At 54.3% G+C, this 57,671-nt stretch carries 53 protein-coding genes (2 of these 53 cut by a window edge); 16 read left to right on the forward strand and 37 right to left on the reverse strand.

Translation table 11 applies throughout. The features are described from left to right. The 25 genes from PHACT_RS01820 to rd all read right to left on the reverse strand — a co-directional run. A protein-coding gene (locus tag PHACT_RS01820) for an RNA polymerase sigma factor FliA (RefSeq protein ID WP_070115653.1) crosses the window boundary here: on the reverse strand, positions 1-344 show its start. Its footprint begins 391 nt before the window's first position; the window shows 344 of its 735 coding nt (coding positions 1-344); it begins with the start codon at positions 342-344; its stop codon lies off the left edge, out of view. Positions 345-366: 22 nt separating this feature from the next. Further along, on the reverse strand, positions 367-1,173 hold the full coding sequence (locus PHACT_RS01825) for a MinD/ParA family protein (RefSeq protein WP_070115654.1): 807 nt from the start codon (positions 1,171-1,173) through the stop codon (positions 367-369). 48 nt (positions 1,174-1,221) lie between these two features. Further along, positions 1,222-2,373 (reverse strand): flagellar biosynthesis protein FlhF, encoded by a 1,152-nt coding sequence (gene flhF / locus PHACT_RS01830; RefSeq protein WP_070115655.1) that lies wholly within the window; start codon positions 2,371-2,373, stop codon positions 1,222-1,224. Positions 2,374-2,420: 47 nt separating this feature from the next. Further along, positions 2,421-4,562, reverse strand: a complete 2,142-nt coding sequence (flhA, locus tag PHACT_RS01835) for a flagellar biosynthesis protein FlhA (protein WP_083264261.1) — start codon at positions 4,560-4,562, stop codon at positions 2,421-2,423. Positions 4,563-4,806: 244 nt separating this feature from the next. Beyond that, positions 4,807-5,940, reverse strand: coding sequence for a flagellar biosynthesis protein FlhB (flhB, locus tag PHACT_RS01840; protein WP_070115656.1), 1,134 nt, complete (start codon positions 5,938-5,940; stop codon positions 4,807-4,809). A 62-nt stretch (positions 5,941-6,002) separates the two neighbouring features. Next, the gene (fliR, locus tag PHACT_RS01845; protein WP_070115657.1) at positions 6,003-6,776 is read right to left on the reverse strand and encodes a flagellar biosynthetic protein FliR; all 774 of its coding nucleotides are present in this window, start codon (positions 6,774-6,776) and stop codon (positions 6,003-6,005) included. A 5-nt stretch (positions 6,777-6,781) separates the two neighbouring features. Beyond that, on the reverse strand, positions 6,782-7,051 hold the full coding sequence (gene fliQ / locus PHACT_RS01850) for a flagellar biosynthesis protein FliQ (protein WP_070115658.1): 270 nt from the start codon (positions 7,049-7,051) through the stop codon (positions 6,782-6,784). A gap of 5 nt (positions 7,052-7,056) precedes the next feature. Further along, the gene (gene fliP / locus PHACT_RS01855) at positions 7,057-7,866 is read right to left on the reverse strand and encodes a flagellar type III secretion system pore protein FliP (RefSeq protein ID WP_211284378.1); all 810 of its coding nucleotides are present in this window, start codon (positions 7,864-7,866) and stop codon (positions 7,057-7,059) included. Beyond that, positions 7,866-8,360 carry a flagellar biosynthetic protein FliO gene (fliO, locus tag PHACT_RS01860; RefSeq protein WP_070115659.1) on the reverse strand — a complete coding sequence of 165 codons (495 nt, stop codon included), beginning with the start codon at positions 8,358-8,360 and terminating at the stop codon, positions 7,866-7,868. The genes fliP and fliO overlap by 1 nt, the downstream gene beginning before the upstream one ends. A 50-nt stretch (positions 8,361-8,410) precedes the next feature. After that, entirely contained in the window at positions 8,411-8,761 is a 351-nt protein-coding gene (gene fliN / locus PHACT_RS01865; RefSeq protein ID WP_070118082.1) for a flagellar motor switch protein FliN, read from the reverse strand. Positions 8,762-8,822: 61 nt separating this feature from the next. After that, positions 8,823-9,791 (reverse strand): flagellar motor switch protein FliM, encoded by a 969-nt coding sequence (gene fliM / locus PHACT_RS01870; RefSeq protein ID WP_070115660.1) that lies wholly within the window; start codon positions 9,789-9,791, stop codon positions 8,823-8,825. Between the two features lie 18 nt (positions 9,792-9,809). After that, positions 9,810-10,310 (reverse strand): flagellar basal body-associated FliL family protein, encoded by a 501-nt coding sequence (locus PHACT_RS01875; protein ID WP_070115661.1) that lies wholly within the window; start codon positions 10,308-10,310, stop codon positions 9,810-9,812. A 290-nt stretch (positions 10,311-10,600) separates the two neighbouring features. Next, complete coding sequence (locus PHACT_RS01880; protein WP_070115662.1) at positions 10,601-12,355, reverse strand: flagellar hook-length control protein FliK; 1,755 nt, start codon at positions 12,353-12,355, stop codon at positions 10,601-10,603. Between the two features lie 200 nt (positions 12,356-12,555). Further along, positions 12,556-13,002 (reverse strand): flagellar export protein FliJ, encoded by a 447-nt coding sequence (gene fliJ, locus PHACT_RS01885; RefSeq protein WP_070115663.1) that lies wholly within the window; start codon positions 13,000-13,002, stop codon positions 12,556-12,558. Continuing rightward, positions 12,999-14,468 carry a flagellar protein export ATPase FliI gene (gene fliI / locus PHACT_RS01890; protein ID WP_397389511.1) on the reverse strand — a complete coding sequence of 490 codons (1,470 nt, stop codon included), beginning with the start codon at positions 14,466-14,468 and terminating at the stop codon, positions 12,999-13,001. The genes fliJ and fliI overlap by 4 nt, the downstream gene beginning before the upstream one ends. Beyond that, positions 14,462-15,499, reverse strand: coding sequence for a flagellar assembly protein FliH (locus PHACT_RS01895; protein WP_070115664.1), 1,038 nt, complete (start codon positions 15,497-15,499; stop codon positions 14,462-14,464). Before PHACT_RS01895 ends, fliI begins: the two co-directional genes overlap by 7 nt. Positions 15,500-15,509: 10 nt before the next feature. Further along, positions 15,510-16,535 (reverse strand): flagellar motor switch protein FliG, encoded by a 1,026-nt coding sequence (gene fliG / locus PHACT_RS01900; RefSeq protein WP_139141401.1) that lies wholly within the window; start codon positions 16,533-16,535, stop codon positions 15,510-15,512. Continuing rightward, the gene (fliF, locus tag PHACT_RS01905) at positions 16,528-18,222 is read right to left on the reverse strand and encodes a flagellar basal-body MS-ring/collar protein FliF (RefSeq protein WP_083264264.1); all 1,695 of its coding nucleotides are present in this window, start codon (positions 18,220-18,222) and stop codon (positions 16,528-16,530) included. Before fliF ends, fliG begins: the two co-directional genes overlap by 8 nt. Positions 18,223-18,261: 39 nt before the next feature. Further along, complete coding sequence (fliE, locus tag PHACT_RS01910) at positions 18,262-18,639, reverse strand: flagellar hook-basal body complex protein FliE (protein ID WP_070115665.1); 378 nt, start codon at positions 18,637-18,639, stop codon at positions 18,262-18,264. An 18-nt stretch (positions 18,640-18,657) separates the two neighbouring features. Then, complete coding sequence (locus PHACT_RS01915; protein ID WP_070115666.1) at positions 18,658-20,094, reverse strand: sigma-54-dependent transcriptional regulator; 1,437 nt, start codon at positions 20,092-20,094, stop codon at positions 18,658-18,660. After that, positions 20,091-21,416: a sensor histidine kinase gene (locus tag PHACT_RS01920; protein ID WP_070115667.1), complete on the reverse strand. Its 1,326-nt coding sequence runs from the start codon at positions 21,414-21,416 to the stop codon at positions 20,091-20,093. The genes PHACT_RS01915 and PHACT_RS01920 overlap by 4 nt, the downstream gene beginning before the upstream one ends. A 238-nt stretch (positions 21,417-21,654) precedes the next feature. Beyond that, complete coding sequence (gene dcd, locus PHACT_RS01925) at positions 21,655-22,224, reverse strand: dCTP deaminase (protein ID WP_070115668.1); 570 nt, start codon at positions 22,222-22,224, stop codon at positions 21,655-21,657. 171 nt (positions 22,225-22,395) lie between these two features. Next, the gene (locus tag PHACT_RS01930; protein WP_083264265.1) at positions 22,396-23,934 is read right to left on the reverse strand and encodes a S1C family serine protease; all 1,539 of its coding nucleotides are present in this window, start codon (positions 23,932-23,934) and stop codon (positions 22,396-22,398) included. Between the two features lie 84 nt (positions 23,935-24,018). Next, entirely contained in the window at positions 24,019-26,103 is a 2,085-nt protein-coding gene (metG, locus tag PHACT_RS01935; RefSeq protein WP_070115669.1) for a methionine--tRNA ligase, read from the reverse strand. Between the two features lie 59 nt (positions 26,104-26,162). Continuing rightward, positions 26,163-26,330: a rubredoxin gene (gene rd / locus PHACT_RS01940; protein WP_070115670.1), complete on the reverse strand. Its 168-nt coding sequence runs from the start codon at positions 26,328-26,330 to the stop codon at positions 26,163-26,165. Between the two features lie 152 nt (positions 26,331-26,482). Here rd and PHACT_RS01945 point away from each other — a divergent pair, with 152 nt between their 5' ends. The 5 genes from PHACT_RS01945 (at position 26,483) to nth (ending at position 29,912) form a co-directional block, all read left to right on the forward strand. Then, on the forward strand, positions 26,483-27,082 hold the full coding sequence (locus PHACT_RS01945; RefSeq protein ID WP_139141402.1) for a hypothetical protein: 600 nt from the start codon (positions 26,483-26,485) through the stop codon (positions 27,080-27,082). An 11-nt stretch (positions 27,083-27,093) separates the two neighbouring features. Continuing rightward, on the forward strand, positions 27,094-27,639 hold the full coding sequence (gene rsxB / locus PHACT_RS01950; RefSeq protein ID WP_397389512.1) for an electron transport complex subunit RsxB: 546 nt from the start codon (positions 27,094-27,096) through the stop codon (positions 27,637-27,639). Then, a complete protein-coding gene (locus PHACT_RS01955) occupies positions 27,636-28,244 on the forward strand; it encodes a 4Fe-4S dicluster domain-containing protein (protein WP_070115672.1) in 609 nt (202 codons plus the stop codon). Before rsxB ends, PHACT_RS01955 begins: the two co-directional genes overlap by 4 nt. Next, complete coding sequence (locus PHACT_RS01960) at positions 28,241-29,089, forward strand: RnfABCDGE type electron transport complex subunit D (RefSeq protein ID WP_070115673.1); 849 nt, start codon at positions 28,241-28,243, stop codon at positions 29,087-29,089. Before PHACT_RS01955 ends, PHACT_RS01960 begins: the two co-directional genes overlap by 4 nt. Before the next feature lie 184 nt (positions 29,090-29,273). After that, on the forward strand, positions 29,274-29,912 hold the full coding sequence (gene nth, locus PHACT_RS01965) for an endonuclease III (RefSeq protein WP_070115674.1): 639 nt from the start codon (positions 29,274-29,276) through the stop codon (positions 29,910-29,912). 16 nt (positions 29,913-29,928) lie between these two features. Here nth and PHACT_RS01970 read toward each other — a convergent pair whose 3' ends face one another. The 7 genes from PHACT_RS01970 to PHACT_RS02000 all read right to left on the reverse strand — a co-directional run bounded on the left by PHACT_RS01970 (position 29,929) and on the right by PHACT_RS02000 (position 37,890). After that, entirely contained in the window at positions 29,929-30,720 is a 792-nt protein-coding gene (locus PHACT_RS01970; RefSeq protein ID WP_070115675.1) for a glutathione S-transferase family protein, read from the reverse strand. 111 nt (positions 30,721-30,831) lie between these two features. Further along, positions 30,832-31,353 carry a GNAT family N-acetyltransferase gene (locus PHACT_RS01975; protein WP_317622237.1) on the reverse strand — a complete coding sequence of 174 codons (522 nt, stop codon included), beginning with the start codon at positions 31,351-31,353 and terminating at the stop codon, positions 30,832-30,834. A gap of 57 nt (positions 31,354-31,410) precedes the next feature. Then, the gene (locus PHACT_RS01980; RefSeq protein ID WP_070115676.1) at positions 31,411-33,483 is read right to left on the reverse strand and encodes a peptidase domain-containing ABC transporter; all 2,073 of its coding nucleotides are present in this window, start codon (positions 33,481-33,483) and stop codon (positions 31,411-31,413) included. Further along, complete coding sequence (locus tag PHACT_RS01985) at positions 33,480-34,724, reverse strand: HlyD family secretion protein (RefSeq protein WP_070115677.1); 1,245 nt, start codon at positions 34,722-34,724, stop codon at positions 33,480-33,482. Before PHACT_RS01985 ends, PHACT_RS01980 begins: the two co-directional genes overlap by 4 nt. Position 34,725: 1 nt before the next feature. Continuing rightward, entirely contained in the window at positions 34,726-35,937 is a 1,212-nt protein-coding gene (locus PHACT_RS01990) for an LpxL/LpxP family acyltransferase (protein ID WP_070115678.1), read from the reverse strand. 4 nt (positions 35,938-35,941) lie between these two features. Continuing rightward, on the reverse strand, positions 35,942-36,253 hold the full coding sequence (locus PHACT_RS01995) for a phosphopantetheine-binding protein (RefSeq protein WP_070115679.1): 312 nt from the start codon (positions 36,251-36,253) through the stop codon (positions 35,942-35,944). Beyond that, positions 36,250-37,890, reverse strand: coding sequence for an AMP-binding protein (locus tag PHACT_RS02000; protein WP_070115680.1), 1,641 nt, complete (start codon positions 37,888-37,890; stop codon positions 36,250-36,252). Before PHACT_RS02000 ends, PHACT_RS01995 begins: the two co-directional genes overlap by 4 nt. Before the next feature lie 265 nt (positions 37,891-38,155). Here PHACT_RS02000 and PHACT_RS02005 point away from each other — a divergent pair, with 265 nt between their 5' ends. Then, positions 38,156-39,094, forward strand: a complete 939-nt coding sequence (locus PHACT_RS02005; RefSeq protein WP_070115681.1) for a ferritin-like domain-containing protein — start codon at positions 38,156-38,158, stop codon at positions 39,092-39,094. A gap of 16 nt (positions 39,095-39,110) precedes the next feature. On the opposite strand, the gene PHACT_RS02010 is transcribed toward PHACT_RS02005, so the two are convergent. The 3 genes from PHACT_RS02010 to PHACT_RS02020 form a co-directional block, all read right to left on the reverse strand. Next, a complete protein-coding gene (locus tag PHACT_RS02010; RefSeq protein ID WP_169819367.1) occupies positions 39,111-39,731 on the reverse strand; it encodes a putative 2OG-Fe(II) oxygenase in 621 nt (206 codons plus the stop codon). A gap of 58 nt (positions 39,732-39,789) precedes the next feature. Continuing rightward, positions 39,790-41,004 carry an argininosuccinate synthase gene (locus PHACT_RS02015; RefSeq protein WP_070115683.1) on the reverse strand — a complete coding sequence of 405 codons (1,215 nt, stop codon included), beginning with the start codon at positions 41,002-41,004 and terminating at the stop codon, positions 39,790-39,792. Positions 41,005-41,096: 92 nt separating this feature from the next. Then, a complete protein-coding gene (locus tag PHACT_RS02020; RefSeq protein ID WP_083264268.1) occupies positions 41,097-41,990 on the reverse strand; it encodes a flagellar protein MotY in 894 nt (297 codons plus the stop codon). 169 nt (positions 41,991-42,159) lie between these two features. Between PHACT_RS02020 and pyrC the strand changes: the two genes are divergently transcribed. After that, entirely contained in the window at positions 42,160-43,209 is a 1,050-nt protein-coding gene (gene pyrC / locus PHACT_RS02025) for a dihydroorotase (RefSeq protein WP_070115684.1), read from the forward strand. After that, positions 43,209-43,853, forward strand: coding sequence for a ribonuclease T (gene rnt / locus PHACT_RS02030; RefSeq protein ID WP_070115685.1), 645 nt, complete (start codon positions 43,209-43,211; stop codon positions 43,851-43,853). The genes pyrC and rnt overlap by 1 nt, the downstream gene beginning before the upstream one ends. An 82-nt stretch (positions 43,854-43,935) precedes the next feature. Here rnt and grxD read toward each other — a convergent pair whose 3' ends face one another. Next, the gene (gene grxD / locus PHACT_RS02035) at positions 43,936-44,286 is read right to left on the reverse strand and encodes a Grx4 family monothiol glutaredoxin (protein ID WP_070115686.1); all 351 of its coding nucleotides are present in this window, start codon (positions 44,284-44,286) and stop codon (positions 43,936-43,938) included. A gap of 300 nt (positions 44,287-44,586) precedes the next feature. Between grxD and argF the strand changes: the two genes are divergently transcribed. From argF to PHACT_RS02070, 7 genes are all read left to right on the forward strand, one after another. Continuing rightward, entirely contained in the window at positions 44,587-45,489 is a 903-nt protein-coding gene (gene argF, locus PHACT_RS02040; protein WP_070115687.1) for an ornithine carbamoyltransferase, read from the forward strand. Positions 45,490-45,552: 63 nt separating this feature from the next. Next, positions 45,553-47,421: a putative bifunctional diguanylate cyclase/phosphodiesterase gene (locus PHACT_RS02045; protein ID WP_070115688.1), complete on the forward strand. Its 1,869-nt coding sequence runs from the start codon at positions 45,553-45,555 to the stop codon at positions 47,419-47,421. Between the two features lie 257 nt (positions 47,422-47,678). Beyond that, positions 47,679-50,528, forward strand: coding sequence for a ribonucleoside-diphosphate reductase subunit alpha (locus tag PHACT_RS02050; RefSeq protein ID WP_070115689.1), 2,850 nt, complete (start codon positions 47,679-47,681; stop codon positions 50,526-50,528). Between the two features lie 235 nt (positions 50,529-50,763). Then, positions 50,764-52,002 (forward strand): ribonucleotide-diphosphate reductase subunit beta, encoded by a 1,239-nt coding sequence (locus tag PHACT_RS02055; RefSeq protein ID WP_070118089.1) that lies wholly within the window; start codon positions 50,764-50,766, stop codon positions 52,000-52,002. 54 nt (positions 52,003-52,056) lie between these two features. Then, positions 52,057-52,635 carry a nucleotidyltransferase family protein gene (locus tag PHACT_RS02060; protein ID WP_070115690.1) on the forward strand — a complete coding sequence of 193 codons (579 nt, stop codon included), beginning with the start codon at positions 52,057-52,059 and terminating at the stop codon, positions 52,633-52,635. Positions 52,636-52,710: 75 nt separating this feature from the next. Beyond that, entirely contained in the window at positions 52,711-53,646 is a 936-nt protein-coding gene (locus PHACT_RS02065; RefSeq protein ID WP_070115691.1) for a peptidylprolyl isomerase, read from the forward strand. A gap of 4 nt (positions 53,647-53,650) precedes the next feature. Beyond that, positions 53,651-53,878 carry a hypothetical protein gene (locus PHACT_RS02070; RefSeq protein WP_070115692.1) on the forward strand — a complete coding sequence of 76 codons (228 nt, stop codon included), beginning with the start codon at positions 53,651-53,653 and terminating at the stop codon, positions 53,876-53,878. An 18-nt stretch (positions 53,879-53,896) separates the two neighbouring features. Here PHACT_RS02070 and dinG read toward each other — a convergent pair whose 3' ends face one another. After that, on the reverse strand, positions 53,897-56,125 hold the full coding sequence (dinG, locus tag PHACT_RS02075; protein WP_070115693.1) for an ATP-dependent DNA helicase DinG: 2,229 nt from the start codon (positions 56,123-56,125) through the stop codon (positions 53,897-53,899). 184 nt (positions 56,126-56,309) lie between these two features. On the opposite strand from dinG, the gene PHACT_RS02080 reads away from it, so the two are divergent. Then, on the forward strand, positions 56,310-57,671 hold the 5' portion of the coding sequence (locus tag PHACT_RS02080) for a DUF349 domain-containing protein (RefSeq protein ID WP_070115694.1). Its footprint extends 726 nt past the window's final position; 1,362 of the gene's 2,088 nt are visible here — the first part of the coding sequence; it begins with the start codon at positions 56,310-56,312; its stop codon lies beyond the right edge, outside the window.

Below are 57,671 nucleotides of genomic sequence, written 5' to 3' on the forward strand. Positions count from 1 at the left end.
CGCATCTCTACCGATTTGACGGCCGCTGCCACCTCGCGTGACTTGCGGTGCACTGAACGTGGGGCCCAGTCACCACGACGAATCTCATCCAGCATGGCGCCACGTATGCGAATGCCGGCATAGGTTTCAAAACTGGCACCCTTGGACATATCATACTTGCGGGCAGCTTCCAGCAGGCCAATCATGCCTGATTGAATCAGATCATCAAGTTGCACACTGGACGGCATTCGCATAAGCAAATGATGCGCAATACGTTTCACCAGAGGAGCATGCTGCGTAACCAGCTCATTCATGCTTCCGGATTGCACGTCCTGATAGACTGAGGCGCCTGTAGATCCTGTCATAAACAATCCCGTTGAGTCCTTATCAGGACATCCCCTGAACGAGTCGCTCGACAAAAAACTCCATCTGACCGGTCGCCTGCGTTCTCACCGGCCACTGACTGACCTCCTTTGCCAGTCGACGATAAGCGCCGGCAGCTTTACTGCCCGGATAGGAGTCCAGCGTCGGGCGCTGTCGCTGAACTGCCTTGCGAAGCGTTTCATCAAACGGTATATCACCCGCATAGCGCAGATTCACATCCAGAAACCGACCCGCAACGCCTGCAAATCGATTGAACATGTTGCGCCCCTCGCCTTCAGAGCGGGTCATATTGGCAACGATTCTGAAGTCCTGCAAATGGCAGTCCCGGTGTAATAATTTAATCAGGGCATAAGCGTCTGTCATTGACGACGGCTCATCACAGACAACGACTAGCACTTCCTGCGCAGCTCTGACAAAACTGACGACAGAGTCAGAGATACCTGCGGCCGTATCGATCACCAGGACATCCAGTTCGTCCGCCAGTTCACTGAACGCGTTAACTATACCAGCGTGTTGATTAGGGCCCATGGTGACCAGTGACTGCACACCAGAGGACGCCGGTATGACGTTAATTCCGTGTGACGGAACCATGATGTCACGCAGTGAACATTCGCCAGAAAGGACATCAGCAATGGTACGTTGGGCCTTGATACCCAATAGAATATCGACATTGGCCAGACCGAGATCAGCATCCATTAGAACGACGCGCTTGTCCAGCTGTGCCAGCGCCAGGCTGAGGTTTACTGAAATACTTGTTTTGCCTACGCCACCTTTACCACCGGTCACTGCAAGCACTTGAATGGGATGCATTCCCTGTTTTCTCCCCAACTGGTTACCGTCGGCCAGACCGTCAGCCCGTTAGTTCAGCCCTGCGACACGCAGTTCGGCTGGTGACTGACTGCCATATTCGGTCATTAGCCGCTCTTTCTCAACAGGCACGGCCGCTTGTCTTCTGCCCAGGGCAACAGCGCGTTTTACCAGCGCCGAAGCCTGTGCCAACGCAATATCATCGGGAATCGACTGTCCAAAGGTTTCATAAACCACGGGCAGATCGCGTTCGATGGTCAGCGCGAGCGCATCGCCAAGCACACATGCCTCATCCAGATGAGTGAGAATACACGCAGAAACATCTGCCGTCGAACAGGTTTTCCATGCAGCCCGTAAAACCTGGGCCTGGCTTGTCGCCGGCAGGACAACCCATTTTTGTACCTGTGGCTGATCACGCAGTAGTGTCAGTTGTCGTTGCTGCTCCGGATGATGAGACGGGAGGCCGGCAGTATCAACCAGAACCAGCTGTTTATGGCCCAGGCTTTCCAGCGTATCGTCCAGGGAATGCTGGTTGTCTACTATCCGCACACTCACGCCCAGGATTCGTCCCAGTGTCCGCAATTGTTCATGCGCCGCCAGGCGAAAACTGTCAGTGGTAACGAGCGCAACATCCTGCGGACCGTGTTGCAAAACATACCGGGTCGCCAGTTTAGCGATGGTCGTCGTCTTGCCGGCGCCGGTTGGCCCCAAAAAGGCAAACACACCGCCCTGCTCAATCGGATCATGACCTAACACTGGCAGCGCCTTGACCAGGCTTCCCAATACCTGTTTCCAGACTTGATCCAGCGTTTTCCCCGGTTTGATTGCAGTCAGCAACTGCCGGCTCAGAAAACCCGGCACACCCATCGCCGATAACCGTTCCCAGATCACCGCCTGCAGTGGCGACTGGCTGCTAAATTGCTCCCAGGCCAGCCCGTTGAGACGCTGCTGGAGCAATGTACGTATACTGTGCAGCTCGCTGCGCATGGCGCCCATCTCAGCCTTGCTGACCGAAGGTGGAGGCACAGCTGCCGCTTCTGTCGGCTTTTTTACTACCGGCGCTGGACTCAGGGTCGCGATGACCTCAACTCCGCCTGTTGCCAGACTGCGCGTCGACAAAATGGCAGCATCTTCGCCCAGTTCCTCGCGCACTTGAAGAAGTGCTTGCCGCATATCTTTGGCCAGGATCTTTTTAAGCTGCATTGTTGCTCCTCACATCTCGTTTTTACGGTAGTTTCGAACCACGATCTTCACTGACCAATCGTGGCGACAATCGTAATTTGTTTGTTGTCCGGTACTTCCTGGTATGACAGCACTTTCACACCTGACAGAGTGAACCTGACAAACCGGCTCAGCAGAGGTCGCAGTGGCGCTCCTACTAACAACACTGCCGGATTGCCGGCAATTTCCTGCCGTTGTGCCGCCTGCATCAGCGACTGCTGCAAACGCTCGGCAATGCCGGGCTCGATAACCACGCTATCGTCGATGTAACCACCGTCTTGTTGCTGAGCGCTTTGCTGTACTGCTTTAAGCAATATCTGTTCCAGAGTTGGATCAAGGGTGATAACAGGCAGCTCAGCCTTGTTACCGTAGATGCCCTGAACGATTACGCGTGCCAACGCCACACGCACCGCGGCGGTCAAAGTGACGGGATCTTGACTCCTGCCAGCGACAGACGCCAATGCTTCGCCGATACTGCGCATATCTTTGACGGGGATGCCCTCCTGCAACAGGTTCTGTAGAACCTTGCGAAGCACATTGCCATTGAGTTGATTGGGTAACTCTTCCGCCAGTTTCTTCGACGACTTGGCAAGAATTCCCAACAGCTCGTGAACCTCATCATGTCCCAGCAATTCATGCGCGTGTTTGTGCAACAGCGTGTTCATATGAGTGGCAACAACCGTACTGGCATCTACCACGGTATAACCAAGCGACTGCACCTGATCACGTTGGGGTGGCTCGATCCACAGGGCCTCCAGCCCGAATGCAGGATCCTTGGTAGCTATACCCTGGGCTTTACCGTAGACCTGGCCCGGGTTGATGGCCATTTCACGCTCAGGATGTATTTCCGCGCCACCGATATTGACCCCCATCAAATTAATGCGGTATTCATTAGGTTGCAGATCAAGGTTGTCGCGAATGTGGACAGAGGGCACAAGAAACCCAAGCTCCTGTGACAGCTTTTTGCGTATACCCTTGATACGGGCCAGCAATTGTCCGCCCTGATCTTTGTCTACCAGCGGAATCAGTCGGTAGCCAACTTCAAGCCCAACAACGTCAACCGGCATGACATCGTTCCAGCCCAGTTCCTGCTGCTCGGTTGTGGCTTTAACTTCTTTGGCGGATTGATCAGCAATGGCGGCCTCGTCGACTTCAGTGGCCTGCTTCTGTTGGCGCATGTAGATGGTCACTGAGCCAGCCACTGCTGCAAATGCCAGCGACAGGAACGCCAGATGCGGCATACCAGGCACGATGCCCATAACGAACAGGACCATGCCCGCGATACCCAGTGAGCGTGGCGTAGCGAACATCTGACTGATGACCTGCGAGCCCATCATTTCCGAGTTATTGTTGCGGGTCACCATGATCGCCGCTGCCGTTGACAACACCAGTGCCGGGATCTGCGCGACCAGACCATCACCAATAGTCAGCAGGGCGTAGCGTTCGGTGGCAGTGCTGAAGTCCAGGCCGTGCTGCATCATGCCTATGGCCAGCCCGCCAATCATGTTGATGACCAGAATCAGAATACCGGCAATTGCATCGCCTTTAACAAATTTGCTGGCACCGTCCATGGCACCGTAAAAATCAGCCTCTTGAGTAATGTCCTGTCGACGCACGCGCGCCTGCTCTTGATCAATAATGCCCGCGTTAAGGTCGGCATCGACGGCCATCTGTTTGCCCGGCATTGCGTCCAGCGTAAAGCGGGCACTGACCTCGGCGATTCGACCGGCACCTTTGGTGACAACAACAAAGTTGATGATAATGAGAATCAGGAATACGATGAGGCCAACGGCGTAGTTACCACCAATCACCACCTCACCGAATGACTCGATAACACGGCCAGCGGCCGCTCCACCTTCATGACCATTCAACAGCACCACGCGCGTTGACGCCACATTCAGTGCCAGACGCAGCAGCGTCGAAATCAACAGAATCGTCGGAAAGACCGCAAAATCCAGTGGCCGCATCGCGTATACCGCAACACACAGAACCACCAGTGCAATGGTTATATTAAACGTGAAAAATACATCCAGCAGAATTGGCGGAATCGGCAATGTCATCATTGCCAGAATCACCAGCAGCAAAACCGGTATCCCGAGATTACCTTCTGTCAGAGTACGGGCATTCGTTGCCAACGTCGCTCGGTTCAGATTGCCGCTAAAATTCAACATAGATTACGGACCAGCCCGCTGTGGTAGCCAAAATTTTGTGAGGTCAATGCCACCAACAAGCGGATGCCGTCAGTGAACAGGCGCTTTGTCCAAAATCTTGACGCTTTCACAGCGAACCAAGTCGAATCTGCAGCCTTTTATGTCCTACAGAGGGGGTGTTGCAAAAGTCGTGCTAAGTTTGCCGTTGCGGCAATTTTTTTGCCCTCAAGCGGAAAAGTGTTGCCGCCACGGGGTGATCAGGGCATCAATCGTGTTGCAGATCTTCCGGCACCAGCAGATTGTCAGCCAGCACCGGTCGCCGGCCGCCTTTATGTTTGTATTGACGCAGCTGAAACACATAAGCCAGAACCTGTGCCACAGCCTTGTACAGGCCTTCGGGTATTTCTTCATCAAGGTCGGTATTGTAATAAATGGCCCGGGCCAGCACCGGCGACTCGACGATGGGGATGTCATGCTCTTTCGCCACTTCCCGTATGCGCAAGGCCATGAAGTCGATCCCCTTACCAATCATGATCGGTGCAGCGCTGCCTCCCTGCTGATATTTCAGAGCGACGGCATAGTGTTGTGGGTTGGTGACAACCACATCGGCCTCTGGCAGGTTGCCCAGCATCCTGTTCTGCGTCATCTGGTACTGCAGCTGCCTGATCTTCTGCTTAATCTCCGGCTTGCCTTCAGTATCCTTGCTTTCGTCCTTGACCTCCTGAAACGTCATACGCAGCTTCTGGGTATGGGAGTGAATCTGAAACGGGATATCAACAATGGTGATCAGAATCATGGCGCAGGACATCGCCAGCACTGACCACCCGAGAATACTCAGCGCGTGGCGCATCGCAGGAAGAATGGGTTCTGACATAATGCTCAGAATTTCCTGCCAGTAAAACGCCATGATGACCAGGGCGATCGCAGCAACAACCACAACCTTGGCCATCGCTTTCGCCAATTCCATAAGCGCCTTGGGCCCGAACATTCGCCCCAAACCGGACATGGGATTCATGCGACTGGCCTTGGGCATAACTGCCTTTGTGCTCAGATTCCAGCCGCCCAGACCAATAGGCCCCAGCAACGCCGCAACAAGCAAAACCCCGAACACCGGCAGCAATGAACGCAGCCCCTGCATCGCCGATACGTTCAGATGACTGAGCATGGCGCTGGTGTCAAACACCTGCTCACGTTCAAGTACAAAATTATGCCCCATCAACCCCGCCAGCATCTGAATCATGAAGCCGCCAAACATCAATACTGCCGCTGTACCCGACAGTAGAATAGCCAGCGTATTGAGTTCCTTCGAGCGGACGGTATCCCCCTCCTCCTTCGCCTTCTCAAGGCGTTTGGGGGTGGGTTCCTGGGTTTTTTCTGACGAGGAATCCTGTTCTGCCATTGTTTTCTCTGTCTCTTATTCCTTGCCGGCTGTCATGTTGCGCTTGCGGCCAATCAATTCTGTTAAGCAAGCAGTGCCCGCAATCGAATAAACATCTCGTTAAAGATCCCGGCGGCCGCATCCAGAAAGAAGCCCATGGTCAGCCAGATAACAAACAGCCCAAACATCAGGGCCACCGGAAAACCGAGGGCAAAAATATTCATCTGCGGTGCTGCCCGGGTCATGATGCCAAAGGCAAAATTGGTCATCAACAGTGCCGTCAACGCGGGTAGCGCCAACAAAACCGCGCTGGAAAATACCCAGCTGATGGTGCTGATCAGTTGATAATACACATCCACATCAAGCCCGGTGGCCGCGATCGGGACCTGTACAAAACTGTCCGCAATCACTTCGATCATCACCAGGTGTCCGTCAAAGCTAATAAACAGAACCGTGACAAACATCAGATAAAAAGTACTGACGATGGCAACGTTGACACCGTTCGCCGGATCGACCATGGAAGCAAAACCAAGGCCCATCTGCATGGCGATCATCTGTCCCAGCAACACAAAAAGCTGAAACAACATCTGCAGAAAAAACCCCAGTGCCACACCGATCAGGAGTTGCTGCAGGATGATGATCATCACAGTCAGCGACAAGCCGTCAAGCGCCGGTACCGGTGGCAATGTTGGTGCCACCAGCAGCGACACTGCCATGGCCAGAATCAGACGGACCCGAATCGGAACAAAGTTGGAACCGAGCACGGGTGCGGCAAGAAAGAATCCCATGATGCGGAACATCGGCCATAGAAAACTGCCGACCAGGGCACCTATTTCTGCATCCGAAAATTCAAGCACTTTTTTTATCCGACCAGCATCGGAATGCTGAGTACCAGTTGTTCGGTGAACTCCATGATCCGTCGTAACAGCCACGGTCCGGTGATAATAATGACGATTAATGTGGTGAGCAGTCTGGGCAGAAAACTCAGCGTCTGTTCGTTGATTTGTGTGGCCGCCTGAAACGTACTGATAACAAGACCGATCAACAGGCTGGGCATAACAATGACAGCAACCAGCAACACAATCAGCCACATCGCTTCACGCCAGATATTAACTGCAACATCAGGTGTCATAAGCGTCAGACTCCAAAACTCATCGCGAGCGTGCCGATAATCATGGCCCAGCCATCAACCAGCACAAACAGCATTATTTTAAAAGGCAGCGAGATAATAATCGGCGACAGCATCATCATACCCATGGCCATCAACACACTGGCAACCACCAGGTCGATGACCAGAAAAGGAATAAAGAGGAGAAAACCAATCTGAAACGCGGTCTTTAATTCGCTGGTCACAAACGCCGGAATCAATACGGTCATTGGTACATCTTCAATACTGTTAACCGGGTCGGCGTTGGCCAGATCCAGGAACAACTGCAAATCCGACTCCCTTGTCTGTGCCGCCATGAAAGTTCGAAACGGGCCTTCGGCCTGATCCAGCGCTTCCTGTACGCTGATTTCCTCATTGATATAAGGTTGCAATGCGTTCTCGTTAACCTGTTGCAACACGGGTGTCATGATAAAAATGGACAGAAACAAGGCCAGGCCCAACAGAATCTGATTGGACGGTGTCTGTTGCAGACCAAGCGCCTGACGCAAAATGGCAAAAACAACAATAATTCGGGTAAAGGACGTCATCATCATCGCCAGTGCCGGCAACAGAGTCAGCGCTGTCATGATGGCAAGAATCTGAATCGTCACTGTGTACTGCTGATTGCCGTCATCATCGGTGGTCACCGACAAGGCGGGTATACCACTGCTCAGGTTTTCACCACCCAACAGTGCGTCTTCTATCGTCGTGCTCTGACTGGTTTCCTGTTGTGCAGCCACAGGGGCCAGCACGAACGCCTGCATCAGTAGCAACAGCCCCAGTATCAGTGAACGTCGCATTAACGTGATTCTCCGGCTGCTGACTTGTTGCCGGCACCTGACGACTGCAGCGTACTGCGCAGTATCTGACTGAATCCGCGCGTGTGTGTGCCTGCGGACTGGCTCTGAATACCCATGCCCGGGTTTCCCATACCCGGGCTGCGAGCACTGGCATTTGGATCCACAACATTGTCATCAAAGACATGCAGGGTACTGATATGACCTGGCGCTACGCCAATCAGTAATTGTTTGTCACCGACCTGCACCAGTGCAATGCGTTCACGGTTACCCACCGGCAGCGCGCTCAGCACTCGCATTGCACCAACGCTTCTCGGACCAAGGTTGGTGAATCGTCGCACAGCCCAGGCCAGCACCAGTATGAGCCCGACAATCACCAGTAACCAGATCGCTGTCTGCAGCATCGCATCGGACCCGCCGACAAAAAAAGATCCCTGACCCGCGCCGCTTTCCGCGCTCTGTCGGGCCGTATTAACCATTGTTGCTGATTCAGCCATTTAGCTTTTCCAGGCGTTAAGACCAACGCAGCGTTGGTGCTTTACTGTATTTAACGTAGCTTCTTGATGCGCTCTGACGGGCTGATCACGTCTGTCATACGAATGCCGAACTTGTCATTGACCACAACAACTTCACCGTGCGCAATCAGCGTCCCGTTAACCAGAACATCAAGTGGCTCGCCCGCCAGCCGGTCAAGCTCGATCACCGAGCCCTGATTCAATTGCAGCAGGTTTCGGATGGTGATCGCAGTACTGCCAACCTCCATGGAAATACGGACGGGAATATCCAGAATGACGTCGAGGTCCGGTGAACCTGATTTGCTCTCATTTGTGCTGCTACCAGCCACATCCTTGCCCGGTTGTTTGTCGTCTTCCATTGCTGCCGCCCATTCGTCGGCCATTGCCTGATCGTCTTTACTCACCTTGTCTGCCTCCGCACGGCTTGCCGTGTATTTGATTCATTTACGCTTCGCGCTCGCGATGTACGCCTTCGACGGTTAGTGCCAGATTTCCATTGGAGGTTCCCAGCCGGGTTTCGAACATGGGAATACCGTTCGCCTTCAGTACGATGGTTTCCGGCATTTCAACGGGGATAACATCGCCGGCCTCCAGATCAACCACATCACGAAGGGTTATCTTTCTATCGAACAGGTTACAACTGAATTCAACGGTTGCATCCTTGATCTGTTCTTTCAGAGCTTTGCCCCAACGCTCGTCATGTTCATCAACGTCACTTTGCATACCGGCATCGAGCAGATCACGGATGGGTTCGATCATGGCATAGGGTTGCGTCACGTGAATGTCACCACCACCACCATCGAGTTCGATGTGAAAACTACTGACCACAACGACCTCGCTGGGACTCACAATATTGGCCATCGATGGGTTGACCTCAGAGCGCAGGTGATCAAATTCAAGCTTGTATACATTCCGCCATGCTTCGCCAAGATCAAGGAAGACCTGATTAAGCACCATCTGCACTACCCGTAGTTCAGTCGGCGTAAACTCGCGACCTTCGATTTTTGCGTGACGACCATCGCCACCAAAATAGTTATCCACCAGTTTGAACACCAGCTTGGCATCCAGCACGATCAAGGCGGTGCCGCGCAGTGGCCTGAACTTCACCAGGTTTAGACTGGTAGGGACATAAAGCGTATGCAGGTATTCACCAAACTTGGTAATTTGTACCCCGCCCAGGGAAACGTCGGCGGTCCTGCGCAGCAGATTGAACAGACTGATCCGGGTATACCGGGCAAAACGTTCATTGATCATTTCCAGCGTGGGCATACGACCACGCACAATTCGATCCTGACTGGTCAGATCATAGGATCGTACCGACGCCGGATCATCGTCCAGATCAGTCTCAACGGCACCATCATCGACACCATGTAATAGCGCATCAATTTCGTCTTGCGATAACAGGTCCTGCATGATTGCGTCTCCAATACCCTATTGCATCACGAAGTTGGTAAACAGCAATTGCTCAATGCCGTCGCGACCAATCTCACGCTGCAGCACCTGATTGACTTCGTCGGTCGCCATCTGTCGCAGCCGCTCGATGCCGGCCGGATCTTCAAACACCAGAATCAGTTGGGCGCTAAGCAGGTTGATCAGGTTATGCCTGATCACAGGCATGTGCTGCGTAACTGCCTGCAGCGCCTCAGCATCACGCGCCATGATCGTCACTGTCGCCTGCATGAAACGTTGTCGACCCTGATGAGGAAAATTGACGATAAATGCAGGTGACAACTCCATATACTGCACAGGCTCACGCGGCGCCACCGGCGGGGGCGCATCGGGGTCAACAACAACTTCTTCGCCACCGCTGAACAGAAAGAACCATGCCCCGCCGCCCGCAGCGGCCAACAGCACAACAGCAATGATGCCTATGAACAGTAATTTTTTACTTTTATTCGCAACCGGAACGGCTTCTTCATCATCATCGGCCATAAATAACTTTCCTGATGTCTACCTGACGTATAGTCACGTTGTACTCTTTGCAGTGAACAGAAGCAAGGCTTGTGCCACTCTCCTGACAAGTTGATAACTTATTAGGAATCAATTATATAGACATTGAGCAAAAAGGCACTCGCCAAATTAGTGACGCCAGCAAGCGAGTTGACAAGAAATATCAGACGGAGCTTTGACGCCTGCCGCGGTGGCTACCGCAGGCAGGGGTTACCGTCAGACAGGGTCAGGGTCAGACCCGGCCAGTGCAGAAGAAGTCAGCCGCAATGCGTTCAGGCGTAGAAATCGATCAGTGATTCGGACCGCACCAGAACCGGATCGCCAGCGGTTTCATCCTGATCACCAGCCCGCTCTGTCCAGTCACCAGCACGCCCTTGCTCACCTTCAGCATCGGCATCCTGCTGTTGTGCCGTCTGATCTGATACTGACACATCGGCCAGGTCCAGTCCCTGTTCCCGGAACAGATCCTGTAACCGGTTCAGTTGTTGCTCCAGCACTTCGCGCACCACTGCGTGCTGGCTAACAAAATTGACGCTGGTCTGCTGGTCTGAGGACATCTGGATCTTGACGGTCAGACTGCCCAGTTCAGGCGGATCCAGGCGGATCTGTGCCGAACTGACACCCTGACTACTCATGACCAGCAACTGCCGCCCCAAGCTGTCTGACCAGCCCTGCTGACCAAACGCAGTGTCCATGGCAAATCGTGGCAGGCCATCGGCGGTGCGAGTGACCGATTGCTGAGTAGCCTGTGATTGCGCCTGTTGTGCAGTTTCTGCCGCCAACATCCGTTGCTCAGGCCGGTTCAGTACGGTGCTGGTGTCAGCCGGCGTCGGCACCTGACTCTGGGTCGAATTGAGGTTTAGCGAAGTATCCAGCCCCGTACCCGTCGACAGAGGAGCGGACAGCTGGCTGGCGACGGCCTGGCTACGCTCCAGTGGAGCACTGGTTTTAATCAGATCTGCCGGTGCCTCCGGACCGCCATCGACCCCATTGCCGTCACCTCGGCCCGCCTGACTGAACTGGATGGACCTGAACACGCTGGCATTTGCTGCATCAGACGAGACCTTCTGCGCGCCTGGATTCAACTGCGTGTCGGTTGCCTGTTTCACTGTGTCAGCGGAATTGGCCAATCCGGCCAAGCCTTCCTCGCCCGCCAGGCCACCCGGAATGCGCGATGCCGGATTTGCAGTTCGCTGACCATCAGTGTCGGCCTCGCCCGTTAACGCGGGATAGCCTTGCCCACTGCCTGTCCCACCCAGAACAGTGGCGCCGTTAGCAGCCACCAGGCCACCGGCGGACAGACCAGCAAGCACCTGTCCGCTATCGCCAGCCGACGTCAACGGTTGCGTTAATACCTGGGCTGGGTTCTGAGCTGTGTTGTCGGCTGAGCCAGGCACTGAGGTCTGAGCCAGTGGCGACACCAATGACTGACCTGAAAGCTGCCCCTGCAATGTCAATAAGTCAGCACCTTCCGACAACTTGCCGGTCGCGCCGTCTGTCAGCAATCGCTGCGCCGGGCTATCTTCTGCCGCGGAATCGGAAGCCCCTGTTACTGCAGCTTCTCCGGTTGGTGACGAGAGCGCAGACAGCCATTGCCGCAACACAGACGGCAAAGATTGGTCATCAACAGGCAAATTATTTCCGCCTGCAAGCGGACCCATGGACATTTGCAGAAGCTCATCAACACTCCAGTCCAGATCGGACAGGGCGCCATCAAACTTGGCCAGCATGTCATCATTTCCAGCATGGGACAAGAGTACCGGGTCCGCGGCAATATCTACGCCGTGTGCGCTCAATAGCGCTCGCAAGTCAGCGGCAAAGCGACCCTCAGGATTGGCTTCACCATCATTGGCGTATGACATAAAAAGCTTATTAATCATGCCATTACCATCGACAGAAGAATCCCCATCGCTGGCCGCCTGGAGCCAGGAATTCGCTGCACCGGCAGCCGGGCCGACGCCATCCCGGGCCTTGCCCGCTGGCGATACCGCGCTAACAACTGACATTAAATCAACAGGTACCAACATGCTCAAATTCCTATTCGTAATTGCCCGGGTGCCTGACCAGTGCCTGCTCACGCAGGCGTGTTGCAGTCTGAAGGACAGGCGCCATTTCAAGAATGACATCAGAGACTCAGCAAGAAACCTGCCAATCTGGGGAAAAGGATTTTACAGAGGGTATTTCGGGGCTGAGCAACCGCGCTACCGTGCTTCCGCGCTTCCCTGCTTCAGGACCAACCTGAATCAGAGGCACGGCGCCGGGAAAATTCGTCGTGATTGCGCTGTTCGTTGCGCGCCTGTTGCACATCGGCGTCGCGCTTCAGTCGTTCGATCATTTTTTCCAGGCTTTTGTGACGGATATCCAATTGACGCCAGTGCTCACGTACCCGCTCCTGATCCTGCTGCATATGATTGATCAGATCACGCTGGTGGCTAATGGCTCGATCCAGTTGCTGGTGAAAACCATCAAACAGTCGCAACCGCTCCACGGTCATGCCTGCCTGGCCTGAGAGCTGCATCTGGTTCCGGTAGTCCTGCTGATACGCGTACAGCTGCGACAGTTTGGTTTCCTCTGCCTGTATGCGCTGCTGCAGCATGGTCAGCGCTCGCCCTGCCTTGTCCGCTTCCAGCTCTGCCAGACGCAGGACAGGTTGCATGCGCTTGACACGGTTCAAGACGCATTACCCGATTGTTTGTCGGGGGCTCCACGGTCGCTGCCACCCAATGTGGTGCGGGGTTGAAGCTGCGTCACATTGCCTGGCGCGTTGGTACCGCCTGCACCCGGCATGGTGCGACCCGGCGCGGGTGAAATCGCTTTGCCCAGACGCGCAACAGCATCAGCCAGACCAACATTCTCAGTCAGACCCTGTTGCAGAAACTGACGCAGGTGCGGCATGCGTTCAATGGCAAAATCGATATCCTTGTCGGCACCCATAGTGTAGGCGCCGACGCTGATCAAATCGCGGTTCTGCTGATAGCGCGAATACACCCGCTTGAATAATTGCGCCTTGGCCAGGTGGTCAGCATTAACCACTGCTGGCATGACACGGCTTATCGACGCTTCAATATCAATTGCCGGGTAATGACCCTGCTCCGCCAGTGTCCGTGATAATACGATGTGACCGTCCAGAATGGCTCGTGCAGAATCGGCGACCGGATCCTGTTGATCATCGCCTTCTGTCAACACGGTATAAAATGCCGTGATGGTGCCTTCGCCACTGTCGGCATTACCGGCTCGCTCCACCAATTGCGGTATGCGCGCAAACACCGACGGTGGATACCCTTTCGTTGCCGGTGGCTCACCGATTGCCAGAGCGATTTCACGTTGTGCCATGGCATAGCGCGTCAGTGAGTCCATCAACATCAGCACGTCTTTGCCCTGATCCCGAAAGCCTTCTGCGATACGCGTGGTGATCATCGCCGCACGCAGGCGCATAAGCGGAGAATCATCCGCCGGCGACGCCACAACGACAGACCGTGCCAGACCTTCTTCAGCCAGAATCTCGTCAATGAATTCCTTGACCTCACGACCCCGCTCACCGATCAGGCCGACGACGATGACGTCGGCTTCGGTGAACCGCGTCATCATGCCGAGCAACACACTTTTACCAACGCCACTGCCGGCGAACAAACCAATGCGCTGGCCCCGGCCCACTGTCAGCAAACCGTTAATGGCGGTGATACCAACATCCAAAGTCTCCCGAATCGGCTGACGCTTCAGTGGATTGATGGCGCGTACCGGTCTGGCTTCCTGGCATTGCTGTTCCGATATCGGACCTTTGCCATCAATCGGCTCGCCAAAACCGTTTAGAACCCGACCCAACAGGCCATCGCCTACCCACAGACGTTGGGCACTTTGCGCGGGCACCACGCGGGCACCGGGCTGCAAACCTTCAACACTATATAGCGGCATAAGAAAGATACGTGGCCCGTCAAAGCCGACCACTTCAGCTTCAATTTCTTTGCCATTACTGTGACTGACAAGACAACGACTGCCCAGTGACACATTGCAGCCAACCGCCTCCAGCGTCAGACCAACGACACGCGTCAATTTACCAACGATGACCGGGTTGACCGTTAGAGCTCTGCTCGGATAGTAGCGCCGAAGCCGTTGTGCAAGAGATTGCCGTTGCGTCATGATTTTCCTTCGTCACCGGGCGTTGCTGATTGCGAATTGGCGGGACTTTCGGTTGCGGTATCAGCGTCGGATATTGCTGCAGCCTCTTCTGCCAGACTGCGTTTTTCAGAGGCCGGTCGTGTTTCACGAGCTGCCTTGACTACTGGCTCTGGTGCTTCTTCAAAATTCTCGCCTGCCGGAACATCGCTGGCAACATCATCGTCAGCGAATTGACGCTGAACGATCTGTTCAATAACCTGGGAGAAGCGCTCGCTGGTGGTGAAATCTACGGCGCTCTGATCAGTCTCTACCCGACAGCCGCCACGGCCGATGTGCTGGTTTGCAACCACGCGCCAGTTCTCACCACCTTCATCTGCGGCTTGCTGCACCAGGGGCTGGTCCGCAGGATTAACCAGTATTCGGACATTATCCCGACTCGGCGGCAACGTTGCCAACGCCTGCCGGACAATTTTCATAATGTGGCTGCTATCAATCATTAATTCTCGTTGAACCACATTGCGGGCGATTTCACGACTGAGGTCGAGAAGCGCCTTCTCCAGCTGATAATCCTGCTCGTTCACGGCATGACTAAGCTGGGTCAAAATGCCATTGAGTGTCTTCAGTGTCTGTCGCAGTTCAGCATCGGCTTTCTGCAGGCCTTCTTTATAACCTTGATCAGCGCCCTGCTTTCGACCCTCTTCCAGGCCCTGCTGCAGGCCGCGCTCCTGCCCCTGTCGTCTGCCTTCTTCCAGACCTTTCTCCAGGCCTTCCTGGCGACCAGACAATAGACCCTCTTCGCGCGCCTTGTCATAAGACTCGGCACTGTCTACTGCCGTGCTGCCAGCCCTGGCTGGCGTGTTGGGCGAGTCGGTTTCATCACTGGCACTGGCTGTCTGTCCAACGGCCTGACGCAACGGTGAATCCAGGCGTGGTTCAGCCTGAATAAGTTTGCCACCCGCCCCGATGGTCGGTGGCACCCAACGCATAACCGGAACCTCTTCCAGACTTTTCTGGCTGACCCGGGTGGAGCCGTCAAATACATGCCGCTGCATCATGCCGTCCTCATCAGATCATTGCCTCGCCGCCGCCGCCAAGCTGAATTTCGCCAGCGTCTGCCATACGTCGTGCCACCACCAGAATTTCTTTCTGCGCGGCTTCCACTTCAACAATACGAACGGGTCCTTTTGCTTCAAGGTCGTCACGCAACAGCTCGGCTGCCCGTTTCGACATATTGGCAAAGAATTTTTCCTTGAGATAATCATCAGCGCCTTTCAGCGCAAGTATCAGAACTTCAGACGACACTTCGCGCAGCAATGCCTGGATACCGCGGTCTTCGACCTCTCGCAAATTGTCGAATACAAACATCAGATCCTGAATCTGATTGCCCATGTCTTCATCGGCATCCTTGATCGACTGCATCAGCTCCTGCTCTACCGCACCATCCAGGTTATTCATGATTTCAGCGGCAGTCTTGCGGCCACCTATGGTTGTCGATGGGTTTGAACCTTTGCCCGAGAATTGCTTCTCAAGAATGACATTGAGCTCTTTCAGCGCCTCCGGCTGTACACTTTCCAGTGACGCGATGCGCATCATGATTTCCAATCGCACTTTTTCCGGAAAATTGGCCAGAATGCTGGCCGACTGATCCGGTTCCAGATAGCTAAGCACGACCGCCTGAATCTGCGGGTGTTCCTGTCGAATGACATCAGCAACTGAACGCGGATCCATCCATTTAAGGCTATTGATGCCGGAACTGGAACCACCCAGCAGTATGCGATCCAGAAAACCGCGTGCACGTTCCTCGCCCAGCGCTTCGGTCAGCATATTCCGGATATAGCCTTCCGAGCCAACACCAAGCCCGCTCTGTGCGCCACATTCCGACAGAAACAAATTCAATACTGATGAGACCGTATCTTGAGACACAGACTTTAGGGCAGACATTGCCGCCCCAACCTTTTGCACCTCTTTCGGCCCCATCTGTTTGAGGATCTCGGCAGCGTCTTTCTCACCCATACTCATCAACAGGATTGCTGCCCGTTCCAGCGATGAGACACCGCGGACCGACGTTTCCATTGCGTTATTCTCAGCCATCGTTAGAAATCCAGTTTTTTACTACCTGGGCAGCGCGCGCAGGGTCTTCTGCTACCAGCCCCTTGATTGCACCAAGTTGTCGTTCGTAACTCTCAGCGGGACCCGCCAGCAGAATATCATCGCCCCCACTCAAGGTCACTGAGTCTTCTTTCATCTTCTGTTCGGCCTTGATGTCCGCGTATCCAACCTCACCGCCAGAATCGCCACCTGAACGCGCGCTCCCACCCGCAACCGTCAGTCGTTTGAGCGATGGCATCAACACACCAAATACCAGTATCAACACGAACAGAGCGGCCGCAGCCTGACGCAAGGCGGGGGCAAACCATGACGCCTGCCAGAAAGGCAGCGCCTCGTCAGTCATGAGCTCGGGTTGCGCAAAGGCCTTGTTGATCACGGTCACACTGTCACCACGACTGGCACTAAAACCCACCGCGTCGCGCACCAGCGCATTAATGCGTTCCATATCGTCTGCCGACCAACCCTGAGCGTCCTCGCCGGTTGGCTCATCAATAACCACGGCCACCGACAACCGGCGCACCGACACCGGGTCATTGCTGGTATAGCTGATGGTCCTGTCAACTTCGTAATTGCGGGTTTCCTGAGTCCGTATGTTTTCCGGCTGCGCGGTCGCTACATCATCCTGTGCGCCGCCGTCAGCAAGGGTTTCCGGCGTTGTTGCGGCCGCTGGTGGTTGATTCGACAATGCGCCCGGGATGCCCGCAATCACATCACCGGTTGATCTGCGCTCATTCAGCGACTGCGAACTGCGTACGGTCGATGCATCCGGATTAAAGGTTTCAGCCGCCTGTTCAGTACGGGTGAAATCCACATCGGCAGACACTTCCGCCGTAAATCTGCCGGCGCCCAGCAGCGGATGAAGTATGCGGTTAACCCTGCCCACCAGGGTTTCTTCATATCGACGGACATAGGCAAACTGTTCCGATGCCATCATCATTTCGGCGTTTTCCCCAGTGCGCGACAACAGATTACCCTGCTGGTCTACGACAGTGACGTCTTCAGGCATCATCTCGGGGACACTTGATGCCACCAGGTTGGCGATGGACTGAACCTGAATATCGGACAGCTGACGCCCGGAATGCAGCGCCAGAAATACCGACGCCGTGGGTTTGCGACTGTTGCGAACAAACACCGAGCGCTCGGGCGTCGCCAGATGGACTCGCGCTGACTGGACATGCCGGAAACTGGAGATGGTGCGCTGCAGCTCACCTTCCATGCTGCGCTTATAACGATTCTCTTCCATAAACTGACTTGTGCCCAGACTCTGCTCCTGATCCAGGAATTCGTAGCCATAACCGTTGTCTCGCGTGATACCGGCACTGGCCACCTGCAGACGAATTGAATCCACTGAGTTCGACGGTACCAGCAGAACGCCGGAAGCCGGATCAATCCGGTACGGCACATTGGATGTATCCATCACCTGCACCAGTTCAGACGTATCAAAACCCTGCATGCTCGGATACAACGGCTGGTAGCTCTCTTTCTGTGACCACAGCACGACTGAAAAACCCAGCGCAATACTGGCAGCCAGCGCGATCATCAGACCTGCCTGACGGGCCAGATTCAGCCGGTTAAAGCCTTTCATGAAATTCGTATTGTAGGAAGATCCCTGGCCGCCCTCGGTGGGCACCATTGCATTTTGTGACTGCGCGGTATCTGCTGTTGCCATGTTGTTACCCTGCTAGTGAAATCAGCCCGTTATTATCGATCAGATAGGCATATTCATGATGTCCTGGTACGCACTGACCAGGCGGTTGCGGACTTGTGTCATGGCTTCAAATGACACGCTGGCTTTCTGCATCTGAATCATGACCTGGGTGATATCCACTTCCGGGTCACCCATCTCAAATGCGCGTTGCAGGGAACTGGACTGCATTTGTGTTTCGTTGACGGAATCAACCGCCTGCTTAAGCATGTCGGAAAACCCGACCTTGTCTGAAGCCTGTGTGCCATCAACGCCACGACCTTCGGTGACGGCGTTGGTCAGATCCGGCGCCTGCATCGCAGGCGTTTGCATCTGGCCACGTATATCTCGCATCTGGGTCAGCAATTGATTGATATCGACTCGATCAGTTACACCATTCATTCGCGTTTCTCCTTATATTTATGCGCTAACCAGCGAATCAATATTGATACCCATGTCTCGCATGCGGGCGAGTTTGTAGCGAAGGGTTCGGGCACTGACACCCAGCGCCTCGGCGGTTTCTTTACGCCGTCCACGCTGTCGCTTCAGAGTCTGCAGGATAACCTCGAACTCACGCTGCTTGAGATCATTACCCAGCGCCTGATTCCCTGCGCTGGCATGCATCGTCGAGGCTTCGTTGCCTGACTGCCCTGACTCGTCGTTGGCGTGACTGTCCTGAAGCATGGCAGCACCCTGCCCGGAAAAAATAGCGGTGGCATCGCCATGATCGTTGCCCGAGTCAAGACCCAGGCTGGCGGCAGAAATAATATTGCCATCCTGAATAATCAACGCTCGCTGCAACACATTGTCCAGTTCGCGAACATTGCCCGGCCAGTCATAACTCATCAGATCCTGCCTGGCTTGCTCTCCCAGTGTTGTCACGCCGCGGCCCATGCGCGCAGCGTGTTGCTGCAGCAAGCGCTCAGCCAGGGGCACAATGTCCTGACGTCGGTGCCGAAGTGGCTGCCAGGCCAGCGGGAAAACACTCAGGCGATAGAACAGATCTTCACGGAAGCGACCATCGCGCACACAGGCACGCAGATCCCGGTTGGTAGTGGCGATAACACGCACATCAAGCTGAAGCGTCTTGCGGCTGCCCAGCCTCTCAACTTCACGCTCCTGTAAAACGCGCAGAATTTTTGCCTGCAAACCAATGTCCATTTCCGAAATTTCATCAAGCAGAATGGTGCCACCATCGGCCTGTTCGAATTTGCCCGGACTACTCTGATACGCGCCGGTAAAAGAGCCTTTTTCGTGACCAAACAGTGTCGCTTCAAGCATGTTTTCCGGTATCGCAGCGCAATTAATCGCTATAAAAGGACCACTGGCACGTTTTGACTGCTGGTGAATATACTGGGCCAGTACTTCTTTACCGGTACCACTTTCACCAGAAATGAGGACCGTCGCATCGGATTGCGCCACTTTTTTTGCCAGCCCCAGCATCTGCTGACTGGAGGGTTCGATCGCGATTGGATCCGAGTGCGCCGCCACTTTCTGGGTCAGGTACTTTTCCACGGTTGCCAACAACTGTTCTGGCTTGAAGGGCTTCAGCAGATAGTCTACTGCGCCTTCGCGCATGGCCCGAACCGAACTGCCAATGCTGCCAAATGCGGTAATCAGCACTACTGGCATGACCGGGAAGCGCGCGCGCAATTGCTGTAGCAGCTCGTGACCGTCCATGCCGTCCATATTGATGTCGGAGACAACCATATCCACGCGCGATTGCGTCAGCAGATGCAGTGCGGCTTCTCCTGATTCAGCTGTCTTGACATCGTATCCGGCATATTCAAGCGTGTCGCTCAGGGCTTCACGCAGCTCCCAATTGTCTTCTACTACCAGAATGCTCGCTTTGCTCATTTGCTGCTCCGTGTTGCTGAAGTGCGCTTGTTCTCATGAACGCAGGGCAGAATAAAACCCGCTCGTACGCCTGTGATGTTGGAGTCGGACCCGGTGTCCGCGATATTTTCGATAAAGAAACGACCGTTGTGGGCTGACGCTACGACCTGTGCCACCGCCAGTCCAAGTCCGGTGCCCTGGGCCCGCGTGGTATAGAAGGCCTCAGTTACCTGGTCGATAACAGTTGGATCTATGCCCGGGCCATTGTCCTGAACGTACAGACGAATCATGCCCGCCTCTGTTTCATGATCAGTGCACACTTTCAGTTGAACCTGGCTGCCCGCATTCTGGATAGCGTTCTCCAGCAGATTGAGCAAGGCGCCGATCAGGGATTCCTTGTTGCATGACAATTGACAATCGGCAACACCGTTGACCCAATCGCAAGTCAGGGCTTCCTGGCGGGAATCCGGGCACAGCATGACGTCTGCGGCAACGCGCGCTTCCTCCAGAATCTGATGTACCGGCATGGTTTCATCCAGAACCGCTTCGCCACGTGCAAAAATAAGCATGTCACGAACCTGACGCTCCATATTGTGAAGGCGCGACATCAGTCGTTCGTGTGTGCGGAGATTGCGACTATGATTAACGCCGAGATTGGCGCCCGAGTTGGCGTCCGTATCTGAGCCCCGCTCAGCGCCCAGCGACGTTGCCAGGTTACCGGCGTATAGCATCGCAGCAGAAAGCGGCGTACGGATTTGATGCGCAAGTGACGACACCATTTTGCCCATTTCCAGCAAACGTTGATGTCGGCTCAGGTGTTGCTGCAGGCGCCGGGTTTCGGTCTGGTCGGTAATCAGGATGATCTGCCCGGGTTCTTCCTCCAGTGACCTCGACAATAAACTGACGCGTTTGCCGTTGCTCAACGAGATTTCATGACCGTCATCACTGCGCGGCGCAAAACGGTCACGAATGATATTGACCCATCGCAGACCGGTCAGTGGTTCGCCCAACAAAGCCAGCGCCGCGGCGTTGCATTCGGACACAACACCGTTGCCATTGAGCACCAGTACACCGCCTGGCAGCAGTTGCAGAAGGTTCTGCAACCGGCGGGCGATGCGCTCTTTCTCTGACAATTCCTGCAGTCGTTGTGCGTTCGCTGCTTCCAGTTCGTGCGTCAGATCAAGCACCCGGTTTTCCAACACCTGATAGCTCTGCGCCAGTTCACCGGAAATCTCATTAAAGGCCTTGAACGCGAGTTCAAGCGCCTTCGCACCTGGTGCGCCCTCATCACCATGATGAGCATCGGAGAGTTGCTGAACTGAGTGTAGACTGGAAAACGCCATCAGTGCCTGATCCTGTTGATTATGATTAATCGGGTATCAGGTATGAGAAAGCAATGTCTGTGCCACTTATTTTTAGCTATAAAAATCAGCTATATAAATATTTTGCGACGCGGCAAGGTCAAATATTTGACCGAGAAGATGAGAGACGGGACGGTTAGTTGACGCCAGCGTTGCGAATCTGCTGGCGTGTTCATCTGATAATTGACGGTGATCGTTGGCAACGTAATGGTGGAACCGATCAGACTCTGGGCGTGGTCACACCGGTCTGGCCCATGTATTTGCCGCCACGCTGCTTGTAGGTGACCTCGCACTGCTCATCAGACTGATAGAACAGCATCTGCGCCACGCCTTCATTGGCATATATCTTGGCCGGCAAGGTGGTGGTATTGGAGAACTCCAGGGTGACATGACCTTCCCACTCCGGTTCCAGTGGCGTTACATTGACGATGATGCCGCAGCGGGCATAGGTGGACTTGCCCAGACACACAGTCAGCACATCACTGGGAATGCGAAAGTATTCCACCGTTCTGGCCAGCGCAAATGAGTTGGGCGGAATGATGCAGTACGGTTCATCGATACTGACAAAACTGCTTTCATCAAAGTTCTTGGGATCAACCACACTGGTGGTGTGAACATTGGTGAAGATCTTGAACTCGGATGCGCACCGAACATCATAACCGTAGCTCGAGGTGCCGTAGGAGATCACCTTGTTGCCATCAATGTAACGTACCTGCCCTGGCTCAAACGGCTCAATCATGCCGTGTTTTTGCGCCATTTCACGAATCCATCTGTCAGACTTGATACTCATTGCGTGTTCTGTCTCCACCTGCCAGGTTCGGTCGTCAATGCGGCGAACCGTCTGACCTTGCCTGGCGTTCTGCTTAAACCATTAAAACTGAAGCGCGCATCATACGATGGATCGCGCTCAAGATCACTAGATGCCTGCGAATCAGAGGTGATCGGCACCGCGGCACCGGCCCTATTGCGCCATCAACTGCACATCCTCAAACAGACCATCAGAATAGCTGGCCGGGATGCGGTAGCGCTGCAGGATATCATCTTCGCTGGCAATTGCTTCCAGGTGGTCTATGACCAGCTGAAAACCGGAATCACTGCGCAAAACCACAAATTCACTCTCGTTGCCGCGCAGCTGTTGCACAAAATCGTAGAAGTCCTGTATCGGCTCACCATTAACAGAATCCACAATCCAGTTGCGTACATCGTGGTAGCCCGAATTGACATCAGCGGCCAGCACCTGCAGGGCAACAACCATCTCGCGTCGTTCCGGTGAACTCCACTGACTGCGTGCGTGCAGCAGATTGACCGGGGCGCTGCGCGTCCAGTCGGAGCCCCAACGCTTGATCAGATTCATGTTCAGGGGCACAAACAGAATGCCGCCATAAATGTAATACTCGGGTATGGCATCAAACTCCTCACCCCGAACCAGGCTGTAGTTTTCCTGGCGACGGCGCGCCGTCAGGGTTACCGTACGTTCTTTACCGTGGCGGGACAGTGTCAACTCCACCTCATCCCCGATCTGCTTCAGATCAATCGCGTGTTTGTAGTTGGTTTGCAGGGTTCGGCTCAGGCTGATGGTGCTGTCACCGGCAATGGCAACACCATCGATACTCAGCACCACATCATTTTCCTGCAACACACCGTCGGCCGGCGAATTACTGAACACTTTTATCACCAGAACGCCGCTTTGATCTTCACGCAGGCCATAGGCTGCTTTGGCTGCCGGACTTTCCAGGTCCTGCGTACGAAAGCCGAGATCGGGAAAACCATCGTAACTGCCGTCGCTGGCATCCGTCAGCATGTGACGGAGAATATCCGGCGGCACAAAATAACCCAACGATTCTGTGCGGCCGCCCGCAGCAGACTGCATAACAACACCGGCAATCTTGCCATCGACTATGACCGGACCCCCACTGTTACCGGGATTGATGGCGGCATCTATCTGACCGGCCAGCAGGTATTCACCTGAATGTGCATACACCTGCTGTTCGACGCGTGACAATATGCCTTTGGTGACGCTCAGGGTGCGGCCCCCGACGGGGTAACCAAACACAAACACCTCAGTATTGGGTTCAGGCAGGTCGCCAATGGCAAGCGCAGGTGTGTCATTGAAGAAAGCCTCATCCTCAACCTCAAGCAGGGCCAGGTCAGAGGCATGGGAAACAAAACCAACCCGTGCCAGATAACGCTCCGGGTCATTGTGCTTTTGCACCTGCACATAACTGGCGTTGGCGACAACATGGGCATTGGTCAGAATGCGATTGCCGTCAATCACCGCCCCCGAGCCACTGCTTTGCCCCGGCGTCATCAGGCGCCAGGGAGTGAAATAGTCAGGCGCAGCAGAGGTCGTGTAAATTTTGACAATGGAGCTTTCGATCTCACGGATTTCTTCAGTGATCTGTGCACTGGCTGCACTGCTGAACGTCAGCAGCCAAGTAAACGCCAGCACAGCAGACAATAAGTACTGCCGCGCGATTACGGCAGAGCCTGCTGCAACCATCAAGTGCCCCCTTATAGTTTGATATTATTTCTATCGGACAAGAGACCGAGTAGACCTGAATAATTGCTCCGCCGTCAAATGCTTTTATAAAATGCGCATGCCCGGCTGTGCACCCTGGTCGGGGCTGAGCAGCCAGATATCCGAGCCGCCCGGACCTGCAGCCAGCACCATGCCCTGTGACAGACCAAACTTCATTTTGCGCGGTTTTAGATTGGCAACCACCACCGTCAGTCGGCCTTTTAGGTCGTCCGGCTTGTAGGCTGAGCGGATACCAGAGAACACATTAAGCTGGAACGGCTCACCATCCGCTCCCAACCCAAGGTCCAGGGTGAGTTGCAGGAGTTTGTCGGCACCTTCCACATAAGCGGCATCGGCGATCAGCGCAACGCGCAGGTCAACTTTGATGAAGTCGGGGAATTCGATTTCGTCGGCGATGGGGTCTTTGCTGACAGGGCTCTCTATGAGCTCAGGGCTGTTAATCGGCTCAGGGCTGCCTTTCGTTGCAGAGCTGCCCGCAGCCTGACTGGCTTCGGCCTGGCTCGCTGACAGCAGCGCTTCAACACTGGCCGGTTCAACACGCGTCATCATCGGCGCAAACGCATTGATGTTGTGGCCCAGTAGCAGGCTGTCAACGTCTGACCAGCCCAGGGCATCAACATTGAGGAAATTTTCTGCTTTTATTGCCATCGCCGGTAACACTGGCTTCAGGAATATCATCAACAGACGGAATATATTGATGCCGGTGCTGCAGATTGCCTGCACTGCGGGATCCTGAGGATTCTGTTTGGCCAACGTCCACGGTTGCTGCTCGGCGATGTACTGATTGCCTTTGTCGGCCAGCGCCATGATCTGCCGTACGGCCTTGCTGTATTCGCGCTGTTCGAAGGCACTGGCGATGTCACTGGCAGCCGCCTGACATTCGGCCAGCAAAGCCGGGTTGGAGGGTTGCGCTGCCAGCTGGCCATCAAACCCACGCACAATAAAGCCGGCGCAACGGCTGGCGATGTTCACCACCTTGCCCACTAGATCAGCATTAACCTTCTGACTGAATTCTTCAAAGCTCAAATCAAGGTCGTCCACACCCGCGCCCAGGCGCGACGCCAGGAAATAACGCAGGTACTCCGGGTTCAGGTGTTCCAGATAGGTGCCGGCATTAATGAAGGTACCGCGCGATTTCGACATTTTTTTGCCATTGACGGTCATGAAACCATGAGCGAACACAGCCGAAGGTGTGCGGTAACCTGCGTCGCTGAGCATCGCTGGCCAGAACAAGGCATGAAAATTGATAATATCCTTGCCAATAAAGTGATACAGCTCAGTGTCGCTGCCCGGCTTCCAGTAATCGTCAAACTTGTAGTCACTGCGATCGCAGAGGTTCTGGAAACTGGCCATGTAGCCAATGGGCGCGTCCAGCCAGACATAAAAGTACTTGCCTGGCGCGTCCGGAATCTCGAATCCGAAATACGGCGCATCACGGCTGATATCCCATTCCTGCAGGCCTGAATCCAGCCATTCGCTGAGCTTGTTAGCCACCTGTGCCTGCAGCGCACCGCTGCGCGTCCAGGTCTTGAGCATGTCGGTGAATTCCGGCAAGCGGAAAAAATAGTGCTCCGACTCACGCTCTACCGGTGTCGCACCCGACAGCGTGGAGTACGGGTCAACCAGTTCAGCCGGTACATAAGTGGCACCACAGGCTTCACAGTTATCGCCATACTGGTCCTGCGTTCGGCACTTGGGACACGTGCCTTTGACAAAACGATCCGCCAGAAACAGTTCTTTTTCGGGATCAAACAGCTGCTTGATGGTGCGAGCTGCTATCCGGTCGTTGGCCCGCAGAGCCTTATAGATGGACTCGGAGTATTGTCGATTTTCTGGCGAATGCGTCGAATGATAGTTATCAAAGCCGATCAGGAAACCGTCATAATCGGCCCGGTGTTCGGCACGGACCCGGTCAATCAGCTGCTCTGGGGTGATGCCCTCATTTTCTGCCCGCAACATAATCGCCGTGCCGTGCGCGTCATCGGCGCAGACATAAACACAGTCTTCGCCGCGCATTTTCTGGAATCGCACCCAGATGTCGGTCTGCACGGCTTCGAGCACGTGGCCGAGATGGATGGGGCCATTGGCATAAGGCAAGGCGCTGGTGACCAGAATTCTACGTTTTGACACGGGGTTGTTTCCTTTTATAAAAGCCGGGGCTGTTTTTTTGCTCAGGGCTGTTTATTTGCTCAGGGCAGCTCAATCATTTCGAAATCTTCTTTGCCGACGCCACATTCCGGGCACATCCAGTCCTCTGGCACATCCTCCCAGGTCGTGCCTGGCGCGATGCCATCGTCGGGCCAACCTTCCGCTTCGTCATAAATCAGTCCACACACAATACACTGCCATTTTTTCATGTTGCCGCGCCACTCGGGTTAAATGCAGGTCAAAGATGACCCTCGTCGGTTATCGGGGTGCAGATGATACTTGATCAGAGCCGTTATGGGCAAAAGCACTGTCCGTGCTAGACTGTGTGCTTCCCCTGCAACATGGTTTGAACGGCCTGCGCGTGATAGATTTCTATGTGGTACTGGTAACAATCGCACTGATTAACTGCCTGAGTCTCAGCCGGATAACGGGGCCTGCCTCGTGGTTCGCTGCTGCCAGAACGCCCGGCATAGCGATCCTGTTCACCTTTTGCATGATCACCCTGTTGTTTGCCACGGCCCTGTTCACGGCCGCTGTTCTGACTGTCGCGTCGCTAACGACTGAGTTTGTTGCCGCTCCCTGGCTGATTCTGATACTCAACGCCGGCGGCGCCGGCCTTTTACTGCTGCCACTGTCAGCCTGGCTGCACCGCCGTCATACCCTGACTTCACAGCGTCTGCGTTGGCTGCTGCCCGTTGCTGCGCTGGAAGTGACGCTACTGACCACGCTGCTGATACTGGCTCAATCAGGCCCCGCAACCAGTGAGGCGTTCCTGGCCGTATTGCTGTGGTCTGTGCTGGCCTGCGCCGGCATCGCTGTATTGATGCTCACCTATGCCGGTCTTCGCGCGCGGCTCAGCGTTGTCGACGCACCGCTGGCCTGGCGCGGCCTGCCTCTGGAACTGGTGATGATCGGCGTGTTTGCACTGGCATTGCTTGCCCCACTGAGGGCACTGTCATGATTCTGACTGCTCTGCTCATTGTTGCGGCCAGTGTTGCAGTACTTGCGCTGCTTTGCCTGATGCTGCGTAAACATCTCTCTAATACGCCCGAGGCATCAGGTCTTCAACAGGAACAGGTGGAACGTATCAATGCCCTGCTGCCGCAGACACAGTGTGGTCAGTGCGGTTTCCCGGGTTGCCGGCCCTACGCAGAAGCCATGGCCACCGGCGTCGCCATCAACCGCTGCCCACCCGGCGGCGCGCAAACCATCTACCGGCTGGCAACGTTGCTTGAACGTCCGGAGGTGCCACTGGACCCACGCCACGGCGTTGAATCCGCGCGCAAGATTGCGTTCATCCGTGAGGCCGAGTGCATTGGCTGTACCAAATGCATACAGGCGTGTCCGGTCGATGCCATCCTGGGCGCTCCCAAACGCATGCACACAGTCATTGCACGTGACTGTACCGGCTGTGACCTGTGCGTGGACCCCTGCCCGGTCGATTGCATTGACATGCTGCCTGCCGTCAACCTGGGCAACGTATCCGAGCAGTCAGGTGTCACTGGGAGGCCGGCATGACAGCGCATATCCATGACTGCATTCGTTGCGATTACTGCAGCGATGTCTGCCCCGAACAGTTACAGCCACAGCAGCTCTATACCTTCAGCCGGTTTCTGCAACATGAACAGGCGCTGCAATTTGATTTACTGCAATGCACTGAGTGTGGTGCCTGCGAGTCTGTGTGCCCGAGCCGGCTGCCGCTACTGGCCTATTTCCGCGAAGAAAAACTCGCCCTGCACGACCTGGAACAATCAGATGCGGAAGCCGCGCACTGGCAGACCCGCTTCGAACGCCATCAGGCGCGCGGCCAGCGCGATGCCATCGCACAGCAGGAGCGCAAACTGCAGAAGTTGCAGGCCAAAACAGAAGCCCTGGCGGCAGGTGAATCAATCTCAAGACAGGTATCGGACACTCGAGTCGATGACAATGCCGACGCAACGCCAGTAGCCGCCAAAACACCGGCCCAGATTCAGGCAGACATTGCCGCCGCAGTAGCGCGCACACGGGCCCGCAAGGCCGCACTGCAACAGGAAAACAGCAACCAGCAAAGCGCTGCAGCAGACAATAACAATTCGCAGGATGCCAGCTCGCCTGATGCTACGTCGCGGAAAACCGATTCATGACAAACGCAGCCAATACACCGTCTTTACCGTCTTTGCCCAAGCGCCGGGTGACCACACCCGGCATCATGCTGACTGTGCTGATCGCATTGTTGCCAGCGATTGCTGTCAGAGCATGGTTTGCCGGTCACGCCTGGTTATTGATGCTGCTCGCCAGTTGCCTTGTTGCCATACTGCTGGAAACACTGGTGCTGCGTTTACGTGGCCGCCCTGTCAGTCTTGCGCGACTGGATGGCAGCGTTCTGATCACTGCGGTGTTATTGCTGCTGGTACTGCCGGCAGCAACGCCCTGGTGGCTGGCAGTCACTGGCACCGGCTTTGCCGTCATTGTCGGCAAACACATGTTTGGCGGTCTCGGCCAGAACATTTTTAATCCGGTGTTGGTCGGCTATCTGGGACTGCTGGCGCTATTTCCGATGCACCTGACGTCACCGGCAGCAATGACCCTGGCAGGCAATCAGTCACTGGCAACGGTGTCGCTGTCACTGGCAATCATGGCAGGCGGACTGTTGCTGTTGGGACGCCGTATCATCAGCTGGCATATTCCTCTGGCCGTGCTGCTGACAACCGGCCTCGTGTTTTATGTGTTTACCCCGGCGTTGAACAGTTACCTTGCACTGCTCCTTGTGTTTTTTATCGCGACCGAACCGGTCACCTCACCGGGCACACGGCGTGGCAAACTGGTGTACGGCGCTTTGATTGGACTAATGAGCACCGCCCTGACGATCTGGCTGCCCTATTCTGTGGCCATCGCTGCCACCGTTCTGGCCGCCAATGCTGTCACGCCCACACTTGACCAACTGATCAGGCATGATCGCAAACGCCACCAACCGCAGGAAGGAGTGTGACTGTGACAATGCTCACCGAGCTGTTAAGCCTATGGCTGCCTTTCGCTTTTCTGGCATCAGGCGTGATTCTAGCCACTTTCCAGTATTTTGGCAGGCGCCATGGCACTTTATTAGAACCGTCAAAACCTTCAGAACAGACAGAAGTTGATCCCGACATACGGGTACGAGTGACTGGCCGCATCTCATGAACAAACTCAAACGGCAGCAGATATTTCAGCGCCTGCAGGCGGAAAACCCCAATCCCACAACTGAGCTGGAATACAATTCTACCTTCGAGCTGTTGATCGCCGTCATTCTGTCAGCACAGGCCACGGACGTCGGCGTCAATAAAGCCACACGAAAACTGTATCCGGTTGCCAATACGCCAGAGGCGATGCTGGCTCTGGGCGTGGACGGTCTTAAGTCTTACATAAAAACCATTGGCCTGTTCAATACCAAAGCCGAGAATGTCATCAAAACCTGCGCTGCGCTGGTGGAACAACATGACTCAGTGGTACCCAATACGCGTGAGGCGCTGGAGGCCTTGCCTGGCGTCGGCCGCAAGACCGCCAATGTCGTACTCAATACCGCATTCGGACAGGCAGCCATGGCAGTTGATACCCATATCTTCAGGGTATCCAACCGCACCGGCATTGCCCCCGGCAAAAACGTACTGGAAGTGGAAAAACGACTGATGCGCCTGGTGCCTGCAGAATACCTGCTGAATGCACATCATTGGCTGATACTTCACGGGCGTTATATCTGTATTGCACGCAAGCCGCGTTGCGCAGCTTGCGTGATCTACGATTTATGCGAGTTCCGACAGAAAACGCCTGTCGATTAACCCAGCATTAGCACCATTAGTTGCGCGGACCTGACGGTGCGTGTGCAGGCAGTGCTGGCAATGAACCCACCATGCCATCGGGCCGTGCTTTTGCCAGCATGCGCTGATACGCGGGGCGCGCCTGAACCTTTTCCATCCAGGCATTAATCTGCGGGAACAGTTCGGAATCGACAATGTTCAGCTGGAAGGCAAAGTTGATCGGAAACAGCATCATGATATCAGCCGCTGAAAAATCATCACCGCCAAACCAGGGTTTCCCTTCCAGGAAACTCTCGGCGTACTGAACCACCTGTTGCGAGTCAACCAGCGGTGAGCGCTGTGTGGGTGGCTGTATCTGCCAGACCCGGTAATCCGCGATGGCACGTGACGCCAGCGAGCCTTCGGAGTAATGCATCCACAACAGGTGGGTGGCAAAATCCGGGGAGTCCAGCGGCGGCACAAGCTGGCCGTTGCCATGGCGGGCCAGAATCATCTCCATGATGGCACCTGACTCAACCAGAACCTGGTCACCATAGGTTACTGTGGGCGCTACCGGCATGCCCGGGTTGATGGCACGAATCGCTGCCATTGAACTCATCAGGTTACCGCGCTCAAACGCCAGCGTGTAAGGCAGTCCCAGCTCTTCCATCAACCAGACCAGACGCTCTGAGCGGCGGCCTTCCAGGTGATAGATAGTAAACTCGGGCATCTCCATGGCAGCGCCCTGCGCCGACACGTCAGATGGTGCCAATGCTGCCAGACCGGCTACGCCGACACTCAGCAGACCTGCGAGAATCAATGACCTTGTTGTTTTGCGATTGCTTTGCATCTTGGTGCTCCGATTTTTTGCGTTTTTATGGGTGTCAGGTTGCCCGGACCACTGTCACGGACAATCCAAAAGTGCAACGTGTATCCTAGCCCACTCGATGTCAAGATACCATCAAGTTGCCTGGCCCTCCGTCGATTCGGCAAACGCTGCCAGTGAGGCCAGCGCGTCCCCGGTCAGGCGTTGCACCGTCCACTCATCCATGGGCTCGGCGCCAATGGAACGATAGAAGTCAATTGCCGGTGTATTCCAGTCCAGCACTGACCATTCCAGCCGACCACATTGCCGGTCCCGGGTGATCCCGGCGAGATGGCTCAACAGTGCCTTGCCGATGCCTTTGCCGCGCATGTCCTCCTGCACATACAGATCTTCCAGGTAGATACCGGGGCGACCGAGAAAGGTTGAGAAATTGTGGAAAAACAACGCAAAGCCCACCGCCTTCTGTTCCCATTCGGCGATAATCACTTCTGCCACCGGGTGTTTGCCAAACAGATACTCACTGAACAGCGCCTCGGTCGCCACAACTTCGTGTAGCAGCTTTTCGTAGATGGCCAGTTCACGCACAAAACCCAGAATAACGGGCACGTCATCGATTTCTGCTGGCCGGATGGTCAGTTTTTCATTAATTTTTTTCACGTTTTCAGGCTCTCTTACAGGTACAGTCGTAGTAATAGCAACAACCATACCACGACTTTAACCAAGACGGATTATACGATCAGCAATCTCCAGCGGGGCCGGGCGATGCGTGACAAAGACGATGGTGGCATCAAGCTTTCGCAACTGCTGCAGTATCCTGGCCTCGGTGTCAGCATCCAGATTGGCCGTGGCTTCGTCGAGAAAAACAAACGGCGCCTGTTTGTAGAATGCTCTGGCCAACAAAATGCGCTGGCACTGACCGGCAGACATCATGGAGCCCATGTCGCCAATCAGGCTGTTGTACCCCATGGGCAGTCGGCTGATCAGATCAGATATGTCTGCCATGTCGGCCACACGTGCCAACCGGTCCTGGTCAACACGTTCAGCAAACAACGTTATATTATCGGCTATGGAACCCGAGAGAAGCTGATCGCCCTGTAGTACACCAGCACAGCTATCACGGAACTGGCGCAAACCCAGTTGCCGAATATCAGTACCATCGACACTGATCGTGCCCGCGTTCGCTGGCAGCAATCCGGCCATGAGTTTCATTAAAGTCGATTTGCCACAACCGGACGGGCCAGCGATTGCAATAAGCTCGCCAGGCCGAATAGCGACAGACAAATCGCTAAACACGAATTCTTCGGTCCCGGGATAGGCATAACTGACGCCGCACAAACGCAACTCTCCATCCAGTGGCCGACGCACAACCGGCAACTGCAAGGTGTCAATTTCTTTCTCAGTGCAGGTAATATCCGAGACTCGTTCCAGCTGCAGCCTTACCAGGCGGATCTGTACCAGCTTTTCTACAAAGGAACGGATAGAGGCTGAAAAATTTCCCTTCAATGCGATAAAGGCGGTCAGAAACCCGAGTGTAATCTCACCACCGAGCACCAGTCGCGCAGCGAGATAGATTACCAGAATATTTTCCAGCGCAAACAGCAAGCCATAAACGGCGTCCAGGCCGATGGTAAACCGAGTTAACGCAACCTGAGCGTTAATCTGTTCTGCATATGCATTACGCCAAAGGGTCATTCGTTGCAGTTCACGACAATAAAATTTTATGATTTCAATTGTGCGCATATTTTCCATCAGGCTAGTGCTGGTTTTTGCTTCCGCCACAATAATCTGTTCCTGCATCGCTTGAATCTTCGGAACAAGGACCAGTTTTAGCACCGTAACCACACCAACAAACACTAATACCACCAGTGCCAGCATTGCGCTAAAATAGAGCATAACGGCAAGGGTAATCAGCGCGAACACACCATCCAGCACAACTGTTATCAGGTCTTCGGTGATGATGCGACGAATTTCCCGAACCGAACCAAATCGGGACACCAGGTCACCGACATGGCGTCTGCCAAAAAAGTCCACTGGCAAACTCAGCAAATGCTGAAAAACGTTGCCAGCCATTTGAAAGCCTAGCTGGTTAGAAAAATACAATTGCGCTGTTGAACGTGCAAACGTCATGGCAACACTACATAAGGCAAGCATAAAAAATCCGGTAGCCAGAACTGCTATGATATCCCGGTCCTGCTTTGCTACACCTTCATCGATAACCAGTTGCATATAGAAAGCACTACCAATGGACGCCAATTGTAGAAACAATGACAACATCAGCAACTGCCCAATGGTCCGATAAAAGCCGGGATACGTCCGAAAAAGATCAGTTAATCGCGACCGCAGCGTATGCGTTCTGGCAGCGAACTCAAGACCGGGAACCATTTCCAGAGCAATGCCCGTGAAATGACGGCTCGTTTCCGCCAATGTATAGCGGCGTACTCCAACCGCAGGATCATGGATATCCAGGCCTTTACGAGTGACACGTTTGAGAACCACAAAATGCGTCATGTCCCAGTGCAATATCGCTGGTAACTGTAAATGGCGCAGATCGTTGAGCTCCAGTTTCAGTGGCCTCGGGTCGAGCTGCAACCGACGCGCAATACTCATGATCTCTGAAAGGTTAGCTCCCCGACTCGACACCGTAAAATCTCGACGCAGACTATTTAGATCCGTTCGGTAGCCAAAGTAAGAGGCTATCATCGCGACACACGCCAACCCGCACTCTGTTCGCTCAGCTTGCAGTACCACTGGGAGGGTTCTGCCCCTATCAAACAATTGCCTGATCATAACCTTCTCGTGACCCCGCGTAGTGGAGACGTGAGTTTTTCCCACACAGTCTGTTCGCCTGTCACTATATCAGCGGAGAACTGCAGGCCAGGCCTGAAACGCTGTGTTGATTCTGACGAAGGCCCCTGGTCTGCAATATGTGCCTTAACCAGGTAAACCGGTTCACGAACATCCACAGGAAACAGAAACTCTCGTGGGTCCATGACTGAATCTGCAACACTGGTGATTTGTGCCGAGAAGCTGCCATAAGTCTGGTAGGGATACGCATCATAGGAGATCATTACAGGTGTTTCTTTGCCGACATTAGCAAGAGCTCTAGACGGTAAATAGAGCAAGGCCTCGAGCTTTGTGTCAGGGTCAAGCAATGTCACCAGCGGTTCACCGGGATCAACTACATCCCCCTCTCGCAACACGAAATTGCTGACAATGCCATCTCGTGTGGCGGTAATAGTGAAACTGCGCTGGAAATGTAGCTCATGTTGACGAGCCCGCAACTTCGATATCGCGTTATCCAATACAAGATGTTCCTCCTGAGCAAGTAGCGGTATTATCAACAGTTGCTGTTCCGCTTCAGCCATAGCCTGGCGATGCTGTTCAATAGCCAGATCACCCGCTTTTACCTGCTGCTGCAACTGATAGAGTGTTGACGCAGACTGGCGGAAGGTACGTTCTGAGATAGTACTGGCCCGGTGGAGTTTATCGCTTGCCTGAAAATCCTGTTCGGAAAGCTGAACGCGGAGCTGTCGAATACCCTGCTCTTCTTTAAGCAGGTTCAGCGTATTTTGCATGCCAAGAAGTTGGATGCGAATTTTCTGCAGCTGCGCATCAAACCTTTCTGTCAAGACAACTTTTCGATGCTTCAATTGATTCAGCTGAGTTTCTGTTTGCTGCAATGCCTGGTCCGGCATTCGCTGACCATATTGGTCGTGATGCGTACCGGCCAGTGTAGCCAGAATATCTCCAGCGCTCACGATGTCACCGTCTTTGACAGCAACGTCTGTCACTATTCCGGATTTCCCGCCATATACCTTGACCTCGCCGCCATTCGCAGTCAGAACACCACGAACCTGCTGTGTCTGCTTTATTTCAGCAGTACATATAAAGGCCAGAAAACCGACAAATACCAACAGAAGAAACGAAACCATTAAACGAACCGTTAATGGTTGATAGAAAATAGCTTCACCAAACTGGGCACCTTGCTGTGCGTACAGAATTTCAGTACGGAATAACTTTTCATTCATATCAACAAGCGGCCTCAAAGTATGCGGGTAAATTGCTGAGATATTTCCATTGCGCCGGCCATCTACTGATCCAGTTCTCTGCCAGTGCCACCAGTGCCTGGGTTATTCGCTCCGTTGCCTGTTGCAGGTCTTCGTCTGGCCAAACACTGGCATCGATTACCGGTGCCATTTCAATGCAGTTTCGACCATGGTGCTCATAACAAACGAAGGGATAGATTGGACTCCGACCAAGTATCGCCAATAGTGCCGGCCCCTTGACAAACTTTGAGCGACGCCCGAAGAAATTGACCGTCACTGTACTGCCAAAGTCTTCCTTCAAATCAAATAGAGTCGCCAGGGTATGACGCCCTCGCCGCAATGCACTGACAATTGTGGTCGACGTATTTTGATGATGATAAATTACCTGATGAGCAACGCGATCGGCGGAGAAGTTCTGCATGCCATGATCGGAGCCTGGCTCGCGTCGCAATGAAATCGCAGCCCGCCCTGCATCAGAGACTGATGACAGTGCCCGAAATCCACCAAAAAAATCTCCCATATGAATAGTCACGAGGACACGCGAACCAGCATTATTCTGTATCGCTTGCTGGTAATCGGCCTTGTCTGGCCAATAAAAACGCTCTAGATAACGGCTGCTCTCGTGTCTGTTCTCCAGATGTATCAGGCGTCGCGCATAATTTAAGTGATACCAGAATGTGTATTCACGCCAAATCGATCTGACTCGAGACTCTGGCTCATGTAAAAGACAGGCCATCACTGTACGCTGAGTGTTCATGAATTCGCCATACCTGCCCTGCTGTTGAAAGTACAACTTTGCCCAGGACAGCATCGAAAAAATTGTGCGTTTATGGTTATCCCTGAGCCCGGATTTCATGCAAGACCTCAAAATTGAGCTGACTTTCACTTCGGCGCGCTCAAAAAATGACATGTGAAGCTGAGCGTCAGTGAGTGTCTCTATTAATGACAATAGTAACTCGCATTGAAGTCGGGCTCCGTCGCTTGAACAGTCACGCACTGCCAGTGTCAACCCAGCCTCCGAACGCACCACCCAGACACCAATATCCGTAGTTGAATGCTTGCGCATAACGTCAATGACAAAGTACTCACTACTCGATGCCATTACTTCCTCAAGAATTTCACGCAACAATAGCAAGGTCTGCTTACTGTTGGCTTTTTCAGTTGCGCTTTGGACTCTTTCGTCAAACGTAGGCATGTAACTAATTTTCCTGACAGTCTACGTTCTCACAGTCACGCGCCGTTCCCAACGCTTCCATTGGAATGGACAACTCTGTGGAAAAAAGAGCGATCAGGTCGCCAACTTTCTCCAACTCAGAAAGACGTTCTTCATCTACATCCAATTGGTAGAAGCTTTCCAGCTGATACACAATCTCCACCAGTTTCAGCGAATCCAACCCTAATTCTGCCAGAGGTTGTTGGACTGACAGTAGAGATGTATCCCCGGTAATCCCCTTTGCTTTCGAAATTTCAAAAGACACTTTTTGCCATACGTCATTATCGTATTCCTTCATCTTTTCCTCCTTACCTGCTTCACTCGTGTCAGATATATATCCGGACACAGATGCCTTCTAATTTTGCCGCTACTGGTCAGCGGCAATGTGTTTGCAGGCAATACACAAACATCATCGGGCACGACATCAATCGCGGCAACCACAACGGCGGTAGCGCGAGACGCCAGTTTCTGGTCGGAGAGTGAATTTTCACATTCGCCTTTCGTTGTGCTTTTCTTTGCTCTTTCCAGGATAACAACAAGGCCCCCGCTGTCGGGTTCATTCGTCTCGAATGCAACACATCGTGAAATTATCTGAGCACTAAGTTCACGCTTCATTTCGGCCTCTATATCTTCTGCATGAATACTGCGCCCTCGTCGTTTGATGACGGTCTTGTACCTGCCCAGCAGGAACAGCTTCCTGTTCCGAATGAACCCACGATCGCCAGTTCTGCAATAGTATTTCCCGTACTCTCTGATACGATTAAAGGTCTTTCTGCTGGCAACTGAATCCCCATAGTACGAGGAAGCCACAGAAGGAGAGCTAATACAGACTTCACCGATCTCTCCTTCGGCTACTTTCCGACCGGTGTTTCGATTGACGATAATGATTGAGGTATCTGGCTCTGGTCTCCCCAGACACACGCTGGCACTGATATTTTCAGCCTGAACCGGAGATTGTATCGAGATGCCGTGTTGACCACTGACGAACAGGGTCGATTCAGCAAGTCCATAACAGGGAAAAAACGATGCAGGTTCGAAAGCGATTGTTGAAAATTTTTGTGCAAATTTTCTGAGCGATTCGGGCCTTATTTTTTCAGCACCACAGTACGCCAGACGCCATTTCTTCAGCGACAGATCGGCCAGTTCGTGCTCGCTTATTCTGGCTGCCGCCAATTCAAATGCGAAGTCAGGACCGCCACTAAGGGTCCCGCCAAACTGCGACATTGCACGCAACCACCTGACCGGATTGGCCAAAAAATCGACAGGACTGATAAAGTAGTTATGCAACCCTGCATACAGAGGTTCTATCACATGTCCGATTAGTCCCATATCATGATGAAACGGCAGCCAGGACACACCAATATCATTCTCGTTGCATGTAAACGCTTTTTGAATCTGGGCCGCATTGTGCATGACATTGTCGTGGCTGATGACAATCCCTTTGGGTGACGAAGTAGAGCCGGAGGTATACTGAATAAATGCGGTATCGCTACCCGAAAACGTCGGCCTCTTATATATTTCACCGCGACTGCGGATTTCATCAACCAACAGTACCTGGACCCCGCTGCTTGTCATCGCCTCTGGCAATATACCCGCACGGCGGGAAGTGGTAACGACAGCGAACGCGTTACAGGCACTGATCAGTCTGTCCAGTCCATTACGGGCCCGTGTAATGGGCACCGGCCATGCGCCAGCAGCTATGCAGGCAAAAAAGGCAACAATGAACGTCGGCCCATGCGGGCAATACAACAGAACAGGTCTACCCGCGCATTGCTTACTTTGCAGCACAGCAGCAAACATGATTGCTTGCTCATACACATCCCGGAAACTCAGGGTTGAAATGATTTTTGAATTTCGATCCAGAAAGGAATACACCGGTCTATTCGCATCTATAACCGCCCTGTTTTCCAGAAGGTCCAGCAAAGTGCCATCCATGGCAACACCACCCTTGAGTTTTTGAAACGTCCGGTATGTATTTAGCGGATTTGAACGCCTTCGTTTTGGCAATCAAACGCACAAAAACGAATCTGTGAGCCAGCGCACAACTCCGACAAAAAGTCCCGGTAATGAGCAAAATACCCACGCAAAAAAGCTATTTTTGCTGTAAAAAGCACAACACGTTGCTGGGCGAAGCCTTCATCGACAGACAGGGAGCAGCACCGGCAAGTAGGACATACCGCAATCATCAGGGAACGATGTCATGAACACACCAACCGCCAGCGGTTTTATTACGCAACTGCACGGACATATCAACTGGGACTATGCCGCCACCAGAACTCGCGTTCACAGTCTTTATGAACTGGCCAAAAACCGCGTCTGGAAAACCAGTGAGGCGCCGTGGGAAACCCTGACGGACAGACGTCTGCCACCTAGTCGCCACCAGTTTGAACCGCTGGCCGGCTTTGCCCCGTTTGATGCCCTGCCCCGGGATAAAAAGAACGCGTGCAGCTGGCACCGCCACGCACTGGAGATCAGTGACATCCTGCACGGCGAACAGGGAGCGTTGCTGGTGTCATCACAATTGGTGTCGAGTATGCCGACGGTTGAGGGCAAACTGTTTGCCAGCTCTCAGGTCTCTGACGAGGCCCGACATGTGGAATTCTTTTCGCGTTACCTGCTGGAAAGCACGGGCGAGGTCCACCCACCCAGCGAGGCGGTGGCCAACCTTATCGAAACCATGGCCAATGACTCGCGCTGGGACTACAAATTCATTGCCTGTCAGATACTGTTGGAAAGCCTGGCACTGGCGCGCCTGCAGGAAATCCGTCGCGCCACGCTGGTGCCGGTACTGGCTTATGCCATTGATTTTATTAACGCTGATGAAGCACGGCACGTCAAATTCGGTACCGAAATACTGAGCCAACATCTGGCCACACTCAACGCCGATGAACTGCAGGCGCGCAGCGACTTTGTTGTCGACCACCTGTTGGGCCTGAGCAATGCCATGAATATCTATACCCGGTTAGCGCAGGCATTTGACTGGGATGATCGGGAACTGCGCTGCCATTTGCGGCAAAACCGGATCAGACATCCACAGCCGCGATATGACCTGTTCCGGCAACTGACGCTGAATATGAAAACGGTGGGATTGCTGACGCAGAAGACTGAACAACGCCTGAGCTCGCTTCGCGAACCGTGAGGTTCTGCTAAGCCAGTTAAGTCAGCCGAATATTCAGCTGATTGGAAAATTCTTCGCGCCCGATTTCACCGGAGAAAAAGGTGTTGAACGACAGGCTGACACGGTCGACCTGCTCTGTCACCTCACTGACGCCGTGGCGGACATTGGACGGAAACAGGATGATGTCACCCATACCTGTCTGCACAAAATAACGCGACGCATTGTAGTAAGTGTCCTGCTGGCGAAGCAGTTCGTACCAGACGTTATCATCGTTACGATAAAAATTAATGCCATCGGTGGGTGCCAGATTGATATATAGCACGCCACTGACAACACTGTTGGGATGGGTATGGGTGTGGTGTGCATCACCTTTTTGGGAACGCGTCAGCCAGGACTGGGTTATCTGCAGTGACACATTGTTGCTGGTGTTGAAGGTGATTTTGAAATACTGCTCCAGATGAGCCTGCAGTGCCGCGCGAATGGATTTCATTGCCGCGGCATCCAGTACCTTCTTGTTGGCCGAGGCATAATTGGAAATCGCCTGCACCGGCTCGCTGAGCTCGGCTTTGAAGAATTGCATTTCCTCAGCCGTGAAGTCTCTGCCCAGTGCCCCGCGGTAAAGGGGCACTGCGAACATGTTCATCATCTGGTGTTCCATCTGCGCCCCTGCCTTTTCCCGGTGACACAATTGCCAGGTGTTGCCACCTGGCAACACGTCAGATCTTGCGACCCTTGTTGGCGGCGATGCGCAAACGCAACGCATTCAGCTTGATGAAGCCGCCTGCGTCTGCCTGATCGTAGGCACCGGCGTCGTCTTCAAACGTCGCAATACTGGCATCGAACAGGGAATCGGCTGATTCGCGGCCAACAACAGCGACACCGCCTTTGTACAGCTTGAGCCGGACCGTACCGTTAACGTACTGCTGGGAGTAATCAATCAACGCCTGCAGTGCCTGTCGCTCTGGCGAGAACCAGTAGCCGTTGTAGACCAGCGTCGCGTACTTCGGCATCAGCTCATCCTTCAGGTGCGCCAGTTCACGGTCAAGCGTGACCGATTCAATGGCACGGTGACCCTTCAGCATGATGGTGCCGCCGGGGGTTTCATAGCAGCCACGCGACTTCATGCCGACATAACGGTTTTCCACGATGTCCGCGCGGCCAATGCCATTGGCGCCGCCGACTGTGTTCAGATGGGCCAGCACTGTGGCTGGTGACATTTTTTCGCCGTCAATGGCAACGATGTCACCCTTCTCGTAGGTCAGTTCGATGTAAGTTGGTGTGTCTGGCGCCGTTTCCGGTGACACCGACCACAACCACATGTCTTCTTCCGGCTCGGCGCCGGGGTTTTCCAGGATGTCGCCTTCATAGGAAATATGCAGCAGGTTGGCGTCCATGGAGTAAGGCGACTTGGTGCCGCGCTTCTTCTCCACCTGGATACCGTGTTGCTCGCAATAAGCCAGCAACTTGTCGCGTGAGTTGAGGTCCCACTCACGCCAGGGGGCGATCACGCGAATGCCCGGTTTCAGCGCATAGGCGCCCAGCTCAAAACGCACCTGATCGTTGCCTTTGCCGGTGGCGCCGTGAGAGATGGCATCGGCGCCGGTTTCGTTGGCAATCTCTACCAGTCGCTTGGCAATCAATGGACGGGCAATCGAGGTGCCCAGCAGGTACTCGCCTTCATACAGGGCATTGGCCCTGAACATGGGGTTCACAAAATCACGCACAAACTCTTCGCGCAGGTCTTCAATGAAGATTTCCTTGATGCCCATTGCCTTGGCTTTGGCACGCGCCGGTTCAAGCTCTTCACCCTGACCCAGATCTGCGGTAAAGGTTACCACTTCACACTGGTAGGTCTCCATCAGCCATTTGGCAATCACTGATGTATCCAGGCCACCGGAATAGGCCAGCACGACTTTATTGATGCCCGACATGTTTGCTCCTGTCTGCGAGTCTGTAAAAAGGCGGTTATTGTACTCGTTCCGTCAGGCAAATTCGACAGGAAGCATCAAGACCTGAACAGGACTCACTCGCGCAGCAGGCGAACGGTCACGCGGCGGTTGCGGTCACGATCGGCCGCTGAGCGTTCATTCTCAACAATACGGAACTGGGGAGCAGAGCCGAAGAAGCGGGTATTGAGCATATCCTCATTAACACCCTGATCCACCAGATACTGATGAACAGCAAATGCCCTGATCCTGGATAGCTCAAAATTTTCCCGGGGGTTGCCGGCACCGTCGGTGAAACCATTGATTTCAAATCCGTAAACAGCAGGGTCGGCTTCTATATAGGTGACAATGTTATCCAGCTGAGCCTTCATATCCTCGTCCAGTTCCTGCTGATTGGTCTGCCAGAACACCGTGGAACGTTCAATTTGCCCAAAATTGACAGGTAACAGAGATGCCGTGCAGGTGTGATACTGGGAATAGGCGCCGCCAAAATGCACGGGCGACAGACCCACATGCACTGATTCCTGATCATTGAACCAGGCTCCCCGCATCAGCGTCGGCACCATGCCCCGCTCCAGTTCGGCCATCAGCATGCGGCTGCGCTGGGCGGTCAAGGTGACCGGCCGCTTGCTGATCTCAACATCCACATAACCCAGGTCGCGCACCGCAAGTTCCTGGCGCCAGACCGGAGGCTGCGAGGTCAGCAATGCCCTGCCCGCCTGCATCGGCGAATCGGGTGTCTGCAGATAAAAGCGTAGCGATTCGCCAGCCTGATGGTAAAATACAGCCTGACCGAAGCCGGGAATCTGCTGAGTCAGCAGACATTCGAATACCGAGCCATCAACCTGCCAGCCAGCCACGTCTATGTCGGCATAGTAAGAAGAAACCGAACCGGCCGGCGCCATCGGTGCGAACAGCGTCACACAGAGCATCGAGAGCCAGGATAAGGTAAACTTACATCGCTTTTTCATACTCTGGATATGGATTCCGTCGTCAACAAAGAGTTTATTGAGCACTTGATGGAAGCTCGTCTCCTGTATTGATCGGCCACGTGCCAGTAAACTTTACCGACAAACCGTTATCCAACAGTGCGGCCAAGGGCAACACTGACGAATCAACCAGCACAGGTATACCCGCCCCATGACAGTACAAACCCTGACTCTGACCCGGCCCGATGACTGGCATCTGCACTTGCGTGACGGCAAGGTATTAAGCCAATTGGTGGCACACACCGCCAACACGTTCCGCCGGGCCATTGTTATGCCCAACCTGAAACCGCCGGTCACGACGACGCAGGCAGCGCTCGCCTATCGCCAGCGTATTATCGACAGTCTGCCGGCCGGGCTTGATTTTGAGCCACTGATGACGCTCTATTTAACGGACACGCTGTCATCCGACGAGATTCGTCTGGCGCATGCTTCCGGCCATGTGCACGCCGTCAAGTATTACCCGGCTGGCGCCACTACCAACTCCGACAGCGGCATCACCGCCATCGAAAACGCGTTTCCGGCACTGGAAACCATGGTCGAACTGGGCATGCCTCTGCTTGTTCACGGTGAAGTCACGGATAGCCATGTGGATATCTTCGACCGGGAGAAAGCTTTTATCGAGCAGACCCTGCTGCCACTGTGTGCACGATTCCCCACCCTTAAAATGGTTTTTGAGCATATCACCACAGCCGATGCGGCAGAGTTTGTTACCGGCGCCAGTGACAATGTGGCCGCCACCATTACGCCGCAGCATCTGTTATATAACCGCAATCACCTGTTGGTGGGCGGAGTCAGGCCGCACCTGTATTGTCTGCCGGTCCTTAAACGCAATACCCACCAGAGCGCCCTGATTGCAGCAGCGACCAGTGGCAATAAAAAATTCTTTCTGGGCACCGATTCCGCGCCACACGCCCGGCCCGGCAAAGAGACTGCCTGTGGCTGCGCCGGTTGTTTCAGCGCCCATGCCGCACTGGAGCTGTACGCTGAAGCCTTCGATCAGGCCGGCGCGCTGGACAAACTGGAGGCTTTTGCATCCTTTTATGGTCCGGATTTTTACGGTTTGCAGCGCAACACAGATACCATTACCCTGCACCGCGAAAGCTGGAATGTGCCGGCACACTATCCGTTTGATGACAGTACGCTGGTGCCGCTGCGTGCAGGAGAACAAATTCACTGGCGGATTAAAGGGGTCACTGCCTGATGTACGATTATGATGATGACGATGCCAGCGAAAGTATTATGGCATCCCGCTTTCGGGGTTATTTGCCGGTGGTGGTCGATATCGAATGCGGTGGTTTTAACGCCAGCACCGATGCCATTCTGGAAATAGCTGCCGTCATCCTGGGCATGGACGAAAAGTCCCAGCTGGATGTTGAGCAGACCTACTTTCATCGGGTTATTCCGTTTGAAGGCTCCAACATCGAGGACGCGGCACTGAAATTTACCGGCATTGACCCCTGGCATCCGCTGCGAGTGGCACGCGGCGAGCGGGACGTGTTTCAGGACCTGTTCAAGGTCATTCGCTCGGCGATGAAAGCCAATGGCTGCAAGCGCGCCATCCTGGTGGCACACAATGCGCATTTTGACCACGGTTTCATCAATGCTGCCGTTACCCGCCACGATCTCAAGCGCAACCCCTTCCACCCCTTCTCCAGCTTTGATACCGCCACCCTGAGCGGACTTGCCTATGGGCAGACGGTACTGGCCAGAGCCTGTGACGTTGCCGGCATTGCGTTTGACGGCAATGAGGCACATTCAGCGAAATACGATGCAGAGAAAACCGCGCAGTTATTCTGTGGCATTGTTAATAAATGGCAGAAACTCGGCGGCTGGCCGCTGCGCTAGTCAGCGGCACCGGGCGACACAGAGGGTGTGTGCCCGGTCAGTTCGATGCCCGGCCTGATGGAGTTCAGGCCGGGCCGTAGCATTACGCCTGGTCAGCAGGTGCTGCCGCGGCGGAGGCATCAATCATGGTTTTAAGTTCGCCCTTGTTGTGCAGGTCCGTGATGATGTCACAGCCACCGACCAGCTCGCCGTCAATCCAGAGCTGAGGAAATGTTGGCCAGTTGGCAACGATCGGCAGTGTGGAACGAATTTCCGGATTCGCCAGAATGTCGACGTAGGCAAAACGCTGGCCGCAACCCATCAGACACTGCACAGCCTGAGCCGAGAATCCGCATTGCGGCTGATCCGGTGATCCTTTCATATAAAGAAGGATGTTGTTGGCGCTGATCTGGTCACGAATGGTCTGTTCAATGCTCGACTGTTCATTACTCATAATGGCATTACCTGTCCTGAAACTACGGTGGAATGTCGGGACCGCGTTGACTGTCATCGTTGACGAATATCAGGGCCCCGGGTTAATCGATGGCATATTCTACATGATTAGCGCCTGTTATCCGATAATTGCCCGCATCCTGTAAAGTAATATAAGATAGGGCGCTTGGTCAGAGGGTAGCAGACGCTGCCCTTTTTTAATTTTCGCCAGGTGTTGAGAGAATCAATTGACAACCCCAGCCTTGGCTCGTCGCCGGTTGCACGCAGCCGTGACCACGTTCCCCGGGAAACACGTACCGATATGGCAACAAGACATTTTTTGACCTTGCTGGATCTCAGTCCGGTCGAGCTTCACGACATTATTCACCGTGCAATTGCGCTCAAAAAAAGTCCGGCCTTGCGCGAAGAGACTCTGAAGAACAAAACGCTGGCAATGATCTTCGAAAAATCATCGACCCGAACCCGTGTGTCGTTTGAAGTCGCCATGAATCAGCTCGGTGGCAGTGCGCTGTTTCTTTCCCCGTCTGACACCCAGCTGGGACGCGGCGAGAGCATCGAGGACAGCGCTAAAGTTCTGTCACGCATGGTCGATGTCATCACGATCAGGACCTTTGAACACGAAAAGCTTGAGCTGTTCGCGCGCCACAGCAAAGTGCCGGTCATAAATTCATTGACAGATGACTTTCACCCCTGCCAATTACTTGCTGATATGCAAACGTTTTTTGAGCACAGAGGCGATATCGCCGGACACACGGTAGCCTGGGTGGGTGATGGCCACAACATGTGCCAGTCCTACATTAATGCCGCCCGCCAGTTCGATTTTGAACTGGTCATTGCCTGTCCTGAAGGCTTTGATCCTGAAGACAGGATACTGCAGGCAAACAAAGACCGGGTTCGTATTGTGCGAGATCCAGCCACCGCCGTTGCCGGCGCCAGCCTGGTGGCAACGGATGTCTGGGCCTCCATGGGCCAGGAAGAGGAGCGCAGACTGCGCATCCAGAAATTCACCGGCTACGAAGTCACACCGGAACTGATGTCACGGGCAAAATCCGACGCCCTGTTCATGCATTGCCTGCCTGCGCACCGCGGTGAAGAAGTCAGTGCAAAAGTGCTTGATGCTGAAGAAAGCGTCGTCTGGGATGAAGCTGAAAACCGACTGCATGCACAAAAAGCGTTACTTGAGTTCTTGTGCGCAACAAGCTGAAAATAAAATAGTTATTTCAGGTTTGCTGCGTAAAATACATAGTTACCGGAATACAATCGAGCCATGAACAGCTGGACTCAAGGGTTTTTTGATCAAGGATTAGCAGTCATCGCCCTGTCTGTGGCGGCAATCGCACTGCTATTGATATGGCGCTCTGGCTGGCGCCCGGCTGCACTGGAACAGCAGCGTCAGCGAGCCCGGCTAAATGATCAGTCTATGCGCATTCTGTCCAGCGCAGTAGAGCAAAGCCAGAGCGGCGTCATTATCGCCGATTGCTCTGGCGTCATTGAGTACGTTAACCCGCGCTACACTCAAATCACCGGCTACAGCAAAGATGACGCCGTCGGTCGGGTGGCCGAACTGATCAATAATGAAGAATTGACCGATGTTAATAACATCAGCCTGCAGGAGGCACTGTTGCTGGGCGTACGCTGGGAAACCTTCATGGTCAGCAAGCGCAGGAACAGCGAACATTTCTGGCAACAGGTGACGGTATCTCCCATTCTGGACGATCTGGGCGCCCTCACCCATATTGTACTCAATATAGAAGACATCAGTGATCGCGTCGAAACCCAGGCACAAATGGAAAAGCTGGCGTTTTATGATGCGTTGACCGGACTGGAGAATCGCCGCCTGTTCCGGGATCGCCTGGAACAGGGGCTGAAACATGTGCGCCGCAGCAAGCAGGCAATGGCGCTGCTGTTTCTTGACCTTGATCAATTCAAGCGCATCAATGACACGCTGGGTCATGACGCCGGTGACGAACTCCTGTGCACGGTGGCGCAACGCCTGCGCGCATGTGTGCGGGAAGAGGATATCGTCGCCCGGCTCGGAGGTGACGAGTTCACCATTTTGCTGTCCAACATTGCCAGCGCCGATGACGCGGGCCTGGTTGCCCGCAAAATTCTGAAATCGCTGCTGGACCCGGTTACGCTAAGCACACAGGAAGTGACCGTCAGCTGCAGCATCGGCATCACGGTAGCGCCGGAAGACAGCCTGAATGCCAGTGTCCTGATGCGTAATGCAGATCTGGCCATGTACCGCGCCAAAGATCAGGGCCGCAATAACTTTCAGTACTTTACCGACGATATGAATATCGAGTCGCTGGCCCGTATGTCGCTGGAGAATGAACTACGCATAGCAATCACCAACGAAGATTTTGTGGTGCATTTTCAGCCCCAGATGGATCTTTCCCAGGCACGCGTGTGTGGTTATGAAGCACTGGTGCGCTGGCGTCATGAACAGGTTGATGTCATTCCTCCTGACCGCTTTATTCCGGTCGCTGAAGAAACCGGCCTGATCATTCAATTGGGCGAAATCGTACTTCGGCAGGCCTGTTTGCAGATGAAAGCGCTGCAGAGTTCCGGTATCAGTGACCAGTCGGTCGCCGTCAATCTGTCTGCGCGTCAGTTTCGCGACCGAAATCTTGTTCCCATGGTCCGCAGGATCCTGAGTGAAACCGGACTGGCGCCGCGCTGGCTGGAACTGGAAATAACCGAAAGCATGTTGATGGACAATATTGAGCAGGCCATCAGTATTCTGACCGAACTCAAGTCCATCGGAGTGGCCATCGCTATTGATGATTTTGGCACCGGTTATTCATCACTGAGCTACCTCACGCAACTGCCTGTGGACAAGCTCAAGGTAGACCGCTCTTTTGTCAACAAACTGCCTGATTGCCCACGCCACACGGCCATTACCACGGCCATCATCGCAATGGCGCAACGGCTGAATCTGCAGGTGGTTGCTGAAGGCGTCGAAACTGAACCACAGGCCAGTTTCCTGTCCAGCCACCAATGTAATATCCAGCAGGGCTACCTGTTCTGTCATCCCGTCAGTGCCGCCGAGCTACCGGCACAAATGATACGCATGAAAAGCCATCTTGCGTCGGTGACCTACCCCCAGGCGACGCCGACGGCGATCACGCACTGATTGCCAGACTGGCCAACTGTCATAATTCCTGACTGGCGATCGGTTACACTAGCGTCGATACTGCGCTCCAACCCGACTACTATATATAGTGGTCAAAATACCCCGATACACACATCTTATCCACAAGCTATCCACACAAAAAGGGCTTGCAATCCACTCCATAGCGCACTATCTTGTGCCTTGTCCGCAAAAACCATCTATATATTGTATTTCCACGGCGCTCGCACGGGATTAATGACAACATCATGGAGAATCCGATGCAAACCAGTACACCCAGTTATGGCAGCAGCTCTGCCAATCCCCGCTCCGGCACCCGCAAGAATGAGGATTTGCCCGCTACCGCTCCTGGTCAGCTGCGCGTCATCAAGCGTAATGGCGCGGTTGTTACATACGACGAATCCAAAGTCATAGTTGCCATTACCAAGGCCTATCTCGCGGTAGAAGGCGGTACTGCTGCCGCGTCCTCACGTGTACACGAAACCGTGGGTAAAATGGCGAAGCAGATCACTGTCATCTTCAAGCGTCGCATGCCATCCGGTGGCTCAATTCACATCGAAGAAATTCAGGACCAGGTAGAACTGGCGCTGATGCGTACCGGCGAGCACAAGGTTGCCCGCTCATATGTACTGTATCGCGCCGAACACGCGCGTGTACGCGACCAGCAGCGTGCACGTGAAAGTGAAACCGAATCCACCATCCAGGTAACCTTTGCCGACGGCACTCAGGGACCTCTGGACAATGCCCGCCTGCGCACAGTCATCGACGAAGCCTGCGCCGGTCTTGAAGGCGTCTCCAGTGATGACATCTACCAGGAAACGCTGAAGAACCTGTACCCCGGTGTGAAGATGGATGATGTGCGCACATCGGCCGTCATGACCGCACGCACCATGGTGGAAAAGGACCCGAATTACTCCTACGTGACAGCCCGCCTGCTGCTCGATACCCTGCGCTCTGAAGCACTGGGTTTCCTCGGGGTGGCAGACAGTGCCACACAAAGCGAAATGAACTACCGTTACCCCAGTGTTCTGCGTCCTTATATCGAACAGGGTGTCGAGCTGGGCCTGTTGTCTCCGCACCTGCTGGAGTATGACCTGGATGTTCTGGGCGAGGCGCTGAAAGCCGAACGTGATACCCAGTTCACCTATCTTGGCCTGCAGACCCTGTACGACCGTTACTTCATTCACAGCAATGGCGTGCGCTTTGAGCTGCCGCAGATTTTTTACATGCGTGTTGCCATGGGCCTTGCCAGCAATGAAGCTGACCGTGAAGCGCGGGCCATCGAATTTTACAACCTGATATCCAGCTTTGATTACATGGTGTCCACGCCGCAGCTGTTCAACTCTGGCACCTTGCGACCACAGCTGTCGTCCTGCTTCCTGACCACCGTGCCAGACGATCTGCACGGTATCTACGGCGCCATTAAAGACAATGCCATGCTGTCCAAGTGGGCTGGTGGCCTGGGCAATGACTGGACGCCGGTACGGGCGCTGGGCGCACATATTAAAGGCACCAACGGTTCATCCCAGGGTATCGTTCCCTTCCTCAAAGTGGTCAACGACACCGCTGTCGCAGTCAACCAGGGTGGCAAGCGCAAAGGCGCTGTCTGCGCCTACCTGGAAACCTGGCACCTGGACATCGAGGAATTCCTGGAATTGCGCAAGAATACCGGTGACGACCGTCGCCGTACCCACGACATGAACACCGCGAACTGGATTCCCGACCTGTTCATGAAACGGGTATTTGAAGACGGCGACTGGACACTGTTCTCTCCCAACAATGTACCCGACCTGCATGACCTGCATGGCATGGCATTTGAGCACGCGTATGAAGAGTACGAGCGCAAAGCCGCCGCCGGCCAGGTGGAAATCTACAAAACCGTGCGTGCCAAGGACCTGTGGCGCAAGATGCTGTCCATGCTGTTCGAAACCGGCCATCCGTGGATCACCTTCAAGGATGCCTGTAATGTTCGCTCACCACAGCAGCATGTCGGCACCATCCATTCCTCCAACCTGTGTACAGAAATCACCCTGAACACCAGCGAGGAAGAGATTGCAGTCTGTAACCTGGGCTCGGTGAACATGGTTAATCACGTCACTGAAACCGGACTCGACACCGACAAACTGCAGCGCACAATCAAGACTGCGGTGCGTATGCTGGATAACGTTATTGATATCAATTACTACTCGGTGCCACAGGCGGAAAACTCAAACCTGAAACACCGCCCGATCGGCATGGGCATCATGGGCTTCCAGGATGCTCTGTACACTCAGCGTATTCCCTATGCCTCAGACGACGCAGTGACGTTTGCTGATCGTGCCATGGAGGTCATCAGCTATTACGCCATCAAGGCCTCAACCGATCTGGCCGAGGAACGTGGCCCGTACCAGACCTACAAGGGTTCACTGTGGGATCAGGGCATTCTGCCGATTGACTCACTGAAGATGCTGCAGGAAGTGCGGGGTGAAAAATACCTCGATGTCGACATGACCCAAACCCAGGACTGGGACAGCCTGCGTCAGCGTATTGCCCAGACCGGCATGCGTAACTCCAATGTGCTGGCCATTGCGCCGACAGCGACCATCGCCAACATTTCCGGTGTATCGCAGTCCATAGAGCCGACGTATCAGAACCTGTATGTCAAATCCAACCTGTCCGGTGAATTTACCGTCGTCAATCCCTACCTGGTGCGCGACCTGAAAGCACTGGAACTGTGGGACAACGTCATGGTCAACGACCTGAAGTACTATGACGGCAGCCTGCAACAGATCGATCGTATTCCACAACACATCAAGGATCTGTACGCGACTGCATTCGAAATCGAACCACGCTGGCTGGTGGATGCTGCCAGCCGTCGCCAGAAATGGATTGACCAGGCCCAGTCACTGAACCTGTACATTTCTGGCGCGAATGGCAAGAAGCTGGATGTGACCTACCGCATGGCATGGCTGCGCGGTCTGAAAACAACCTATTACCTGCGCTCTTTGGCTGCCACCAGCACCGAGAAATCCACGGTGGCGGGCAGCAAGTTGAATGCAGTATCCAGTGGCCCGGCGCCGGTGCCACAAGCCTGCTCGATTGACGACCCTGACTGCGAAGCATGTCAGTGAAACTTAATACTATCAGGGGATTACAATGATATCTTGGGATGAGTTCCACGACGACCCGACACTGGATGCTGAAGCAAGCAGTGGCGGCCGGACCGCTCCGCCACAAAAAGCGAGCCACAGTACGGCTCCTTCTGGTGCAGTGGCGCAACCGATGCAGGCAGAAGCATCATCTGCGTCGCTGCGGGGACCGGATTCTGCCAATAACGGTGCCACACTGGGATCTGCGCAGACTGCCATGGCAGCGCAAGCTGCGCAGGCGGAAGCAGCCAAAGCAGAAAAAAGTTACAACGAAGCTGTCGCTGCAGCCCAGAGCGACTATGCCGCGGAACCCTCCGTCAGCCGCAATGCACCTGAAGCGGCTGCTGAGGAGGTGAACAACCAGATCATGCAGCAGGCCGCCAGCCAGCTGGAAGACCTGGATATCGAAGTGGCTCAGCAGGAAGTCGGGGAATGGACCGAGCGTGTGACGGTAGACGACAAACGCATGATCAATTGCCGCGCCGACCTGAACCAGCTCGTGCCCTTCAAATATGACTGGGCCTGGCAGAAATATCTGGATGGGTGTGCAAATCACTGGATGCCGCAGGAAGTCAACATGAATGCGGACATCGCCTTATGGAAAAGTGCCAATGGCCTGACGCCTGATGAACGCCTTATCGTCAAGCGCAACCTGGGTTTCTTCTCCACGGCTGACTCTCTGGTTGCCAACAACCTGGTATTGGCATTGTACCGACTGATCACCAACCCCGAATGTCGGCAGTACATTCTGCGGCAGGCGTTTGAAGAAGCCATTCATACCCACGCCTATCAGTACTGTATTGAATCTCTGGGCATGGATGAAGGCGAAATCTTCAACATGTATCACGAGATCCCTTCAGTGGCGAAAAAAGCGTCCTGGGGCCTGAAGTACACCAAGGAACTGAATGACCCCAACTTCGACACCGGGACACCGGAAACCGACAAGGCTTTGTTGAAGAACCTGATCGCGTTTTATTGCTGCCTGGAAGGTATCTTCTTCTATTGCGGCTTTACCCAGATTCTGTCCATGGGTCGGCGCAATAAAATGACCGGCACCTCGGAACAGTTCCAGTACATTCTGCGTGACGAGTCCATGCATCTGAATTTCGGTATCGATACCATCAACCAGATCAAGATCGAGAATCCGCATTTGTGGGACGACGCCATGAAGCGTGAAGCCACACAGATGATTCTGCAGGCCACCCAGCTTGAAATTGAATACGCTCGCGATACCATGCCGCGCGGTGTGCTGGGCATGAATGCAGTGATGATGGAGGAATACCTGCAATTCATCGCCAATCGTCGCCTGGTGCAGATCGGATTGCCCGAACAGTTCAAGGGTGTGAAAAATCCATTCCCGTGGATGTCGGAAATCATGGACCTGCGCAAAGAGAAAAATTTCTTTGAAACGCGCGTGATTGAGTATCAAACCGGTGGTGCCCTGACCTGGGATTAAACTCCCACCATCACAAACAGCACAGTGTTGCTGATATGCCCGGAGCGGTTTCCCATGACAACCGGAGCTATACTGCTGGCGGCTGGCTTCAGCCGCCGCTTTGGCAGTATCAAGCTGACTGCAATGTTGCCTGGCAATACCACGGTACTGGCAAGCACGAGCCGTTTATTGCAGAACAACGTCGATGAACTGATCGTGGTGACACGCCCGGCGTTGTTTGACGCTGACGTTTTTGCCAGCACCGACATCCCTGAACAGCAGATCGTATTGTGCCCGGACGCCGAGCTGGGTATGGGCCACAGTCTTGCCTGCGGTATCCGCGCCCTGCCTGCGCACTGGGATGCCTGTCTGGTTTGTCTGGCCGACATGCCATTCATCAAACCATCGACTTTGCAGCAGATCTGCAGTCGGGCCGACAGAAGCCGTATCGTCATTCCTGCCTACCAGGGCCAACGAGGCCATCCAGTCTGTTTCGGACGCGACTTTTTTACTGAACTGGCCCAAAGCCAGGGTGATACCGGTGGCCGTGACGTGATAAAAAGCCATCCGGAGCAACTTGACCTGCTGGAGATGGATGATGCGGGTATCCTGCAGGATATTGATACTCCGGAAGACTTGCCAGCTTGCCAGTAGAACGTGGCTTACCTAGAATGGGCAATCGATGCACGCACCGCATTCTGCGGTGTGCCTTAGACAGGACCTGATCGTGTGACCCGTATCAATCCGCTACCGCTTGTCAGCCTGCTATTTGTTAATCTGCTGTGCGCGCTGATCCTGACCACAACCAGTTCCATTGCCGGGGCACAGGGCACCTCGTCCGTCACTTCCCAAACCTCAAGCAATGCCAGCCAGACCGGTCAGACGCCATCATCAGGCATCCAGGCGAGCATGGAAAATCCACGCAACCCGCTGGTGCTGATCGATACCAGTCAAGGTGAAATTTACATCGAACTGTTGCCCGAGGCCGCGCCGCTGAACGTGCAGCGCTTTCTTGATCTGGCGGAGGCACAATTGCCAGTGCCAGGCGTTAATGGCGGCCCGGACGGCCCACGCAATTATTATGACGGCCTGACATTCCACCGTGTCATCAGCAATACACTGATACAGGCAGGAGCGCCTGAACGCGCCAACCGGCAACGACCGGCACAAACGGTGCCTGACGAGATTAATGCCCGGGGCCTGGGCCTGGAACAGCAAAGCGTACTGGATGCCAGCGGCAAACCTCATCCCTGGCTCAACATCGGCGGTGCAGACGACTTCAAACAAACGGTGCTGGAGCCACTCTACCGTGAGATGGGTATCCGCAATGACAACGACCTGCTGACCAGACAGGGTGATGTCCTCCAGCGCCTGCAAAGCTTGAACCTGTTGCAGCTACATGAACTCATGGGTTATCGCTATGACGGCCGTTTGCCATCACGTCGCCCCGGTCGCGGCAGTGTCATCATGGTCAACCGGGGCCCCGGCAGCAACGACGGTGAGTTTTTTATTGCCCTGGACAATACACCGTGGTTGACCGGCACCAGTACGGTTATTGGCCGGGTGGCATCAGGCATGCCCGTGGTCGAGCAGATAAGTCGCAATGCCGCTGCCAGTACCCGTATCTATCGGATCAGACAGACCAACCGTCCATCAGGAGAGTGACCCCGTGGCCAGAACTGCCCGTAAAAAACCAACAAAAAAAAGCAGACGCAACGTTAAACCTGTCAGTGTCATGGCCTTGTGCGTAACAGCAGGCTTTTTCCTCGGTTTCGGACTGGGGGCGCTGATGGATAATCTGTTGCTGATTATTGCGCTGGGGCTCATCGCCGGCGCAGCAACCGGCTACTATTTCGATAAAAAGAACAATATTCCCTACACACGCCGTAACCACTGAGCGCCTGTGCTGCGGGCCTCAGGCTGAAGCGGGTAACTGCAGGCGCTCGGGGAAAATATCACGGCTGAAAGGCGGCAATGACGCCAGGATCGATTTACCATAAAACTTACTGATCACGCGTTCATCAAACAGCGTGATACGTCCGGTGTCGGTTTCACTGCGCAGCAAACGCCCGCTGGCCTGCACCAGGCGAAACGCTGCTTCGGGTACTGACAAGGTCATAAAAGGGTTTCTTCCCTGCTGCTCCAACCACTGCGCCAACGTGGCTTCAATGGGGTCATTGGGCACAGCAAACGGTATCTTGGCAATCAGCACATGCTCACAGTATTTGCCGGGCAAATCCACGCCTTCAGCAAAACTCGCCAGACCAAAAATGACACTGGGCTCACCCTGGTCAATACGCTTGCGATGAAATGTTATTAATTGCGCCTTCTGGTAGTCGTCCTGGCACAGAATGATCCGTCGCCACTCATCATCCAACCCTTCCAGTACGTCCTGCATCTGCCGACGTGAACTGAACAACATCAAAGACGCTTCCCGCTTGTCCAGCAGTTGCGGCAACAGAGCAATAATCGCTGCGGTATGTGCCCGGCTGTCTGATGGGTCGCAGCCCAGCCTGGGCACAATCAGCGTGGCCGCGTTGGCATAATCAAACGGGCTGCTGATACGGTGATAGACAGTGCGCTCGGGCAACCCGGCACGCATGGCAAGCACATCAAATTTTTCCAGTGCCGACAGGGTGGCCGATGTCAGCACTGCGCCGGCGCAACGTTGCCACAAATGCTCCGTCAAGGTCTGCGCTGCCAACACCGGACTGCAACTGAGCACGATATCGTGAGCGTCCCCCTGCTCCAGCTGACTCAACCACCGCGCTGACGGCGCCTGGTCAGCGACATCCTGGCTGGCAAACGCATGCCAGAGCTTTTCGCCGGCTTCCGAACGGCTCGCCATGCTGCCCAACAGCGGAAACCATTGCTCCGCATGCTGGCGACCGGGCAATGAATCAGCCTCCTCCATTTGCCGACGCAGAACCACACAGATTTCTTTTAGTCCTCGCGTCAACCGGTAGAACCGGGAGGCAAGCTGAACCGCCTGCTCGCGCAATTCTGACGGTACCACGCCCAGTTCAAACGTCATCGCCTCACCACTCTCCGCCCGGCCATGGCTGGAGCGTGCGCCTTTGTTTGCATCACGCTGTGCATCCGCCTGCAGCATCGGTTCAAGCAATAACAGTGTTGAACCCAGTTGTTCGGCGAGCTGCCTGAACAGGGGTTTGATCTCGGCCTGTTCACGGGCGATAACCCCGTTGTCATTAAGCACCGTATCAGCTGCCAGCCGAGCAACCGTTTTTGCACTGGTCTCCAACCACTGTATGGTCGCCCGCAGGCGGGTGGATGAGGAAAAATGCTGATTGGTCTTGGCAGGCAGGTGATGCGCTTCGTCAAATATATAAATGGTGTCCTCGGGCGCTGGCAGAATGGCACCACCACCCAGCGCCAGGTCAACCAGAACCAGATCATGATTGGCTACAACACAATCAACTTTCTGTACCTGTTCACGCGCCTGGTAGAAGAAACATCGACTGTAATTACTGCACTTCTGTCCCGAGCACTGCCCTGCCTCCACTGTGACTGGGGCCCAGTCAGAGTCCCGTAGCACGCCGTCCCAGTCATCACGATCTCCATGCCACTCACCGCGACTGATCTTGTCCAGCATGGTTTCATACAGCGCTCTGTCGTCAGGCGTCTGTGTGCTCAACTGCGCGACATCTTCACCGAACAGAGCCAGCATGGCGTTTTCACTGTCATTGCCCTGCAATATCTGATCGAGTCGTGACAGACACAGGTAGCGTCCTCGCCCCTTGGCCAGGGTATAACTAAAGCTGAGACCACTGTGCTTGGCGATATCCGGCAGGTCTCGCAATGTGACCTGTTCCTGCAGCGCGACCGTCGCCGTGGCCAGCACCACTTTTTTCCCCAGATGTTTTGCCAACGGCAATATGCCCAGGATATACGCCAGCGTTTTTCCGGTGCCGGTGCCCGCTTCAATGACACAAACAGGACCAGCGCCGACGCCACCGTCTTCATCTGAAGCGTTTTCAGTCGCCTCCTCAGACTCAATCACCGAGAGCGCACGAGCAATTTCGGCTATCATCAACCGTTGACCATAGCGTGGCCGCAGGGACTTGCTGGACAGAATCTGCTTGTAAGCCTGTTGAATTTCTTCTTTAATCGGGTCGGGGAGCATAAAACTGACCTGGTGCCTGCTGTGTATGTGCGGGTGACCGTTTTGAATGTGAGTTGAATGTGGGTTGAACGCAAGTTAAAAGTAGATAATTACCGTTGAAACCAGAGACTGGCGAAAAAACCTCTGCTGTGATTATAGCACCTGTCTGCTATTATACGTGGCCGAGTAGGGAGAGCAGTGACATATGACATCGTCGACAACACCGGAAACCACCGAAACCGTGACGCAGAGCGCTTCGCCGACCGCATCAGAACCCCAGCAGACAGACGCAGACCAGGTAGCAGAGCCGCAGGTCGAAGCCTCAGGCGAGTCTCACCTCCCGACTGATGCCGAAAAACCTGTTGCCGGCGACACTGCAGAGCCCAAACCAGAGGTGGCAAAACTGTCGGAGAAGGAAAAATTACAGAAAGCTGCATCGGTAACGTCCTATAAGGATTTACCGACCCTGTTGTCATTGCAGAAGCGCCTGCAACGACTCATGGCCCCGGCTGACGAAACCAGCGCCGAATCTGCCCACGAATCCGCAGAGCCGACTCCGGAAAACTCTGCCCAGGCCGTGACCGAAACGCCGCCTGCCGCGGATGCTCATACCCCAAATACCGATAAAGAGCTGGTTGCCATCGCAGCACAGTTGCAGGCGCTGATTGACGAACATCAACAGTGGCAGGAAAAGCTTGGTAAAGAAGTCGAGCAATCCATCGTCACCATGACCGCCTATATTGCCGACGGACGTGTACGCGAAACACAAAGTCTGTGGGATCGAAGCCAGAATTCCATCAAGCGTCTCAATCCCGACGAGCAGGAACGCCTGCAGGCACAACTTGCACCTCTGAAACTGGAATTGAACAAGCTGCTGGACTGGAAAAAATTTGCATCGTCAGAAAAGAAAAAAGAACTGATCGACAAGATGCAGGCGCTGACCACTGATGACACGGCACCGGCACAGAAAGCAAAGCTCATTCGCGCCCTGCAGGACGAATGGAAGCTGCTCGGACATTCAGACGACAATGATGATCTCTGGACACGCTTCAGTGACCTTGCCAAAGTCGCGTTCGAACCCTGCAAAGTCTACTTCAAAGAGCGCAAGGAAAAGCAGGCCGCCAATCTGATTGCCCGTAACAATATCTGCGAGCAGCTGGAAGCCTATGCCGGGACCATGGATCCAGAAGCAGTCAACCTGGCCGAGGTCTCCAAACTGGAAAATCAGGCACGCGAAGACTGGAAAAAATATGCACCTGTCGCGCAGGCGAAAATCAAAAATTTGCAAAAGCGTTTTAATACAGTGCTCAGCGACCTGCGCCAGAAGAAACGTCAGGCCTTGCAGGCACACAACGCACAGAAACAGGCATTGATTGACCAGGCACGGGCATTGCTGGAGCAGGAAGACCTCGCCGCGGCCATTCAGCAGGCAAAAACCCTGCAGCAGGACTGGAAAGCCCTGGGCGCCGGCTCATTCAAAGATGACCGTAAACTGTGGACTGACTTTCGGGCAGCCTGCGATGCCCTGTTTGCTCGCCGCGATGCCGTCAGCAAGGAACAAAAACAG

The organism is Pseudohongiella acticola (assembly GCF_001758195.1).
Taxonomy (GTDB): Bacteria; Pseudomonadota; Gammaproteobacteria; order Pseudomonadales; family Pseudohongiellaceae; genus Pseudohongiella; species Pseudohongiella acticola.

Bases quoted from the DNA above. Each gene is read 5' to 3' on its own strand.
- PHACT_RS01825 (WP_070115654.1), bottom strand. From the start codon at position 1,173: ATGCATCCCATTCAAGTGCTTGCAGTGACCGGTGGTAAAGGTGGCGTA.
- flhF (WP_070115655.1), bottom strand. From the start codon at position 2,373: ATGCAGCTTAAAAAGATCCTGGCCAAAGATATGCGGCAAGCACTTCTT.
- flhA (WP_083264261.1), bottom strand. From the start codon at position 4,562: ATGTTGAATTTTAGCGGCAATCTGAACCGAGCGACGTTGGCAACGAAT.
- flhB (WP_070115656.1), bottom strand. From the start codon at position 5,940: ATGGCAGAACAGGATTCCTCGTCAGAAAAAACCCAGGAACCCACCCCC.
- fliQ (WP_070115658.1), bottom strand. From the start codon at position 7,051: ATGACACCTGATGTTGCAGTTAATATCTGGCGTGAAGCGATGTGGCTG.
- fliP (WP_211284378.1), bottom strand. From the start codon at position 7,866: ATGCGACGTTCACTGATACTGGGGCTGTTGCTACTGATGCAGGCGTTC.
- fliO (WP_070115659.1), bottom strand. From the start codon at position 8,360: ATGGCTGAATCAGCAACAATGGTTAATACGGCCCGACAGAGCGCGGAA.
- fliN (WP_070118082.1), bottom strand. From the start codon at position 8,761: ATGGCCGACGAATGGGCGGCAGCAATGGAAGACGACAAACAACCGGGC.
- fliM (WP_070115660.1), bottom strand. From the start codon at position 9,791: ATGCAGGACCTGTTATCGCAAGACGAAATTGATGCGCTATTACATGGT.
- PHACT_RS01875 (WP_070115661.1), bottom strand. From the start codon at position 10,310: ATGGCCGATGATGATGAAGAAGCCGTTCCGGTTGCGAATAAAAGTAAA.
- PHACT_RS01880 (WP_070115662.1), bottom strand. From the start codon at position 12,355: ATGTTGGTACCTGTTGATTTAATGTCAGTTGTTAGCGCGGTATCGCCA.
- PHACT_RS01895 (WP_070115664.1), bottom strand. From the start codon at position 15,499: ATGATGCAGCGGCATGTATTTGACGGCTCCACCCGGGTCAGCCAGAAA.
- fliG (WP_139141401.1), bottom strand. From the start codon at position 16,535: ATGGCTGAGAATAACGCAATGGAAACGTCGGTCCGCGGTGTCTCATCG.
- fliF (WP_083264264.1), bottom strand. From the start codon at position 18,222: ATGGCAACAGCAGATACCGCGCAGTCACAAAATGCAATGGTGCCCACC.
- fliE (WP_070115665.1), bottom strand. From the start codon at position 18,639: ATGAATGGTGTAACTGATCGAGTCGATATCAATCAATTGCTGACCCAG.
- PHACT_RS01915 (WP_070115666.1), bottom strand. From the start codon at position 20,094: ATGAGCAAAGCGAGCATTCTGGTAGTAGAAGACAATTGGGAGCTGCGT.
- PHACT_RS01920 (WP_070115667.1), bottom strand. From the start codon at position 21,416: ATGGCGTTTTCCAGTCTACACTCAGTTCAGCAACTCTCCGATGCTCAT.
- dcd (WP_070115668.1), bottom strand. From the start codon at position 22,224: ATGAGTATCAAGTCTGACAGATGGATTCGTGAAATGGCGCAAAAACAC.
- PHACT_RS01930 (WP_083264265.1), bottom strand. From the start codon at position 23,934: ATGGTTGCAGCAGGCTCTGCCGTAATCGCGCGGCAGTACTTATTGTCT.
- rd (WP_070115670.1), bottom strand. From the start codon at position 26,330: ATGAAAAAATGGCAGTGTATTGTGTGTGGACTGATTTATGACGAAGCG.
- PHACT_RS01955 (WP_070115672.1), top strand. From the start codon at position 27,636: ATGACAGCGCATATCCATGACTGCATTCGTTGCGATTACTGCAGCGAT.
- PHACT_RS01960 (WP_070115673.1), top strand. From the start codon at position 28,241: ATGACAAACGCAGCCAATACACCGTCTTTACCGTCTTTGCCCAAGCGC.
- nth (WP_070115674.1), top strand. From the start codon at position 29,274: ATGAACAAACTCAAACGGCAGCAGATATTTCAGCGCCTGCAGGCGGAA.
- PHACT_RS01970 (WP_070115675.1), bottom strand. From the start codon at position 30,720: ATGCAAAGCAATCGCAAAACAACAAGGTCATTGATTCTCGCAGGTCTG.
- PHACT_RS01980 (WP_070115676.1), bottom strand. From the start codon at position 33,483: ATGATCAGGCAATTGTTTGATAGGGGCAGAACCCTCCCAGTGGTACTG.
- PHACT_RS01985 (WP_070115677.1), bottom strand. From the start codon at position 34,724: ATGAATGAAAAGTTATTCCGTACTGAAATTCTGTACGCACAGCAAGGT.
- PHACT_RS01990 (WP_070115678.1), bottom strand. From the start codon at position 35,937: ATGCCTACGTTTGACGAAAGAGTCCAAAGCGCAACTGAAAAAGCCAAC.
- PHACT_RS01995 (WP_070115679.1), bottom strand. From the start codon at position 36,253: ATGAAGGAATACGATAATGACGTATGGCAAAAAGTGTCTTTTGAAATT.
- PHACT_RS02000 (WP_070115680.1), bottom strand. From the start codon at position 37,890: ATGGATGGCACTTTGCTGGACCTTCTGGAAAACAGGGCGGTTATAGAT.
- PHACT_RS02005 (WP_070115681.1), top strand. From the start codon at position 38,156: ATGAACACACCAACCGCCAGCGGTTTTATTACGCAACTGCACGGACAT.
- PHACT_RS02010 (WP_169819367.1), bottom strand. From the start codon at position 39,731: ATGGAACACCAGATGATGAACATGTTCGCAGTGCCCCTTTACCGCGGG.
- PHACT_RS02015 (WP_070115683.1), bottom strand. From the start codon at position 41,004: ATGTCGGGCATCAATAAAGTCGTGCTGGCCTATTCCGGTGGCCTGGAT.
- PHACT_RS02020 (WP_083264268.1), bottom strand. From the start codon at position 41,990: ATGAAAAAGCGATGTAAGTTTACCTTATCCTGGCTCTCGATGCTCTGT.
- pyrC (WP_070115684.1), top strand. From the start codon at position 42,160: ATGACAGTACAAACCCTGACTCTGACCCGGCCCGATGACTGGCATCTG.
- rnt (WP_070115685.1), top strand. From the start codon at position 43,209: ATGTACGATTATGATGATGACGATGCCAGCGAAAGTATTATGGCATCC.
- grxD (WP_070115686.1), bottom strand. From the start codon at position 44,286: ATGAGTAATGAACAGTCGAGCATTGAACAGACCATTCGTGACCAGATC.
- argF (WP_070115687.1), top strand. From the start codon at position 44,587: ATGGCAACAAGACATTTTTTGACCTTGCTGGATCTCAGTCCGGTCGAG.
- PHACT_RS02045 (WP_070115688.1), top strand. From the start codon at position 45,553: ATGAACAGCTGGACTCAAGGGTTTTTTGATCAAGGATTAGCAGTCATC.
- PHACT_RS02050 (WP_070115689.1), top strand. From the start codon at position 47,679: ATGCAAACCAGTACACCCAGTTATGGCAGCAGCTCTGCCAATCCCCGC.
- PHACT_RS02055 (WP_070118089.1), top strand. From the start codon at position 50,764: ATGGCAGCGCAAGCTGCGCAGGCGGAAGCAGCCAAAGCAGAAAAAAGT.
- PHACT_RS02060 (WP_070115690.1), top strand. From the start codon at position 52,057: ATGACAACCGGAGCTATACTGCTGGCGGCTGGCTTCAGCCGCCGCTTT.
- dinG (WP_070115693.1), bottom strand. From the start codon at position 56,125: ATGCTCCCCGACCCGATTAAAGAAGAAATTCAACAGGCTTACAAGCAG.